Source organism: Paenibacillus mucilaginosus 3016, from assembly GCF_000250655.1.
Taxonomy (GTDB): domain Bacteria; phylum Bacillota; class Bacilli; order Paenibacillales; family NBRC-103111; genus Paenibacillus_G; species Paenibacillus_G mucilaginosus.
Map to the genome: position 1 here is coordinate 8455172 of NC_016935.1, position 57671 is coordinate 8512842.

The window sequence follows — 57671 nt, forward strand, 5'->3', positions numbered from 1 at the left end:
TCCTCCCCGTTGACCGTCCGCCCGTTCCAGAACCCGGGCAGTTCCATGGTCTGCATGGCTTTCAGCGTATCGGCGCTCGGCGACAGCAGCTCGAGGGGCGTCAGCAGCCTCCGCCAGTAGAAGAACCATTCCCCCTCGAGCCTTACGTTGCCGTCCCGGTCGAACCGGTGGCCGTCCAGACGGAGAATCCCGTTCTCCGCGCGGGGTCCCCCCGCGGTTGGCCCCGGATCGGCCGCACCGCAGCCCGTGCCAAGAAGAATTAACAAAACTATGGTAAAAAAGCTAAGAAAACCTTTATAATAGAGGTAGTTTTTGAGGATCGGTACCACTTTCCTTCTGGCTGTCATGAGGGCTTCCGCCGCCTGATCCTATCGTATCGCACTCGTCAGGATTTGGAAATATCCAAGTTAGAATCCGACCGCCATTTCCGTACAGGATTGCAAGCGGCACCTCAGGTCCGGGCGCCTTGTACATAGAACCACTTGGAGGAGAAACGCATGCCTGGAGAAAAAATATTAGTTGTAGACGATGAAGCGGAAATTCTGGAGCTCATTACCCTTTATCTCAAAAAGGAAGGGTACGAGGTGCTGACCTCCTCGAACGGACCCGATGCCCTGGCCATGGCGCTGGAGCACCGCCCCGATCTGGTCATCCTCGATATCCTGCTGCCGGAGATGGACGGAATCGAAGTATGCCGGCAGCTGCGCAAGAGCTCCAACACCCCCATCCTCTTCCTGAGCTGCAAGAGCGAGGACATGGACATTATTCTCGGCTTCAGCATCGGCGGGGACGATTACATTACGAAGCCGTTCTCTCCCGGCCAGCTCGTGGCCCGGGTCAAAGCCCATCTGCGCCGCAGCCACCTGATGGAGCAGCACAAGGAAGACTCCCAGCACCTCACCTTCCCGGGACTGGAGATCGACATGCTCTCCCGCACCGTCAGGGTCGACGGCAGCATCGTTCCCCTCTCGTCGAAGGAATTCGACCTGCTGCTTCACCTGGCCCGGTCCCCCGGCAAGGTTCTGTCGCTCGAGCAGCTCTACAAGCTGACTTGGGGGGTAGACAGCAACGGCGATACCCGCACGCTGCTCGTTCACATCTCCAATCTGCGCAAGAAGATTGAGAACAATCCGGCCGATCCGAGATACATCCACACCGTAAGGGGGATCGGTTACAAGTTCAACGTGTAAGATTAAACATCCGCTTCATGCCCGATGCGGCGCATCAGCACCTGCAGCTCATCCGGCTGCAGGTCGCGCCACTTGCCCACCGGCAGATCCCCCAGATGAATATTCATAATGCGCACCCGCTTCAGCCGGCGCACCTCATAGCCGAAGGCGGCGCACATGCGGCGGATCTGCCGGTTGAGTCCCTGGGTGAGCACGATCCGGAAGACACGGTCCTGCAGACGCGTGACCTTGCACGGCTTCGTGACCGTGCCGAGAATATGCACCCCGCCGGACATGCCCTGCACGAACATCGGGGTGATCGGCTTGTCCACCGTCACGATATACTCCTTCTCATGCTCGAATTCCGACCGCAGCACCTTGTTGACGATATCCCCGTCGTTGGTCATGAGAATCAGGCCTTCCGAATCCTTGTCGAGCCTGCCGATCGGGAAGATCCGCTCCTTATGTCCGACGAAGTCCACGATGTTGCCCCGGATATGGCGCTCGGTCGTCGAAGTGATGCCGACCGGCTTGTTCAGGGCGATATACACATGCGGCTTCTTCGCACTGACGATCCGGCCGTCGACCCGCACCTCATCTCCTTCCGCCACCTGGGATCCGAGCTCGGCCGGCTTGCCGTTGATCGTCACTCTCTTGGCTTCGACCAGCTTGTCCACTTCCCGGCGCGAGCACAGCCCCGTTTCGCTAATGAATTTATTGATCCGCATAATAAGTTCACTCCGCCTGCCTATAGGCCTATTTTCTACCCCACATTATAGCATGGGGGACCCTGAATCCAAAAAATCCCGGACCGCCCAGAAAGGGCAGTTCCGGGATTTTCGTCTTGACGGCCCGCGGGCGGGAGGCTATCGGCCGGAAATCCGGTCGTTCATGGCCTGAAACGCCGCATCAATCTCGTCGCGGGACATCCGCAGCGACTTCTCCGAAGGGCCGTAGCCGATCTCGGTGCGTCCCTCGGCGAGTCCCCGAAAGATCCCGTCCGCGAAGGCATCCACCGGCTCGCCGAACGTATGCAGCCCCGGTCCACCAAGATCGGTGTTCACCGCCGGCGGTGCCACTTCGATAACCTCAATGCCGGCCGGCGCCAGCTGATACCTGAGGCTCATCGTGAAGGAATGGAGCGCCGCCTTGGTCGCACTGTAGATGGGCGCCCCCGCCATCGGCGTAAATGCCAGCCCGGACGTGACATTGATGATAGCCGGACGGTCCTGCTTGGCCAGGTGCGGAGCAAACAGCATCGACAGATGAATCGGCGCATCAAGGTTCGCCGTCAGCTCCTGCCGGTAGTGGCCCCACGCCTCAGGCGCGTTCAGGAGGTTGACGCGCTACTGGATGCCCGCGTTGTTCACAAGCACGTTCAGCTGCGGAAATTCGGCTGCCGCCCAGTCGTAGAGGGCCTTCCGGTCCGCCTCGTCCGTAACGTCACATACCCGCGTATGCAGTTCAGGCAGCCGCTCCTTCGCTTCGCGCAGCTTCTCCTCCCGGCGTCCCACCGCAATGACGCTGCTGCCCGCCCGGATCCACCGCTCGGCGAAGGCCAGCCCGATGCCCGATGCCCGATGCCCCTCCCGTAATCAATACCGTATTGCCCGACAAGTGCATAGCCATCCTCCCTTTCATCTCCCTGGATCAATATGCTTTCTTTTATTACCGTCTGCCGCAAGCGCTCTTCTGATCCCATTCTATAGAAAGCAGGCCTCCCTCCGCAAATGGAGAACCGCCTCCAATCCGGTGGGCAGCTCCTTGTTTCAGGCTTGTCTGCAGCGGGTAATGGAGAGGTACAGACAGAAAAGGCGGGCGCTGTCGGAAAGCGCTTTCTATCGAAGAATCCACTGCAATCTGATGCGTGAACGGTGGTGCCCCTTCTCTAAGGGGAGTTCCCTTTCGGCCCGCTTAGGCGGGAGTCACCCGACGGATGGCCGGTACCCGTGCCCGCGGGGCACACCCTTAACCCAATCGAAGGAGTGTTGACCATGACACGTAAACGGACGCTGCCGACGATCATGAAGCCGTTCTCCCAAGTCCACCGCACGCTGACGACGCTCGGATTCTCGCAAGTCTCTCTCCGTGAAGGCACCGCCTATGAGATCAAGTTCCGGGACTATGCCTCGCTGAAGGAATACCCTTACCGCATGTACACGTACACGCAGGAAAACGGGCAGACCCTCATCGATCTCCGGGAAGCGGGCTTCGCCGTACCCGGCGATGTGCCGATGTCCGTCGAGATGGCCGCCGAGCAGGTGATGTCCGAGGTGGTACAGTACCTCGAAGGCACGGCCGGCCGCTCCCGATTGACGCCGATCGACCGGGCGCTCAACGGCATGATGGCCACCAATGAAGAGGAAGTGAAGAGGCTCGGGAAATCCATGGCCCGCGTACAGACCAACGCCAAGCTGCTCCAGGCCGGACTGATTCCCGATCCTATTCAGTAGAACTTTGCAGGATATAGTAAGTTTTATATTTTGAAGCAGGCCCGGCCGGATAACGGCCCGGGCTTTTTTGCGTTCGCGGGGCTGTCGGCCTTCCAAATGCTGTTTCGCTATTTCCGCCCCCAGCCTCAGCCATTTGTGATGGTTTTCATCAGATAACCATCCGGGATATGCGCAAAGTCTGCGGAGTCTCTACCTATAAAATGGGTTAATGCCTAAAGAGAGCGGGCAGCATAGTCGGCTTGCGCGCAATTGGGCGGATATTGTACCATCGATTGACATGTCCACCAGCGCAAAACAAGCAGCCGCAACGAATCCATTATGATTAGCCAAGGAATTGGTATGCTGCGCGGCCGGTCGGGATGGAAACCGCCACGCAGTTTGTGAAAGGGGTCGATGAGCGTGAGCTCTTCCAAAGATAAAGGTCCGGCGGGCAAAGGCCGGGCGGCGCTTCAAGCGGCACGGGCCGCTTGGGGTAAGGCAGGCGTAAGGCGCGAAGCGGCTGTGCACGCCGAGCATACAGGCGATGCGGCAGGTGCAAGCGAGAGCATGACGCCGGCGGAATCAGCCGGCGCGGACACGCGCGGTGCGCTGGGCGGCGGTGCGGGTACACAGGCGCGCAGCAGGCAGCACGGCGGCGGGGACGCAGAGACGCACGGTCTGCGGAGCGGCGATGCTGACACTGAGCCGCACGGTTCGCGGGATGGCGGCAGAGATGCGGAGACGTACAACGTGCAGGCCCAAAGAACGACCGCGGGGACGCAGAACCTGCGCGGCGTTGAGACGGGCACCGAAGCGGAAGGGGTGCGGGACCGTGCCAGGAGCACTCCGACCAGCGGGAAGGAAGATCCGGCGCTGAACAGCGGGCCCGCCGAAGCGGGTGTGGAGGCTCACCGTATGCGGGGGCACGGCGCGAACGGTCAGGTCAACGGCGCTGGCGTCCAGGCGCAGAGCGCTTGGGACCGCGGCACCGGTTCGAAGATGCCTGGCGGGCGTGTCGGCAGCCCAGGCCTAGTTGCCAAGGAGCGAAGCTCGATGGGCGGCAGCGGGATCGTCAAGCCTCACGGCACGGGTGCGCAGGTACACAGCTCGCCCGGCAGTGACGCAGGCGCACAAGCTGACAGCGCAGGAGCCGCAGCAGCCGCAGGCGGGCAGGCCCGCGCGGAGTCCGCCGCAGCACTCGCGCCGGCGGCCGCGAGGACCAAGAGCCGCAAGCGTCTGCTTGTGGTCGCGTCGGTCAGCGCGGCAGCCGCCGCCGTGATCGGCCTCGCGGCGGCCGCCTCGTGGGTGCGCGGGCTCGACATCTCCAAGCTGTCACACCCGCTGCCCGAGCCGGGCTTTATGCTCGACGTGAACGGCGAGCGCGTGGCCCAGCTCTCCTCTTCGAAGCTGGTCCCCGTGCCGCTCACCCAGGTGCCGGAGAATCTGCGCAATGCGGTGATCGCCGTAGAGGACCGGCGCTTCTACGAGCACAAGGGCTTCGACCTCTGGTCGATCTCCCGGGCGCTGCTGCGGGACCTGCAAGCCGGCTCCATGAAGGAGGGCGGCAGCACGATCACCCAGCAGCTGGCGAAGAACCTGTTCCTTGAGTCGGACAAAACGCTGACCCGCAAGATCAAGGAGCTTGGCTACGCGATCAAGATCAATTTTACGTACAGCAAGGATGAGATCCTGGAGCTGTATCTCAACAGCATCTATATGGGCGAAGGCCGCTACGGCGTGGAAGGTGCGGCGCAGCAGTACTTCGGCAAGAGCGTCAAGGATCTGACGCTGGAGGAGTGCGCTCTGCTCGCAGGGCTGCCGAAGGCGCCGACCACCTACTCTCCCATGAAGAATCCGGACAAATCGCTCGAGCGCCGCAACCTGGTTCTCTCCCTGATGAAGGAGCAGAGCTTCATCAGCGAGGCCGCCTACGCGCAGGCGGTGGCGAAGCCGATCAAGCTCTCGCCGCCGAAGGCCGAGGACTCGCTTCAGGGCCGCCATGCCCATTATGTCGATTACGTCATGGACGAAGCCCAGCGGCTGTACGGCTTCACCGAAGAGCAGGTGCTGACTATGGGCCTGCGCATTTATACGGGCATGGACCTCAAGGTGCAGCAGGCGATGGAGCAGGTCTATGCCGATGACTCCCTCTTCCCGGCCAGCCAGGGCGATCAGCCCGTCCAGAGCGGCGCGGTGGTCGTCGACCACAAGACCGGCCTGATCAAGGGCATCGTCGGCGGCCGGGGCAAGGCCGTGTACCGCGGCTTCAACCGGGCGACGGAGCTGAAGCGGCAGCCCGGCTCCTCGTTCAAGCCGCTGGCCGTGTACGGGCCCGCCCTGGAGCGGGGCTATACGCCGGAGTCCGTGCTGTACGACGGCGAGCTGGACATCGGCGGCTACAAGCCGCGCGACTGGGATGGCCGCACCCGCGGGCAGGTGTCGCTCCAGGAAGCAGTGATGCGCTCCTGGAACATTCCCGCCGTCTGGCTGCTCAATGAGATCGGCATCGACGCCGGGCTCGACTACGTGAAGCGTGCGGGCATCACCCTGCCGGCCGCAGACCGGACCCTGAGTCTCGCCCTGGGCGGGCTGTCCGAGGGCGTATCCCCTCTCCAGATGGCCCAGGCCTACGGCTCCATTGCGAACCAAGGGGTCCTGCACCAGGCCCACGCCATCGTCAAAATCACAACGAAGGACGGGCAGAAGCTGGTCGAGGCCGCTCCGCAGCAGACGACTGTTACGTCGCCGGCCAACGCCTATGTGATGACCACCCTGCTGCAGGGCGTACTCTCCCCATCGGGGACCGGGCAGGCAGCCGCCCTGGAAGGCCGGCCGACGGCAGGCAAGACCGGCACCACCCAGCTGCCGGCGACCCCCGAGTTCCAGGCCATCGGCACGAACGGATCCAAGGACGCCTGGTTTGCCGGGTTCACGCCGGAGCTGACGGCGGCCGTCTGGGTCGGCTATGACAAGACCGACAAGACGCATTACCTGACCACCGGCAGCTCCGTGCCGGCGACCCTGTTCCGCGAGATCATGACCCGCTCGCTTCAGGGCGTTCCCGTCTCCGGCTTCCCGGTGCCCGAAGAGATCCGGCGGGCCCAGGAAGAGGCCAGGAAGAAAGCGGAAGAGAAGGCCGCCAAGGAACGCGAAGAGCGGGAACGCAGGGAGGACGAGGCCAAGAAGCGGGAGGAGGAACGGGAGAAGGCGCGCGGCAAGGCTGCCGAGAAGCAGGAAGAACTCCGCCAAAAAATCGAAGACTGGCTCGGCGGCAATCGCGACGAATAGCCGCGTCCGCTTCATAGCTGCAGGAGTGTCTCATGATAGGCCTCTGATTGCCGCGCCGTGGGATAGGAGGCCGGGAGTACGGGACTCATAGGATTTCAACACTTCCGGCTCCAATCGAGCAGCTAAACCAAGAGGGCTTCCACACGAAGTGGAAGTCCTCTTTCGGTTCCCGTACACCCTATCCCGCCTGCGGCGCCGTCTGCTCTTTTCCCATGAAGAGAAATACCGTGGAACCCAGCGCCGCCAAGGCCACGATGAAGCCGTACAGGAAGAGGCGGTGAATGCCGGTCATGAAGGCCGGCGCCCCGGTCAGCAGACCGCCCATGACCGTTACCCCGACGGCCGTACCGATATTGCGGGCGAACACCTGCAGCGACGTGGAGATGCCCTTCTGGTCGGCGGCCACCAGCTGCTGCACCCCGATGACCGATACCGTGGCGAGCAGGCCGTACGCCAGGCCCTGCAGCACCATGATCACGTTGACGTAGAAGAATCCGCCCTCCTCCGGCAGGAACAGCAGCAGGAGCCCCGAGAGGACGAGAATCAGGTTGCCGATTACGAGCAGCGGGCGGTAGCCGTAGCGCAGAATCCACCGTCCCGCCGGAACCCCCATGAGCACCCAGCCCACCGACATGCCGAGCAGGGCGAGGCCGCTGACGAACAGGGAATACCCGTGCTGCTGCAGGTAATACGGGATGTAGCTCGAGGTGCCGAACAAGGCGGCGCAGGTCAGGAAGCCGTTGAGGTTCATCCAGGCCACCGGGCGGTTCTGGAGGAGCACCACCGGGACGATCGGCGACGGATGCCTCCGCTCGTTCCATACGAACAAGGCCAGGAACAACAGCCCCGCTGCGGTATACAGCAGATATCCCTGCGTGACTACGGTGTTCATGAGCAGCAGCCCCACCGCCAGACCGAAGAGCAGCGCGCCGCCCCAGTTGATCGTGCTTTTCTTCGGTTCGTAGCTTTCCTTATAAGGGATGAGAAGCAGCAGAGAAGCCAGGCAGATCGGGACATTGATATAAAAAATCCAGCGCCACGTCAGCTCCTCGATGAACAGGCTGCCGAGCAGAGGCGCCAGTACGGCGGACAGCCCCCACATGCCGGTGAAGAACGCCTGGATGCGCCCCCTGGCCTCCACCGAGAACAGATCGCCTGCAATAATCGCCGGAAAAGCAATCATCGCTCCCGCTCCGATGCCCTGTACCCCGCGGTACAGCACCAGCTCAAGCATCGTATCCGCCGTCCCGCAGAGCAGGGAGCCCAGCAGGAAGACCAGGATGCCGAACGACAGCACCTTCTTGCGGCCGAAGCTGTCCGAGATGCGTCCGCTGAGCGGGGTGACGATCGTGCACAGGATCATGTAGGACGCGAAGCTCCAGGCGTACAGCTTCTCATCCCCAAGCTCCGCCGCGATCAGAGGCATGGTCGTATTCATAATCGTCGTATCCATCGATGAGATCAGAACCGCCATGACGATGCTCGCCATGACGGATAAACGGTTCCACTGCAATGAGGTCCCCTCCCTCTTCTTGATCTGCGGGATCCCGCATCCGGACCCGCACCAGATAACACGATGAATATACCACACCATGTTACCTTTATCCATGGCCTGTGTATATTTTTTCCAACCCCACAGCCCTTGCACGATTTGCCGGCTGGAATGCTTCACCAGACACCGGGGGACAATAATCCGCAGGAGCAGCCTATATGCTGCTCAGCTTGATTCCATGCCGAATCCGGAGGAACGCACCGATGAAAATCGAAACGAATGCGTATCAAATCGCACCGCTGACCGAACAGACCCAAGTGGTGGACATCATCCAGGAGGCCGAATCGAAGCTCGCCCGGATGACCGGCAGCGAGATCACCCTGATCGCTTATTCCAAGAAAGGGGAGGAGCCGGATGGCGAGGCATAACGGCAGCTCCCGCGAACAGGATGAGCCTACCATCGCTCCGGGGATGAATACCCACGACCCGCTCGAGGAGAAAGCCTCGGAGAGCGAGGTCTCCCAGGGGGAGTCCACCCAGGTGACGCGTCTTTACCTGGACCGGACGCCTCAAGATTGATCTTGGCCCCCTCCTGTGACTCCGGTCCCGGGGATTGGGCTGAACAAAGGAAAGAGCCCGCGTGAGATTCGACGCGGGCTCTTCTTCGTTGTGCCTTACACTGTTCGGCACACCTGCCGCCCAAGGCCGTTTGGGTCTGTCGTAAGCGGCGGCCCTTCCTGCGTTACGCAGCGGTTGGACCGGCCTGCAGCCGCCAACGCCAACCCGCCGCTCTAGTGGGAAGCCGCTGCGGCTCCATGCCCTTCGGCAGCCGGATCGAGCTGCTCCCGGCTCATCAGGAAGGCCGTGACCAAGGCCAGCACAGCCGGGATGAGCGCCAAGGCGAACGTCAGCGCAATGGAGGACGAGAGGGCCTGCGCAATCTGCCCCAGCACGGACGCCGGGAGTCCGGAGCGTGCCGCGGGATCGAGCAGCGCATGCGGATCACTGAAGTTCAGACCCGCAGGCATGCCCGCCCCTCCTCCCCCGCCGGCGGAGAATGCATCGGATAACCGGCCCGTCAGCGAATGGCTCTGGATGATCCCGAAGACCGTAATCCCGAGCGTCATGCCCAGCGACCGGAGAAAATTGAGCGTGGAGCTCGCCGCCCCCCGCTGCTTCGCCGAGAACGGGTGGATCGCCGCATTGCCGAGGACCGAGAAGGAAGCACCGATCCCGAGGCCCACCAGAATCATATACAGCGTCACCATGAGGCGGGAGGTCTCCGGCGTTAAGGTCGTCAGCAGCGCCAGGCCTCCAACCAGGATCACCAGGGTCGGCAGCAGGATGGAGCGGTACGGCAGCTTATTCATCAGGAAACCGCCGCCGGTCGCCGTGACTACGGAAGCGAGCATCATCGGCAGCAGCACGAGCCCCGAGTTCGTCGCGCTGCCCCCGAGCACGCCTTGAATGAAGATCGGAATATACACCGAGGCCGTAATGAACGCCGCTCCGCTCAGCATGCCGATCAGGTTGCTTGTCGCATAGAGACGGCTGCGGAACATGCTGAAGGAGATGATCGGCTCCTCGGCACGCGACTCCGCGAAGAGGAACGCGGCCGTCAGGACGGCGAATCCGGCGAACATGCCGAGAATCTGCGGGGATCCCCAGGCATACTGCTTGCCGCCCAGCTCCAGAGCGAACATCAGACAGACGATCGCTCCGACCAGCGTGACCGCACCCGCCCAATCGATGCGCTGCTTGGAGTGCTCGTGCGACTCCTTATAGAAGAACGCGATCAGGAAAAAGGAGAGCAGCCCGAGCGGCAGGTTGATGTAGAATATCCAGTGCCAGCTGATGTAATCCGTAATGTAGGCTCCGAGCAGCGGCCCGAAGATGCTCGACATGCCGAAGACGGCACCGAACAGCCCGCCCAGCTTGCCGCGGCTCTCCGGCGGCACCGCATCCAGCATGATCGTGAAGGCGATCGGAATGAGCGCGCCGCCCCCTATCCCCTGAATCGCCCGGTAGATGCTCAGCTCCACGATCGTATCCGCGATCCCGCACAGCATGGAACCCGCCATGAACACGATCGCCCCGAACACGAAGAACCGCTTGCGGCCGTACATATCGGACAGCTTGCCGAAGATCGGCATGCCGGCCATCTCCGCCACCATATACGCGGAGGTTACCCACACGAATTTGTCGAGGCCGCCCAGCTCGCCGACGATCGTCCCCATCGCGGTGGCCACGATCGTATTGTCCATCGAGGCCATGAGGATCGCGAGCAGGAGTCCGGCGACGACGACACCCGTTTTGTTTTGCCCAGTACCCATTGCATTCAACTTCCTTTCCACTTCCGATTCTCAATTCACACGTCCGATTATAACCCATATCAGTGACAACAGAATGTCAGTATTCCTGTAAGCTGTTGAAACTCATTGTGGTCACTGCGCAGTCGGAATAAACCCCGCTTCTTCACGGATGCACGCAAGATGAACGGCTTCGCCGTCCTTTACGGACGGTGCGCGTTTATAAGAAATACAAGATGACAGAATCGAGCACGGCGGGATCTATATTCTTATATTTATAAAAAAACAGGCCGCCTCCAAGGCGACCTGTCTCTCAACTCGCTCTATTCCATCTGCAGCTTTACTGGGTATACCCGTTGCGCGTGTACGTGCGGCTGAAGGTGCCGAGATTCCCGAAGTACACCGACACCAGCTTGGCCGGGTCGGTGGCGAGCAGTCCCCGCTGCAGGGCGTCCCCGTCGTTGCTGTCATCCCAGCCCCATGCGGCATTCGCCGCGTTGTCCCTGCCGTCATCCCCGCGGAACGTGCCCCAGGAGGCGAAGGTCTGCGTATCGCTGCGGTGCGCCCACAGCCCGTTCGCCGCAAAAGTATCCACGAGCTGGTACTTCACATCCCGGTCATTGCCTCCGGACGGAACCTCCGCCGTATCCTTGCTCGGGTAATAGACGACCACATCCGTGCCGGCATAGTCGCTGCCGTCCCAAGCCTTGATTCCATGGCCTTTGGCCTCCTGGAACGTCGTTGGCCGGGAAAAGCCGCCGTAGCTCGCGAGGCGCGTCGTTCCGTCAATGGTCTCCTGGGCTCCTGTCAGGGGGCTGCCGGATGGGGTGTACGAATAAAAATCGTTATGGAAAACCGTCACCATGCCTTCGAATTTGCCGTACGCGCTGCCGTCTTTACGGACGATCATCATCGCGCCTTCCATGTCGTTCTCATGGGTATCCAGTCCAAAGTCCGGATAGTCCACCCAGTCCCGCGGATGATAGAAGCTGTACACGATGTACCAATGCGACGAGGTCTCGGTAACGGAGAAATAAGCTTTGGCCTGCAGGCGGCTCAGACTGTCATCCTGGTTGTCCCAATTGTTGAGTGTATTCCAATCGCCGTCATAATTGACAGCCGTGATGTAATCCGCGTCATAGTCCGTGCTGTCCGTGTCCTGGTAATGGACCGGAGCCCAGCGGTAGGCCAGGTCGAGGTCGCTGGCCGCCGCATGAACGGGAGCTGCCGGAGCGGTCAAGGCGCCGAGGCCCAGCGTCAGGGCAAGCGCCGCCGCGGTCAGCACGCGCCAAGGCTTGATTTGGTTTTTCACATCAATTCACTCCTTCGTTATGGTTGGTACGCCGTCTATGTTAGAATATTCCTCTCTTCTAAGACAACGGCTTAGATGATAAGATTTGGTAAAGAATGTGCCTGCGTTCTCCCCTGTAACTCCGCAACCCTTTTGGCAGTCTGTAAGATACATACAAAGGAATGGCTGACCGGCGATCATACATACCCAAACAGAGAGGATCGTGCATCATGAAACACAAACCATGGCTCTCCTTGGCGGCAGGCTGCCTTCTGCTGCTTATGGGAGGCCGCGCCGCCCTGGCCGCCTACGAGGCAGAGCCTCAGATCCTGCCCCCGAACGGGCTGCGTATTCCCGCCGCGGTAGAGCTCCTGAAGCCGACGCCGTTCTATGACGCGGCCGACCTGACATCGAAGCCGCTCGGCACACTGTCACCGCAGCAGGTGGATATCGTCGGGGCCGAGGCCACCTGGTCCAGCGGGCGGAGCTGGTACAAGATCCACACGTGGCTAGGGGACAAGTGGATCTCGCCCGAGCCGTGGACCGTGCAGATCGCACCGCCGAAGACCATCCTGCTCACGGGAGACACGCCGCTCTATCCGAAGCGCACGGCCTCTGCCGTTCCCACTGCCTCGCTCTCTGCCCAGGAAGTCGAAGTGGTCGGGGCCGAGAAGCAGTGGCACTATATGGACTCGCATCCCTATGAGGAGACCTGGCTGCAGATCCGCACTTCCTGGCTCGGCGACCAGTGGATCAAGGTACCCTTGGCAGACATCGGGACCGTCCAGCCTGTGGACCGGAAGTGGTATTACCCCGGTGTGCAGGCGTTCATCAGGCCGAAGCCACACCGATTCCCGGATATTATCGAGAACCGGACGCTGCATGTCACCGGGGAATTCACAACGATCTTCGATATGGCCTTCCGTATAGATAACGGAAAAGGGCAAGAGGAATGGGTGCTGCAGAAAGGCTACGGGTTACAGGAGACTGCGGAGAGAATGGTCCTGAGGCGCTCAGTCCTTCTGCTTGAAAGACTCGGGGGAATGGGCGGGGTCCGGCTGGAGCCGCAGGCTGTCCAGGTATTCGAGAAAATCGATACCAACGGGCCTGAGAGACCCGAGTACACAGGAAGCACGGGAGTCTGGTATCATGTGCGATCCGATCAGGGAGAAGGCTGGATCAACGAGAAATACGGAGACCCGGAGAATATCCAGTCTGCCCGTGGAAAACTCAAGATCGGCGCCGGCGGGACGGCGCTGTACCGTTATCCCAATCCGGATCTGCTGCTGAACGTGGACCGGCTCGGAGCCCAGACCTTCTCCCCCGCCGGTTACTGGGATGACGGGGAAGGCCGGCGCTGGTATCAGGCGGATACCTACGCCGGCACAGCGTGGATCCTGTTCCGGCCGGAGGTCGATGTGTTCCAGCCCGAGTAAGTTAGGAAGCGCATGGCAGTACTCTGCAGGCCGCCGGCAGTTGACATTCGCGCGCAAAAGGGCCCTCCTATCGGGCATGCTATCCGTGAACATATGATTTGCAGCGGTTGTTTGTCCTTTCAGACGGCCGGGTAATAACATCCGGCCGAGTGTACAATCCACCAAACAAAGGAGAGTTGTTCCTTGCATATGGAACCTGCCAGTGCCATTTTTTCCGTGATGTCCATTTTCGCGATCATCATCTACCTGGGCATGCTGGGCCTGTTCGTCTACGCCTTTGTATTGTTCGTCAAGCTGGCGCGGCGTGGCATTACCGCCCTCGACCTGTACATCGAAGAGAAACGCGGCAATCGCCTGGAATAACATTCATCTTGCAGACTGGGTTGCCGGCGGCTGCAGCCTATGCTCCCGGATGTCAGCTCCATCCAAAGATGCCCAAAGAGGCAGCCCCTTAATGGGACTGCCTCTTTGGCTGCCGCGGACGCTTGTGCATCAACGACATGGATAGGAAAGGCCGGAGACAGGGAGATTAATCGTCCTTGCCTTCCTTCTCGTCATCCTTTCCTTTACCCTTGTTCTTTTCCTTATTCTTCTCGCTGTCCTTCTCTTTGTCCTTACCATAAGCATTGCCCTGGCTCTTCTCAGCCTTCACTTCTTGAACGGCCTGCGGCTCCTGAACGCTCATCTGCAGCTTCGCGGCCTGCTTCTCCTGCCCGATGCCGTTATCGTGGCGCCCCTGGGCCTTCGGATTCTGCGGCGGCAGGACCGGCGTGACGCCTTGTCCGTTCTCCTTCCACTCCACTTCCAGCTCCCACTCGGACAGCTGCGAAGCATCGATCTGGAACTGGCCGGACAGACGCTGCTTCAGGGCCTCCTCCCAGGCTGCACGGTCGGTAGGCAGACCCTGCAGCAGCAGGCTCAGCAGCTTCTCCGCTTCCACGCCCGTCAGATGAACCACGGCCTTGTCTTTGGTCTGGATGAGGATGTCCGAGCCGTCATCATCGCTGTCGCCGGGCTCATGCTTCACCTTCAGCTTGAGCCCGCCGCTCTTCAGCTCCAGCTCGAGCTTATCCCACGACCAGCCGCTTACCGCAACGGCTGCAGCCGTCGCTGCCGCTGCCGTGGTGTCAGCGGTAACCGCCTCAGCCGCTGCGGTCTCGGTTGACGCAGCCGCTTGAGTTTCCACGGCCGGAGCTGCAGCCGTCTGCTCAGCTGTGCTCGGCGTCTGTGTCTCCACTGCCGCCGCAGGCACTTGGGCGGTAGCCTTGATGTAGGCCGCCTGGTTCTTGCTGTTGAGGATGACCTCCAGCGCATCACCCGCCTGCAGATCCTCCACTTCCGACTTCTGCGAATTACGGTATACCCATGCGTTGGCCGCCAAAGTGTAGGAGTTCACGCCGCTGCCCGAATCCAGCTTCAGGGTGCTGCCCGACAGACCTGCGAAGGTGCCTCGCACCTCCTTCGACACTTCCGCAGAGACTTCCGTATTCCCGACGGATACCGCTCCATACGCGGTACCTGTCAGCAGCAGCGCCCCCAGTACGATGCCGATTGTCTTTTTATATGCTGCCATGTTCCCGCTTCCCCTTTCGCCCGCTGACCGGATCGGTCCCGGGACTTCCATGTAATCTTGTTGTGTGCTACACGGTTCGGAAGGTCGGCGGGTTTTGGGGGCGCACTCCGGCGAGGGGGATTCTGGATAGGCCTCTGCGGCCGGGAGAGGGTTATACTCTTTCCCAGCGTGTGGCATACTCCTGCAGCTTCGGATGCAGCGGACCTCCGCCGCCGTCAATGAAGAACCGGACCTTTTTGATCCAGGTCTCGAAGCTCTCATAACCGGCCAGCAGGTTGGCTGTCTCCTCCGTGACATACAGGAAGAACGGCCCCTGGTACTTCTCCTCCAGGAACCGGAACGCATAATCCGCCGGCGTGTACTTTTTGCGCTTGTTCTCGAAGCTCTCTATGGTGTAATCCACATCCGTATCGGCGTGCTCCAGCATGTCCTCCAGTGCCTGCACCCGCTTGTAGTAAGGGGAGTGCTCCCCCTTCACCATGCGCCGAAGCGTCTCCTCATGAAGCGGGTAGAAAATGACGCGCGCCAGCTTGCGCTCATCCGAGAACGCCAGCAGCCGGGTCAGCTCCTGCTCCGTATAACCCTCGAACGAATCGTATACCCACAAGGTCCCTTTCAATGTCCCCTTCCCTGTGGGCGGCTCGTAGCCGAACGGCACTTTGATGTTATTTCTGGCCATGATCGCTTCTCCCCTTCGCACCAAGAATCCAAACTTCCTTACTTTGTAGTATGCCATATTCCAGCCAAATCAGCAGAGACTTCCGTACGGGCCCGTCCCCTCGGTACAGGCTATTACCCCCAGCCCCTCTCCGCGAAGCGGTCTTCGATACGTCAGAGGCTCTTCCACGTGAGGGTACGTGCTGCAGCATGAAAGTTCGGCTCAGCCTGCCCATTCCGTGGAATAATCGGCCATCCGGGTGCGCATGGTAAAACAGCAAGCATGCAAAGTGCAGCCGAAGGGAGGAAAGCAGCATGTCCGAGAACAAAAAGCACCAGGGCAACTACGAGGGGACCGCTTCGATGTCGGCCGAGAACCAGGATATGGAGTTCGTGAACGATACCCTGGAGGGTGCCAAAACGACGAAGAACCTCGTTGGCGCTACACAGAAAGAGAAAAAGTAGGCCTCCAGCAATTCACCTGCAGAAAAAGACGCCCGGCTGCCAAGCCTTGGGCGTCTTTTGATGCGGGAGCGTACGGTAAGGGACAAACACGCCGCGGCTGCAAGGGTACACAATAAGCTGCCTCCCCTTACTCCGGAAACGGCTCCACCTTCACCAGGAACGGGCTGCGCAGCCGGTTATGCGCATAGGTCACAAGGTACTTCTCTCCCTCCGTCAGAGAGCGGAGTTCGTGCTCCTGGGCCCGAACCCTATGCAGCGACCCGTCTTCCTTGCGGAGCACCACCTGCTTCTCCCCTTTGGATACCACTGTGACCCCTGCATACGTGCTGTCCAGCTGCGTGTAAGAGAACCCGGTCACCAGGGCGGCAAACACGAGCAGGCCCCAGATGATGGAGGGAGTGGATGTTTTATTTGCGACGTTCATGAAGGTGGACCCAACTCCTCTCCGGAGGCCGGTACAGGCTGAGCGCCTCCGCTGCCGACTATCTTCAATCCATCCAAGTCAGGACGAGAGCCGCCAGTGCCATCCCGACCACCGCGGCCATAAAAAGTACCCGAACCACCTTACAGGGCGCGGCATCGCTGACAAATCCGCGGGCTTCGGAGGTCCTCCTCCCTCGATCTGCTGGATCTCGGCAAGCTCCTCCATGAGGGGAATCTTCTGCACCAAGTCCTGCACCCCAGCCACAGGCTCTGTTTCATGCTGCCTTTCATAACTCTCTTGCTTCCCGGTCATTCGGCTTCACTCCCATCATAACGAACGGCTGGAACCCTAAGCCTGCGCACTATTTCTCCCTCACTTCCACGACAAAACCGAACTCCGCGTTCCCCTGATCCGAGAACCACTCGCAGTAGATGCGGTAATAATACACGCCGGGCTGTTCCGGCACCTCGTAAGGATTTTCTCCGGCACTTCCTTCCAGTCTTGTCATTGTAAATTCCTTGATGCCGGGTGGTGCATGGGTTTCGATCTTTGCCTTCGGCTGTACTTGGACGGGAGGCTCCTTATGGTTCTTCAGAATGGTTATCATGGGTGGACTGTCTGTGATGGAACAACTGCCCGAGCCCGAGCACCAGGAGAAGCCTCCCCGCACCACGGACACCGCTTGGCCTTCTATAGTAATTCCAGGCAGCGGAGGCTGGCTGGACTGAACCCACGGTCGGACACCGGACAGCGGATACCGGTTCCCCGCCCAGTATCCGGTCCCAAGCAGGATAACCGCGGCCAGCAGGCAGAGGGTGGTTTTGGCGTACGTGTTCATGGCTGTCCTCCCCTCCCCCGGCTATAACGCCTTCCCTACCGGAGTCCATTCACCGCTGGTCGACACCGCCGCTGCTTGCGCCCGGATGCCCTGCACAATGCCCACCGCGATCATGTTGGTGAGCAGGGACGTGCCGCCGTACGAGATGAACGGCAGCGTAATCCCCGTCAGCGGCATCAGCCGCAGGTGCATGCCGACATTCTGGAAGATCTGGAAGAGGAACATCGAGGCTATACCGATGGCCAGCAGCCTCGAGAAGGAATCCGGCGCCGTGATCGCCGCAAGGACAATCCGGTAGATGAGCACCATGTAGAGCATGAGGAGCAGCGCGGTGCCCCGGAACCCGAACTCCTCGGCGATCACCACGACGATCGAATCCGCATACACGTACGGCACGAACCCGCGCCGCGCGGTGCCCTGCATATACCCCTCACCCTCCAGGCTCCCCGACCCGATGGCCAGCTCCGCGCTGTCGATGTGGTACTTTTTGTCCTTATCCACGTTGTCCGGATACAGGAAGGTGTCGATGCGCTCGACCCAGCGTTCTTTCTCCTTCGCCTTGAAATACTGTTCGATCGGTTCGTGATAAACCTTGTAGTAGTGAACCGAGGTGACCAGCAGCCCCGCGGCCAGCCCGATCATCAGGAGGAACTGCCAATATTTCATCCCGCCCACCCAGATGAGGCAGACCACAATGAACACGAACGCCATCGCATTCCCGAGGTCCGGCTGCACCAGTACGAGCAGGAACGGGACTCCCGCAATAACGGCACTGGGCAGTACGCCGCCCAGGAACGTCATCCGGCCATCCTCCACCTGCCGGCCCGCTATGAACCTTGCCAGCATAAGCACGAGGAACAGCTTCATGATCTCCGCCGGCTGGAAGCTGAATCCTGCGATGAGAAGCCACCCTTTGGCATGGTTAATCGTTGTGTCCAGAATCAATACCACCACGAGCAGCAGCAGGCCCACGCCGAACAAGATGGGGGTCATCCGCTTCAAGAAAGCGTTATCTACGATCCCTACAACGAACATCACCAAAAAACCAAGCAGGTAATAAATCCCCATACTGACATGGTACCCTTCAAACTTCGAACCGTAGGTTGCGCTGTAGAGGGCCGTGATGCTGATCGCACAGAACAGGAGCATGACCGTGGTCAGCGTCCAGTCGTGCGTCTTGAAATGGGTCTTGAGCATGGAAGGGACCTCCGGATTTGGAAAAATCAATGTATACGATTAGACGACTTCCGGAGGGGTTTTGTTTCAGGGGGAGGGCTTAATCATAGGCAGCATCCAAAGAAACACAGCCATATAACAAATCGCCGCCATGCTTCCAAAACACAGGATGCAGGCGGCGACACATGGGATAAAAATTAATAGAATGCAGCTTGGCCGAAATAAAACTTATTCGTATCCTGGTTTAACTTATAGAAGAAGTAGACACCGAACATGCCTCTCTCCCCTGAACCCTCTACGTCAACAAAGTATTCCAGATCCTTCGCATATGTATCGTCCGAATACTCCGATTCTTCGTTAAAGGCTAAAGAATCCGCCTTGGAGATCAGGCTATCGGCAAGGGCTCTCAGAACCTGATCGTCGTACTCCTCGCGGTACGCTTCGAGGGTGCGGGAAAGCCCGCTGCTGGCCGTCTCATACGAGGTACTGCCCCACTCGCTTTCCTGGAAGTTATTCTTCATCCAAGCTTCCAGCTCTGTGGTGCTGCCGGTTTTCAGAGCATGGGCATAGAGCTTAAGCACCTCAGCTGCCGCCTTTTTGTTCTCTTCAAACATGGTGCTGGCAGGCGTTGCAGGCGTGTAGAAAGCCACAGGTCCTTTACCCGTTCCTGCAGCCGGCTTGGCTGCGGGAGCCGTCGAGCTGTTATCTTTACTTGGAATCCCCGCTCCGCTCGGTACAGCTCCGCCCGTCGTCACTTCCACGGACTTCGTATCGTTATTCCACTTCACCGTGCCGCCCATCGCTTCGGCCAAAGCCTTCGCCGGAACATAGCTGTGGCCTTCATATATTATTGGGTACATCATGCCGTCTTCGCTGGAGAGATCGACGGAACTGCCGTTGACCTTGATTGTGATCCCGGCATTTTGATAAGCGCTGATCTGTTTCAATGCATCGTCTGCATAAGCCCAGGCTCCAACAGCCAAAGATAACGACGATACGGTAATGATGGATAATACCTTCTTGCTGAACAATTCCTTCATAGCTGACCTTGCACCTCACGTATGTATGTTTTATACGACTTACTATCCAGTGCTTCCAGGCATCCCCTATTGGCACCAAATACCAGCATATGAAATTGTCATAGGGATGTCAATAGATGGTAGAGATAGTGAGAATGCTACCATAGAAAGCCATAGAATTAGCCACCGGATTCCCAAATCGACTAACCACCTCAGCCGGGCTCATCCGATATAAAGGCCCTGATTCGTTTCGATGTTCCTTATTCCGTCAACCTCATCATATCCTCGCCTATGAAATTTAAGAACATAGTCAGCCAAATCGTTGAACAGCGTCTATCAGATCAGATGGCTTGTGCACAATATGGCTGGGCTCCCCCTGTCTCAACAGTTCAACCGAATCATAACCCCAGGCGGCTGCAATCGTCCGGACGCCTGCTTTCCTTCCTGCCCTCATGTCTCTCAGTTCATCTCCGACGTAATAAATCTCCTGATAAGCGGCTCGGCTTTGCTTCAGAAAGGATGTCAGCCCCCTTTCTTTGCTAAAGGGGTTGTGGGCATAGTGGATGGCATCAAACAGATCGATACCATTGGCCTCTAAGAAAAGCCCCGTCACGGAGCGGCTGTTGCTCGTCATCAGGCGCAGTACATATCCCTCAGACTTCAAGGCTCGAAGCATCTCCGGTATGCCTTCGACGGCGGGCAGCCGGCTGATCTCCTGCTGGTACCTATGCTTAATCGTGATACCCATCACTGGCAGCAGATAAAGGGGGACACCCAGGTGACGGCACCGGTCCTTGACGGATAAGGAGCTCAACCAACCAACATCCTCCGTATGTATAACGCGGTACCCCTTGTCCGCGGCAATACCGTTGTAGATCCGGATTGCCAAGTCCCGGGTAGAGACAAGCGTGCCGTTGAAATTAAAAACAAGTAAAGTTTGCATGATCAGTGCCTCTCCTTGAGATATGCAGGAACAAAATCAAACACCCTACCAATATACCAAACTTTCCATATCTGGAGCTGTGTTTTGGTGAGAATCAGCAAAATTTTAGGAGTGGCAGCAAAAAGCCTTGAACCCCGCAGGGGTCAAGGCTTTCCGAACCGGCTTATGAATTGGGATCGGATCCTTCCTTCGGCTGCACGCCCCACTTCTCCTGGAACACCAGCCCCTCCAGCGAACGGCGCTTCGCCCAGCCGGAGGTCTCGAGAATCGGTGCCGACGGGTACTGGTCGGTGTAGCCGATGGAGAGCAGCGCCACGGGATCGATATGCGGCGGGATCTCCAGGATATCCCGCACGTCATTGCGCTTGTAGAAGCTGACCCAGCCCATGGCGAGACCCTCGGCGCAGGAGGCCAGCCAGAGGTTCTGGATCGCGCAGGCCACCGACATCATATCCGTCTCGGGGATCGAGTTGCGGCCGAGCACGTGGGATCCTCCGCGGGTCGGGTCGCAGGTGATACAGATCGTCAGCGGAGCCTGCTTGAGGCCCTCGATCTTCAGGCCGAGGAAATGATCCTGGCGGCTCGGATCGTTCTCGTAATGGATGGCCAGCGCCCGGCGCTCCTTGTCTGCGGCCCAGGCCAGCTTTGCCTTGAGCTCGTCGGTCGTGACGAGCACGAAGTTCCAGGGCTGCATGAAGCCGACGGACGGCGCATGGTGGGCCGCTTCGAGCAGCCGGATTACTACATCGTCCGCGATGGGGTCCGGCCGGAAGGTCCGGACGTCCCGGCGGGTATAGATCGCTTTGTAGACCGCGTTCTTCTCTTCTTCGCTAAAAAACATGGTCCTCACCCCTATCATCGTACATGTTTATGCTGTATACCATTCGTGCTGGCCGGCGCATTTCCCTGCATCAGACGAAGTAACCGTTTACATTTTGTGCTGGAGAGGGGCACCGCCATTTCAGCCCCGCTGCGACTCCAGCCAGGCCTCCCTCACCGGCTGCCAGCCCTCCAGCTTCGCCTCCAGGCTGATCGCCCGGGCCGGCGAGGAGGACGGCAGCGTGCTGAAGCTCAGCGGCAGACCTTCGACCTGCGGGGCCGCCTGGCGGCTGAAGTACTGCGCGGCGGCACTGCCGTTGAAGAAAACGTGCGTGATGCCCGGGTAGGCGGCGAAGAACGCACGGAAGTCGTTCGCCTCGGCCTTGCGGATCGCGGCATCCAGGCTGCCTTTGCGCTCGCACTCGCGCAGCACATCCCAGAGCGCCACGCCGCGCGAGAGCGCAAACTGCAGCCGCTCGGCGTAGACGGGAGACGGCTCGCCGCCGTCCAGCAGCCCGTAGAGCAGCGGCCAGAACGCATTGCGCGGGTGGCCGTAGTACATCTGCGCCCGCAGCGACGCCTCCCCCGGCATCGAGCCGAGAAGGAGCAGACGGCTGCGGCTGTCGACGACCGGCGGCAGGCCGGTCCGCTTTTCTCCTGCTTCTTGCTCCACTCCCACTCCTCCTCGCCAAGCATGCTGTCAGTCGAAGACAAGCCAAACCGAGCCATATAGATTCTCAGCTTCAGGCTAACTTTCAACTTTCTGGATATAGTAATACACAAGATAAACGGCTTCGCCGTCCTTAGAATCGAGCCCTGGTGAGATATAAATTCTTAGATTTGGACCCATGTTCCATGGAGCGGAGGGCATGAATAATGAGTATGAACCATCTCAACGCATGGATGAAATCGCTCAGCCATAACTACGTGCTGATTGCGGTGGCAGCCGTGCTTTTCTTCGGGGCCAAGTCGCTGGCCGGTTATATCACCTACCGTCGGATCCGGCGGGATCTGAACGAAATCAAATCCCTTGTCAAGGAACGCAGCGCATCCGGCTCCGACGCCGGATCAAGATCTAACATCACACGTCCATAACCGTGCAGCATGATACCAGGCTGTCATCTCAAGCTCATCCGGTGCTTCCCACAGCTTCTGTCCGGCATGTTCTACTATCGCGCTCTTCTACCTTAAGCTCATCTGTCCGGCTCCGGCACGTGTTCGGTCTGTTCCATGCCTGTTCCATGCCTTTGCTTCTATTGTATGACATTCCTGAAGGGGAAGCCACTGCCTCCCGCCCTCACGAATGCTGACGAACGGATTTCCAAGACGGGAATCACAGATCGCCGCATAAAAAAAAAGAGCGCCCCCACCCTGAACAGCCCCCCGTCAAGTAGACAGTACAAAAAATAAAAATCTTAAGCGGCCTTGGTCCTGTATTCCATTGGACTGAGGCCGTTTAGTTTTGCTTGTAATCGTTCGTTATTGTAAAAATCGATGTAAGCCAGAATGTCTCTCTCAAGCTCCTCAAAGGTTTGGTAAGTGTGTAGATAATACTTCTCGCATTTTAAGGTCCCCCAGAAGGATTCCATCGGCCCGTTATCGATACACCGCCCAACCCGGGACATACTTTGAGTCAGTTCGTTATCGTCCAAAAGCTTTTTGAAGTCAAGTGAAGTGTATTGAAATCCTCTGTCACTATGAAGCATTGGTTTGCTTCCTGGAGCTGCTTGCAAGGCTTGCTTCAACGTCTCGAAAACAAGTGGGTTGTTGTTGGAATGCCCCACTACTCTGGAGACGATGGATTTATCATGAAGATCGAGAATCGCGCTTAAATACGCTTTCTGACCGTTGCCGTATTTAAATTCTGTTACATCCGTTACCCATTTCTCATTGGGTTCAGCTGCTTGGAAATTACGATTCAGCACATTCTCGGCCACGTGCTGGGGAGTAGAATGAGGGTATTTCTTTCTCTTCCTGCGGATGACCGACTGGATTCCCTTGACTTTCATCAGCCGGTACACGCGTTTATGGTTAATCGTCTGTCCGGTTTCCTTGCGCATGTGGAGTGTTAATTGGCGGTACCCAAAGGTTTTCTCTACTTTTTCATATATGGACATCATCATCTTTGTCAGCCGCTCATTCTCCTGCTCACGAGAGCTGGGTTTGCGGTTTAACCATTTGTAATAGCTTGAGCGTGCAACTCCTGCGACTTCACACAGAAGTTGAATGCTGATCGACTCCTCTTCCTGAAGCGCTTGGATGGCAAGGTAGACGTTCTCTTGGCGATATTGGCTTAGCTTCGCCTCCTTTGGATTTCCCGTAACTTTTTTAGAAATGCATTCTCCGCCCGAAGCCTCTCCATTTCGTATTCCATCTTCTTCATCTCGAGCTTCTGGCGATCTGCCTCCGTCATCTCTTCCGGCGCCTTCTTTCGCCCCCGGCCATCCTTTAAAGCATCCGCACCGCCGGCTTCGAATTTCTTCACCCATTGATATACTTGCTGGTAGGAGACCTGAAACTGGCCAGCTGTCTTATGATAGTCATGCTGATGTGCCAGGCAATAGTGGACGATATCGATCCTCTCATCCCACGTAGTAGAGCGACCCTTTGTCATAGCTTGTGCTTCCCCTTTGTAGGCTTTTAAGCTGCTATGACCATTATACTTCTTAATCCAGTTAGAAAGCTGCGTTGTACTTGAGATCCTGTATTTGTCGATGATCCGGTATTTTGACAATCCACCCTCTACATAATCTTTCACCGCTTGAAGCTTCAGCTCAGCGCTGTAACTTCGATTGCGAGTACTTCTTTCCAGTCCTTCATACCCATATAGCTTATAACGACGCTGCCATTTCATTAAAGTTGTTTTATTCATACCGTATCTTTTGGTTGCAGCGATAAAACCAATTTTTCCACTTGAAACTTCTTCAAGGATAGCAAGTTTCTCCGTAGCACAGTATTTTTCTTTAGACATGAAAAAGCTCCCCTTACAGTAACAGGTTTTTTATTATTTCACCTGTCTACCGTATGGGGAGCGTATCACCCTGCCGAAGCAGAATAGAGGTGCTCTTTTGCAGTTCAAAAGCAGTTGCCCAAAACCCAAGCTGCGGCGGCCTACTGCTTCATCACCGAGATGAGGCGTTTGGCGTCGCCCAGCGGCGTAGGCACCAGCTCATAAATCTTCACGGTGATCGGGTACTCGAGCTGGTCGGAGTTCGTGCTCTCGAAATAGATCGACTGAATGCCGTTCGCGAGCCGGTTATCCCCGGTCAGCGGATACGTCTTCGACGTCAGGATCTTGCCCTCGAGGTTCTCGATCTGCATGTACAGCTTCGGCTGCGCCCCGTCGGCGATGACTTCGTCGGAGGTGCGGATATCGAGCTGCATCTTCAGCTTGTACGTATAGCTGAACGCCTTCGTGACGATGTTCTGCATCGCCATGTTGGAGATGCCCCACGAGTCGATCTTCATCTCGAACGGATAGAACTTCAGCAGCTCCGTGCTGAGCTCATCGCCCGTCACTTCCGTCTGCAGCTGGGCGATCGGCGTCCGGTACAGCTGCTGGCCCTGCTGCTCCAGCAGGCGCAGGGTGAAGCGGGTGCCTTCCTCGGACTTCGGCACGGCGAAGGTGTACGTGCCCACGGCCCCGAGGCCCGGCAGCACTTCCTTCACGGCCGAGGTCAGCTGCGTGCCGCTGAACGGCACACCGCTCCCGCTGACAAGCTCGGCGCCAAGCTGCGGCAGAGGCACCGGACTGGTGCTGCCGTTCGCAAACTTGATTTTGGCCACAGCGGTCTTGAACTGCTGGCCCTCATTCTCGAACCACTGCAGGCTCTGCAGGGTCACGCCCAGCTGCGGGTTGACCGCCTGGCTGTGCGGGTCGACAGCGATCGTCTCACCGGCCTTGATGACCGGCAGACGGGCGTAATTCTGGCTCGCCTGCGGCTGGAAAGCCAGGCGGCCGGTCCAGTACGTCAGCGGAGCCGGCTGGCCCTGCTTCAGGAAGCTCTCCGGCGTCATGACGTACAGCGAGTCGAGCTGCGCCTCCGGCTCCAGCGTCACTGCGAAGGAGATGTACTTCGTCCCGCCCGGGTTGACTTCCGCCGGTGCGCCCTCGACCTTCGTGCCGAGCGTGCTGCGCGAGCCCGACCGGCCGCTGATTGTGAAGTCCGGCAGGGTTTCGGCGTACTCGCCCGGGTTGCGGACCGCCAGCTTCACGACGTACGTCGGCGACTGCCCGGTGAACTGCTTGTGCATGGACACCGGCGTGAACTCGAGCGGCGAATTCGTGCCCGGAATCGTGAACGCTTCGCCCCAGCCCTTGAGCAGAGCCGGATCTTCGATCACGGCGTCCTTGCCTCTCCAGAGGAGCGAGCCAACCGGTACGTCGGCCAATACCGTCTCCGCCTTCGGGTAGACGCTCCAGTCCACGTAGACACAGAGCAGGTCCGTGATGGACAGCGGAGCCTGGGACTCGATCTCGAGCAGGTAGCTCAGCTCCACGAAGCCGTAAGCCGGAATGGTTTTGACATTGGCTGCCGAAGGCTGCAGCGTAAAGGTATTGCCGTCAGACCCTTTGGCCCGCATCTCATGATCCGGTACCCGGACGTTGACAGCGGAGTTATTGTAGAGCTTCACGACGGCGCCGATGCGCCAGCCGGCTGCTGTTTTTTCCTGGAGCAGGCTCTTCACCTGCAGGCTCGCTGCGCCGTTCAGATCATACGAAGCCGACAGTCCGGCAGGTGCAGCGGCCGCGTCCGCCCATACGGGCGGAACGCTCAGCGTCAAGGTGGAGACGAGAAGCAGGCCGGCGGCCGCTTGTTTCCATGGCAGTTTCATGATGATGCCTCCCAATATACGTATAGTGCTGGAATCAGATCAGACTGGAATAAGTGCAATAGATGGTGAATCGATAAAAAGGATACCCGGCATCCGCTCCGATGCCATGTCGACCGTGCGGACTGTATTTCCGCGCAAAGTCCTTACGCCTTCACAAGCTCCGGCGTTTCCCCGGTGCTTACGCCCTTCGGCGCCGCCTCTGTGGATGAACCTTCCGGCTTCGCCGCCCCTTCAGCGGGAACATCGGCCGGTTTCTTCTTCCCGGCCAGCAGGAAGACGAACGGAATGCACACGATCGCCGGGATGGCGGAGATGAAGAACGTGTCAGCGATTGAACGGGCCAGCGCCTCAAGCTGCATGACGCCTCCGAGCACGGAAGCGGCAGCCCCCGAAGCGGTCGCCGTATCGACACCCCACTGGTAGACCATACCGGTCAGACCCGAGATCGTCTGGCTGGCCACGAAGGAATCCACGGAGACGCTCTCCGAGATGTGCTGGTAATGAATCGTCTGGCGGTTGCTCATGATCGCCGTCAGCAGCGCGATGCCCATGGACCCGGCCACTTGGCGGCACACGTTCGACAGCGGCGAAGCGTTGCCGATCTGGCTCGTCGGGATCGCGTTCATGCCGGCTGTAGAGAGCGGCATCATGCAGAGGCCGATGCCGATGGCACGGATCGTCAGCAGCACATTGAGCCAGTGATTCGGCGTATCCACCGTGAGATGGTGCAGCTCGAGTGTCGTCGCCCCGAGGATCGTCAGCCCCGTAATCCCGAGCGGCAGAATACCGAAGCGGTCGAACAGCCGGCCGGAGATCGGCATCATCAGCGCCATCGCGATCGACTGCGGCAGCAGCACGAGGCCGGTCTGCATCGGGCTCAGCGACTGGATGCTCTGGAGATACACCGGCGTCAGGAACGTACCGCCCATCATCCCCATCATGACAAGCGATGAGGCGATGACGGAGATCGTGAACTTCATGTTGAGGAACAGCCGCAGATCCATCACCGGCTTCTCCACGTTCAGCTCGACCCAGATCAGCAGCAGCAGGCTGAACACCGCAACGAACAGCAGCGAGATGATGTAGAGCGAAGTCCAGCCCTCGGACTGCCCTTTACTCAGGGCGAGCAGCAGGGAGCCGAAGAAGGTCATCGACAGCAGGGCCCCTGCCGTATCGAATTTCAGGCCCTTCACCGGCGGCGAATCCTTCAGCAGAATGCGTCCGAGAATGACAGCCAGGATGCCGATGGGAATATTGATGAAAAAAAGAACACGCCAGCTGTAATGCTGGATGAGATAGCCGCCGAGCGTCGGGCCGAGTGCGGGGGCCACCATCGCGGCAACCCCCCACAGGCCGAGCGCAGCACCCGTCTTTTCACGCGGGAAGGTCATGTAGATGATCGTCATCCCGACCGGCATGATGAAGCCGCCTGCGAAGCCCTGGATGATCCGGAAGAAGATCAGCGAGTTGTCGCTCCACGCCAGTCCGCAGAGCACCGAACCGATGGTAAAGCCGGCAACGGAGAATACGAAAATATTTTTTGCTCCGAACCGGGCTCCGAGAAAGCCGCTCATCGGAATAACCATCGCCGAAGCCAGCATGTAGCCCGTGATGACCCATTGGACCGTACTTACCGATGAACCGAAAACCGCGACGAACTTGTTCAAAGCCACGTTCATCAGAGAGGAGTTGAGTACGGAGACGAAGGTCCCCATGACAATAGCGATGAGTGCAAACCACATGCCGCTGGAAGCGGCGGGCTGCTCCGTGTTGCTTGCCGGAGTGTCGGACATGCGCGTACCTCCTACTCCGCCTTCAAGGCGGTACCCTCAGCAATCGCTGCGTCCGGGTTCACTACGATGGACTGTCCGGCCTTGAGCTCGCCGCTCTCCTGCACGTACACCCACTCGGCGTTCTTGTCTTCCGTCTTCACTTCCGCCAGCTTCGCCTTCCCGTTATCCGAGAGAACGACATAGCTCTTGCCATCGCGCTGCAGCACGGCCGACTTCGGCACCTCGAGCTTCTGCTCCGTGCTGCCCGCGGTCACGACTTCCGCAACCATACCGGCAAACAGTTTGCCTTCCTGGTTGTCGACCGTCACCTTCACCGGGAACGAGCTCGTATTCGGTGTCGCTACCGGGGAGACGAAGGTCACGGTGCCTTTGAACGGCTGGTCGCCGGCTGTCGGCACCTTCACCTGAACTTCCGTGCCCGTCTTGATCTTCGCAATCTGGTTGTCGGCCGTGCTGACTTCCACCTGCACGCGGTCCATCTTCACGACGGAGAAGAGAGCCGCTCCCGCTTGGGCCATCTCTCCCGGCTGGATGCTGCGCTTCACAACGATTCCGTCCACCGGAGCGGTCACCGTCGCATTATTCAGCGAAGAGTTGGCGAGCTCCAGGGCCGCGGACAGCCGGTTCACTTCGGCCTCCGTCGCCTTGAGCGTATTGTCGGTCGCCCCGCTGCGGGCCAGCTCCAGCTTCGCCTGGGCCGCTTCCACCTGGGCGCCGGCCGCTTTGTGCGCAGCCTGGGTCTGCTCATAGGCGGTGCGGGCTTTTTCGTATTCAAAGGTGCCCTTGTCAAGGTCTTCCTTGCTCACCGACGAGGAGCTGTCATACAGGTTGCGCAGCCGGTTGTACGAGCTGGTCGCCAGGTCCAGCCCGGCCTTGGCCTGCTGTACCGCCGCCCCTGCCTGCTCCTGCGCGGCCTTGGCTGCCGCAAGCGCACTCTCCAGTGCCGCGATCTCCTGCGGCCGGGCTCCCGCCTGCAGGTCCGCGAGCTTCGCCTGCGCGCCGGTCACACCCGACTGCGCCTGCCGCACCTGCTGCAGCAGGTCGTCGGTCTCGAGCTGGACGAGCACGTCGCCCTTATGCACGGCGGCGCCCTCCTCCACATTCACGGCAGCGACTTTGCCCGAACCCTTGGAGACCACCTTCACCTCCTGGTCGGGAATGATCTTCCCGCTGAGGCTCACCTGCGACCCCTGGGCCAGCTGCATCAATTGGTAGGAGGCTTTCGCTCCGGCGGCCGCATGCCCCGGATCCGTACTGCATCCCTGAAGCGCCCCTGCCAAGGCAAGGGACAGCAGCGCGGGAGCCCAAAGTTTATGATTACGATTCATGGCCTATACTCCTCTACTTGTCTCTATCTCACGATGGGATTAGTTGTCTTTGACGTTGATCTTGATCACCGTGCTCATGCCCGGCGCCAGATCCAGTCCCTGCTGGTCATCGACTGCGATTTTGATCGGAATGCGCTGGGTGACCTTCGTGAAGTTGCCGCTCGTGTTCGTCGAAGGCAGCAGTGCGAAGGTCGACGCCGTCGCCTTGCCCACCTCGGTCACGGTCCCCGTCAGCGTCACGCCCGGATACGTGTCGACCTTGATCTCTACCTTTTGGCCGTCATGCACGCGGTTGATGTAGGTCTCTTCAATGTTCGCCGAGATGTACAGCTTCGACTTGTCGACCACCATCGCCACCGTCTGGCCCGGGGAAGCGACTTCGCCCGTGTGGATGAGCGTCTTGATGACCGTGCCGGAGATCGGCGAACGCAGCGCGGCCTGGTCGAGCATCTGTACCGCCAGGTTGCTGCTGTCCTGCTGCGCAATAATCTGATCCGCCAGTACCTGGTCGCCTTCTTCGACGGACAGCGAGGTCACTTTGCCCGTAACGCGCGGCATCACTTTGTAAATATCCGCCGTCAGTCTCGCGTCCTCGGTCGACACATAATGCTGGCCGTTATACCAGAAGTAGCCGCCGATCCCGCCGCCGATGATAACCATCGCGGCCAGAATGGTGTATAAAACGCCTTTTCGTTTCATGCTTTCTTCTCCTCAACCTTCTTCTCCATTTGGTTCAAAATCAGATTGACCGACTCGGACACCATATCCAGCTCTTCCGGGGTCAGGCCGCTGAGCAGCTCCCCATAGGCGTGCTCCTCAAAGAGTTTATAGCGTTCCTTCGCCTCTTCCAGCCTCTTCGTCTTATGAATCCAGATCACCCGCCGGTCCTGCAAATCCCCCACGCGCTCCACCCAGCCGTCCCGCTCCAGCCGGTCGACAATGCCCGATACCGTGCTGTAGGAGAGCTGTACGGCTTCCACAATCCCGCCGATCGTCTTCGGCTCTTGGTATACCTGAATCATGACAAGCATCTGCGGAAGCGTCAGGCCGATTTCCTTCAGCCTCTCGCTGCGGACGGCATGCATTCTTGCCGTGAGCTCCCGGATCATTCGAAAAAAACGCCCTTCGAGCTCCATCGTTCCACTCCTCCTTCTCCCTGCAGGTATGTAAAAACGGAACAGAGCGCCTACTTCGTCAGGTTCTGCAGTGCGGTGCGGAACACCCGGTCCACAGCGGACAGCTCCTCCTCGGTCACCCCTTCAAACAGCCTTGCGCCAAACGTTCGCTTGAGCTCCCGGATCGCCGCCGTCGTCCGCAGTCCTTCCCCGGTCAGCTGCAGCGACACCACCCGGCGGTCTCCCGCCTGCCGTGCGCGCTCGATCAGGCCCTTTTCCACCAGCTTGTCGCACATGAAAGTGGCCGCGCCCGAGGTGACACCGAGGAACTCCGTGAGGGCCGACATGCTCAGCGGCCCGCGGTCTTCCATATGAAGCAGCAGATTGGCCTGAGGGCGGGTGAGCATCATCGGGCTCTCCGCATTCCATCTTGCGATAAGCCTCCGCTGAAGCTGCCGGTGTACCTCTTCCAGCCGCTGCAGGAGGGCATCCTGCGTTTGTGATTCCGTCAAAAACTCCCCCTCCTCCGCCCAAGGCGCAAGAACTCATGCTTTACCGATGATTAATTCATAATTAAATATTTTGTACTTCGAAATAAATAGTACTAAAAGAATATAACAGATGCAGTGCTTCCATGGGAACTTGAAAAAAAGACGATATTCTTTTAAAAACAGGGGTTTGTGCCCGATAAAGCGGTAAAAAGCCCTGCATGCTCAGGCACACGGGGCATTCATCGCTAAGACTGGGGAGCATCGGGAAATTGCACGCCGGTTCGTGGCTGGGGTTAATGTGGGGGTGCTGGAAAAGGGAGTTGAGGGGTTGCAAAGGGAGAAGAGGGTTCAGTCATGGCCATCTGTTCTAACGGTTATGTCAAGAAAACGCACCTTCTATGGTCATAATCGGTTGGAGGGGGAGGCCGGAGCAGCCTGTCTAATGATAAAAAAGCCGCTTGGACGAAAGGCCCAAACGACTTTTGTTGTTATCCGTATCATAGGCCGGCGGGCGGCCCGGGGAGACCGCTGAAGCTCTGCGGCTCTGTGCGGCAGCTACCCCTGCTGTCCCAGCAGCGGGGCCAGCTCCTCCCGCATCGCGCGCTCCAGGTACGGGTCCGCGTGCAGGAAGCTCCGGAACGCCGTATACTCAGCGGCGAGCTTGCCGGTCTCGGCCTGCGTCAAAGGCTTGGCCGACCGCACCGCGCGGATGAGCAGGTTCTTCGGCGTATGCTCGAGATCGATGAACTCGAGCATCTGCGTCTTGTAGCCGAGCAGCTCGAGAAGCTTGGCACGGATTGCATCGGTCGCCAGAGCGGAGAAGCGCTCCTTGAGGATGCCGTGCTGCAGCAGCGGGGAGAGCACATCGCTCTGCACCTGCCGGAACAGCTCGTGCTGGCAGCACGGAACCGAGAGGATGACGGAGGCGCCCCAGCGCACGGCCTTCTCGAGCGCCGCGTCGGTCGCAGTATCACAGGCGTGCAGCGTCACGACCATGTCGACCTGGCGCAGCTCATCATACTTGGCGATGTCGCCGACCAGGAAGCGCAGCTCTTCATAGCCCAGCTTCTGCGCGAGGAGCGAGCAGTCGCGGATCACGTCTTCCTTGAGGTCGAGCCCGATGATCCGCAGATCGAAGCCGTGCATGACCTTCAGGAAGTAATACATCGCGAAGGTCAGGTACGATTTGCCGCAGCCGAAGTCGATGATGTTCAGCGTCCGGCCCTTCGGCAGATGAGGCAGCACGTCGGCGATCATCTCGACGAAGCGGTTGATCTGGCGGAACTTGTCGTACTTCTTCGCGAGCACCTTGCCCTCGGCGTTCATGATGCCAAGCTCGACGAGGAACGGCACCGGCACGCCCTCTTCGAGCGTGTAGTTCTTTCGCCGGTCATGTGTCAGCTGCACGGAGGCCGCCTGCTTCGTCGGCGGCTTGCGCAGAATGCCCAGCTTGCCCTTCTTGCTGACGAGCACCTGGTAGTCGGCCTCGCCCGTCTGCAGCAGCCCTTGGCGGAACTGCTCGGCCAGCATGACGCCAAGCTTCTCCTCGGCTTCCGCCGGCTCTGCGTTCTCGTGGAGTACCTTCGGGCCGCAAAAGGAGCTGAACTGGTAGTGCAGCGCGCCCTTCAGCTCCACTGGTTTGACCGTAACTTTGGTGCAGCCGCGCCCGGTGGGATCCGTGCTCCTCACCTGGCTGAGCGTGGCCTGGATGAGGGTACGCTCGCCGAAGATCCGGCTGAGCAGCTGCGGTAATTGGATGTCCTGCATGGATGTCTGTTCCTCTTTTCGTTGGCATGCTGCGGGCATGCGGTAGTTAGGTGGAAACGGCCGGGGATGCGGCGGATGCCAGATTGCACGGCGGTCCGGCACTCTCGGCGGATGCCGTCCGTGCGGTGGTTATCCGCCACTCTCGGCGGATGCCGGTCCGCTCGGCGGTCATCCACCACACTCAGCAGCCGATCCGTGCGGCGGATAACCGCCACTCTCGGCAAACGCCGACCACACGGCGGTTATCCTCCTCCACGCGCAAGCCTGCTCGCAGCATTCGTTATCAGCCCTCCGCTTGCAGAGGTGCTGTTGTGCATTTTTTCGAAATAGAGGAACTGTGATGCGCTATTTGCCCATTTTCAGGGACCCTATAGGAAATAGAGGAACTGAGATGCCTTATTCGCTCCTTTTCCCCGATTTAGGGGAGATTTAGGGGGCGATAAGATACCTGAGTTCCGCTATTTGGCCATGGGCCCTGTTTTGTGGGCGAATAAGGCACTACAGTTCCGTTATTTTGCAGCGGTGAGTCCGGCAGGGCGGGGCAGCCCAGGCAGATCAGCGGACTGGTGATACGCCGATCCCCCACTGGTTCAGCCTTCGTCGGCCCAAGACCGCGGCAGAGCGATAGTAAGTATACGGGCTCGGGACAGCCAGGTTGATGTGTGTCTGGATTCATCAACGAGGCCTGCAAGCCAGCCGTCCGGGCCTTCCACCACCGCGCGCAGCCGGCCGACCCTCGCCCTTCAGCAGCGGATTGATGCTGTGCGCGCTGCTACAGTCTTCGACCAGCGCCACCCGCTCCGCCAGCCGCCTACTTCACCCCGCCGGCCGGCTTCAGGTGGATGATCTTGTCGTCATCCTTCTGCGGATTGCCGCGGCCGTCGCGGTTGTTGGTCAGCACGTACAGCGAGCCGTCCGGGCCTTCCCCTACCGCGCGCAGCCGGCCGAGCTCGCCCTTCAGCAGCGTGTCGATGCTATGCACGCTGCTGCCGTCTGCGGCCAGCGTGAAGCGCAGCACCTGCGTGCCGCGGAGGTTCGCGGCGAGGAGAGCGTTCGCCCACGGCCCCTTCGTGACGAAGGTGATGCCCGACGGCGCCCAGGTCTCCTCACCGCTGTGCGCAAGCGGCTTCTTCAGCGGGCCGGGGCCCAGCTTGCCCTCGTCGCCCGGCTTCACCGCCGTCTCGTCGCCTTGGAGAAGCGGCCAGCCGTAGTTGGCTCCGGGCTCGATCAGGTTCAGCTCGTCGTGCGCCGTCTGGCCGTGCTCCGTGCTGTACAGCCGGCCCGTCACCGGGTGCCACGCCAGCCCCTGCGGGTTGCGGTGCCCGAGGCTGTACACCGGAGAGCCCGGGAACGGGTTGTCCTTCGGAATGCTGCCGTCCGGAGCTATCCGGAAGATTTTGCCCGCGAGCACCTGCAGATCCTGGGCATTCGACGGCGTGCCCGCGTCCCCGTTGGTGACGTAGAGCATCCCGTCGGGGCCGAACTTGACCCGGCCGCCGTCATGCGTGCGCGCCGCAGGGAGTCCGTCCAGAATGACCTTGTCCATCCCGATCCGGCCCCCGCTCTCCTTGAGGCGGACCACCTGGTTGACCGGCTTACCGTCGCGCGTATACGTATGATACACATAGATATACCCATTAACCGCGAACCGGGGATCGAGCGTGAAGCCCAGCAGCCCGGCCTCCCCTTCTTTATACAGCGTCTTGTCAAAAGTGAACACAGGCTCCGCCGCCAGCTTGCCGTCCCGGATCACACGGAGCGAGCCGCCGCGCTCGGTGAAGAAGATCCGTCCGTCCGGAGCGAAGGCGATCTCCCAAGGCACATTCAGTCCCGTGGCGACAACCTCCTGCGTATAGGGAACAGCGGCAGCCGGTGCATCTGCGGCTCCGGATCCGGGTGCCGGTGCGGTGCCTGCCGCAGGGGCCGGCTTGGTTCCCGGCGCCTCACACCCGCCGAGCGCCAGCACGCCGGCCAGCAGGGCAGCCGTCCATCTCAAGGAAAGCATCACGCGAAGATCCTCCTTGGCTTTTCTTTTTATTATACCAAAAAAACACAGCCGTCTCCCCTCCAGGGAAAACGACTGTGTTCACGAGCGGCGGCCGGTTATCCTTCCACACGGGCCCGCAGAGGCAGCTCTTCGGGCGCCGCGGCCCGCTCTTCACCCACCCCGTTAAAAAACAGGTTAAGCACGATCGCCGCCAGGCTACCCGTGATAACCCCGTCGCTCACAATGATGCGCAGGGCGGGGGGCAGCTGCTCGAACAGGTTCGGCACCACGGTGACGCCCAAGCCGAGGGAGATCGAGCAGGCGATGACCAGCAGGTTGTTCTGCCGGCCGAAGTCGACTTCCCTCAGCATCTTGACGCCGGAGGAAATGACCATTCCAAACAGGACGACGGTCGCTCCGCCGAGCACCGGTGCAGGGATGATTGTCGCCAGGGCGGCAATCTTGGGAACGAGCCCGAGCACGACGAGAATGAGGCCCGCCGCGACGACGACGCTGCGGGTTTTGACCTTCGACAGCTGGACGAGTCCCACGTTCTGGGCGAACGTATTGTACGGGAAGGCATTGAACAGGCCGCCGAGCGCAATCGCCAGCCCCTCCGCCCGGTATCCCCGGGTGAGATCGCTCCGGTCCAGCGGCTGCTCGCAGATCCGGCTCAGCGCGAAGAACACGCCGGTCGACTCGATGATGATCACGATTCCGACGATGATCATCGTCAGAATCGGCGCAATCTCGAACGTGGGCGCCCCGTACACAAGCATCTGCGGAAGGTGGAACCACGAGGCCTCGGCCACGGGAGCGAGCGACACCTTGCCCATGAAGGCCGCAGCCACGGTTCCCGCCAGAATGCCGATCAGCACGGACAGCGAACGGAGGAACCCGCGGGCATACCGCTGCAGGACCAGCACGAACGCCAGCACGCCGAAGGACAGCAGCAGATTGGCCAGGCTGCCGAAGTCGGCCGCTCCGCTCCCGCCGGCCATGTTGCGGATCCCGGTCGGCACAAGCGACAGGCCGATAATGGTGACGACCGAACCCGTGACCACCGGGGGAAACAGCTTCACCAGCCGGCCGAACATCCCCGCGAACAGGACGATGAACAAGCCTGCGGCAATAATGGCCCCGTAGACGGCCGTAATGCCGTACTGCGTGCCAATGCCGATCATCGGCGTTATCGCTACGAACGAGCTGCCGAGCACCACCGGAAGCCCGATGCCGAACACTTTATTTTTCCAAGCCTGCATCAGGGTTGCGATGCCGCAGGTCAGCAGATCGATGGCCACCAGATACGACAGCTGTTCCCCCGTCAGATGCAGGGCCCTCCCTACGATCAGCGGCACGAGAATGGCTCCCGCATACATCGCCAGCACATGCTGAAGCCCGAGCGACACAATCCTCATCTTCGATACGTCCGTTTCCACCAGCATTCCTCCCCATGAACTCGAAGGGCCGCCAACACGTGAGTCCGCTCAGGAACCGCCGACCCGACCCTCTGTTATCTCTCCCCCACTATACCGCCTGTGGCATATAAAATAACACGGATGAGCAGCGTTTTCGTCTGGGCATACAGATTCACGTACGTTGGTTGTGCAGGATGCCGAATATGTACGGGTTGTCCCTGATGGATATGACATGATGCGTTACTTTCCATCGTGCCGGCTCTATCCAAATAACAAAAAAGCATCCCATCCCATTCAGGGACAAGATGCGATTAAAATAAGGGCAATGTGAGCCTCCGGCCCTTCCGGTTCAACCACAGCGGACCAGCCCCGGCCGCCATGGTCGTCCGGCCCTCTCTCTTCCCGGCTCAGTCCTTCACCGAGCCCTGCATCAGCCCCGCGATGAACTGGCGGGAGAAGAGCGTGAAGACGACGATCAGCGGTACGGTGGCCATCAGGGTGGCCGCCATGACCATCGAATAGTCGGTGCTGTACACCCCGTTCATCGAAGCGATGAGCATCTGCAGCGTGAACTTCTCCTGCACGGAGATCACGACGAGCGGCCACAGGTAATCGTTCCACGAACCGAGGAACGTAATGATCCCGAGCGTGGCGAGCGCCGGCTTCAGGATCGGCAGCGCGACCAGCCAGTACAGGTCGAACGAACGGCAGCCGTCGATCCGCCCTGCGTTGATGAGCTCGTCGTGGATGACCGAATCCGTGTACTGCCGCATCCAGAAGATGCCGAAGGCGCTGGCGGCGCCCGGAATGATCAGCGCCTTGAGCTCGTTGATCCACCCGAGCTTCTGCATGATGATGAACTGCGGGATCAGCCCGAGCTGCTGAGGCACCATCATCGTGAGGAGCAGGAAGAGGAACAGGGGCTTTTTGGCCGGAAAATCGAACTTCGCAAACGCAAACCCCGCCATCGAGCAGAAGAACAGCACCATGGCCGTATGCAGCACCGCCACAATCAGCGAGTTGCCGAAGGACTGGAAGAAGCCCACGCCGTCCAGGACCTTGTTAATGTTAACAAGCAGCTGGTCCCCCGGCAGCAGCCGGGGCGGGAAGCGGAACATATCCGCCGTCGTCGCCGTCGACATGACGAACAGCCAGTAGAACGGGAAGAGCGAGGCAAGCGCGCCAAGCCCCATGCCCGTATACACGAGCGCCGAACCGAGCCAGGCCGTACGTCGCGGGGACGCGGACTCCACACCGAGATTTCGTTTGACCTCCACCGTATTGGCCGCCATCTACACCCGCTCCCCTCTCGACACGAATTTCCAGTTGATGAACGAGAAGGCCCCGATGAGGATGAACAGCACCCAGGCGATGGCCGAGGCATACCCGAACATCTGGTTCACGAACGCCTGGTTATACAGGTAGAGCACCAGCGTCAGCCCGCCCTTGGTGGCGCCGCCCGAGTTGCCCGTCAGAATCATCGGCTCGGTGAACAGCTGCATGCCCCCGATCGTCGAGAGAATGACCGTGAAGAGAATGATCGGCTTCAGGAGGGGCAGTGTGATCGAGAGGAACTGCTGCGTCTTGGACGCCCCGTCGATCGTCGCCGCTTCGTACAGGTCGTTCGGAATGCTCTGCAGGCCGGCCAGGTAGATGATCGCGTTATAACCGGTCCAGCGCCAGATGACCATGAGGGATATCGCCGCCTTGACCCACAGCGTGTCGTTGAGCCAGTCGATGCGGGGCAGCCCCGCTGCTCCGAGCAGCCCGTTGATCAGGCCGAACTCCGTGCCGAAGAACGAACCGAAGATGATGGCCACCGCCACGATCGAGGTGATGTTCGGCAGAAAATAAATCGCCCGGAAGCCGTCCTTGAACTTCAGGAACGCGGCGTTGAGCAGGAAGGCCACCACCAGGGCGGCGAACAGCTGCGGCACCGTCGACATGAACCAGATCGCGAACGTGTTGCCGACCGAGATCCAGAAGTCGGGATCGTCGGTAATCAGGTTCGTGAAGTTGCGCAGCCCTATGAATTTCATCTCGCCGAGCCCGTCCCATGCATGGAACGCAAGGTAAAGCGAGAAGAGAATCGGGAAGAGCCCGAACACCATGAACAGCAGGTAAAAAGGCGAAATCATCAGATACGGCGCCAAATACGGACGCAGGCTTTTCATAACGCGATCACTCCTTTCCGGTGGCGGAAGGCCGGGAATCCAGGCGCGGGGGGGCCTCATGCAGCCGCACCTGCGCAGGAGGGCGGAAGACGGCCTCCCCGGCCATCCCCGCATGCTCCGCTTTCCGGATCCCGGAAGGCCTCCCGGCCTTCCTTATTTATTTTTGAGCTTGGCTTTGGCTTTCTCGACGAGCGCCCAGAATTCTTTCTCGGCGTCCTTGTTCTTGTCTACGGCGACGGCCTGGAGACCGTCCCCGATGATTGTATCCACCGTCGCGTAATCCGGTCCCTTGCGCTGGACCTTGACCGCCTTCGCCACTTCGGAGTACAGCACGCCGAGCTTCTGGCCGCCCCAGAACTCATACCCGGTCTCCGTGAACGCCTTGTCGCCGTAGACCGACGGAGTGGACGGGAAGTTGCCCGAGATTTTGAAAATTTCCAGCTGCTGCTGCGGCGATACGAGCCAGGAGATCGCTTCGTACGCTTCCTTGCTGTACTTGCCCTGCTTCGGAATCATGAGGAACGAACCGCCCATGTTGCCCGTGCCTTCTGGAATTTTGGCCGCACGCCACTTGCCCTTCGTGTCCGGGGCCCGCGTCTCGACATGCCCCCGGCCCCAGGCCGCGGAGATGTATGTGGCGATCTTGCCGGAGTTGAGAGCCGCCGAGTATTCCTGCAGCGCGTTCTTCTGGTCGTACGTGCCTGCAATGCCCATCTCACGCGACTTTTTGAAGTAGTCCAGTGCTTTTTTCACCTGCGGATTTTTATCGATAATGAGGTTGTTGTCCTTGTCAAAGTAGAGCTCGTCGCCCTGGTCGCGGATCGCATTGTAGAGCTCGGTCGGGTTGGAGAGAATGTCCGCGCCGGTCTTCTCCTTGAGCACCTTGCCTGCCGCCAGGAAGTCGTCCCACGTCTTGATCTTCGCCGCGACGTCGTCCGGTTCGAACGGCAGTCCCGCCTGCTGGAACAGGTCCTGCCGGTAGTAGAGCACCATGGGCCCGATATCCGTCGGCAGCCCGAGCTGCTTGTCGCCGGCCATGGACTGCTTCCATTTCCAATCGAGATAATCCTTGGCGATGTCCTTCGCCCCGAATTCGTTCAGGTCGTAGAATTTGTCGGGATACTTCGTGAACTGGTCCAGCTGGGAGATATCGACCATCGCGATATCCGGTGCCCCGGAGCCGGCCGACATGGCGGTCAGAAGCTTCTTGTGCGCATCCTCCCACTTGTAGATCTGCGGCACAATCTCGATATTCGGGTGCGTGCGGTTGAATTCCGGAATGATTTTCTCGAATGAGGCGCCCTGCCAGAACCACATCTGCAGCTGCACCTTCTTGCCGCTGTCCCCGCCGCTGCCGCTGTTCCCGGACGCTGCCGGGGTGCTGTCGCCCCCCCCACAGGCACTGAGTACCAGCATGGACGAGAGCAGCACCGCAGCCGATGCCTTGCCGAACCGACGAATCCTCTTCATCAACATACGCTCCTTTCCGTATAGAGCCCCGACCCACCATCTATTTGCTTCGATCCCCCGACGTTTCGTGTGGAAGCCCTTACATTTAGTATAGGGACGGAGCCGTTTTCCGTATATGTGGCAGATCTTCGATTTCTTGGAGATATCACAGGAACCTGGACCGGACTCCAACCGGAACCCCGTCAGGTGCCCGGCGGAGCCTTGCAGATCTCCCTAGGCACCCCCGGCGGAGGCCCGGTAATCGTTCGGCGACTGCCCCTCCACCGTCTTGAACAGGCGGCTGAAGTAAGCCGGATCCTTGTAGCCCACCTTCTCGCATACTTCATAGATCTTGAGCTGCGTCTCCCGGAGCAGCCGCTTCGCTTCCGTGAGCCGGTGCTGGGTCAGGTACTGGGAATAGGTCATGCCGGTCTCCTGGTGGAACAGATTGCTGAGATAGTTCGGGTTGATCTGATGATTCTGGGCAAAATCCGTGAGCTGCGCCGCCCCGGCATATTCACGGTGGACGTAGCCGAGTAGTGCGCGCACGACCGGCGCCAGCTTCCCGCCCGCATCCCCTCTGCGGGAGAGCTCCGTGAAGCCGAGAGCCGCCATCGAGCGGATATACATCAGGCTGAGGTCCTTGATGTCGTCGGTGCATCCGCCGTACCCCGTCTTCACCGGCACGCGCAGCTTCTCCTCCATCCAGACGGCCGTCTCCCGGACTTCCCGCTCCCAGGCAGCCTTATCCTCCCTCGGCGAGAACAGCACGATGGTTACCAGCCGGTTTTCCACGCAGACCACGGCCGGCCCCAGCCGGTTGAACGCCTCCTCAGCGCAGCCCCGGATAAAATAGCGCACCGATGCCTCTCCAAGCGACTGCAGATCCTTGGTGGAGAAAGAGACGAGCACGATTTTCTCGTAAGGGGGGATGAGGCCCCGGTCAAAATCCGGCAGCGGCACATCGTGCAGCAGATCGTGGATCCGCTTCTCGAGCAGGGCCCGGTGACGGATGGCATCGACCTGCCGGACCTCCTTCCGCTGCCGGTACTTGCCGTAGGAGGTGCTGTAGATCTCCTCCAGCTTTTTCTTCGAGAGGGGCTTCAGCAGATAGTCGGCCACCCCATACTGCACCGCCTGCCGGGCATAATCGAACTCGGCATGCCCGGTCAGCACATAAACCTCCGTCTCCGGATACGCGCTGCGGATATGGCCGGCGAGCTGCAGGCCGTCCACCGCCGGCATCCGGATGTCCGTAATCACGAGCTGCACCGGCTGGTTCTCGAGCAGCTGCATCGCCTCCCGGCCGTCGCCTGCCGCCAGCACCCGGTCGACCCCTTCCATGCGCGACAGCAGCCGGCAGACCGGCTCCCTGACGCTCGCTTCATCGTCGGCTACCATGATCGTGAACACAAGGCCTCACTCCCCTTCGGATCTTTGTGCTGCTCTCATCTGCTCTTCGATGCTGTGCCATACCGCATCCGGATCGGCTCCCTCCGCCTCCACCCGGTGCAGGCCGTCCCGTACGATCCGGTCCAGCCTTGCGAACACCGCCTCCTCATACTCCCCCTTATACCGCAGGGCGGCATGGGAGTAGATCTGCCCGACCGGTGCGCCATTGAAGAACGCATCGCGCACCTCCAGGAAGGCGGTCGAAGCGTAGGATTCCGGCGTGGATGGGAAGCTCCCGCCGCTCTTGAAGCCCTCGAGCTGCTGGGGCGGAGCCGTCAGCCACCGCACCAGCGCGTACGCTTCCTGCGGGTACCGCGAGGAAGCCGGCACCGCCAGGAAGGAGCCCATCCAGCTCGACGGTTTGCCCGGGGCACGGGTGAGGTCCCATTGGCCGGCCGTGGCGGGTGCGTTCTTTTTCATCAGCCCGTGCAGCCACGAAGGGGCCAGCACGGCGGCGAAGCGCTTATTCACCGCGCCCTCGGCCCACGCCGGGCTCTGCGAAGGCAGGCCCGCGTTCAGCCCGAGCCGGTGGAAGCGGACCGCGGTGTCCCAGGCTTCCCGGATGCGGTCCGTCTGCCCGGTATCGAGCGGTCGGCTCTCCTCCCCGGGATCAGCCGCGGTGCCGGCAGCCGGCAGACCCGCCTCCTCCCGGGCTCCTCCAGGCTGTGGTGCATCCGGAATGCCGGAGCCTCCCGTGACGCTGTTCACGTCGTACTGGTTGAGGTAGGTAGTGTACACATTCGTCAGGTTATCGAACAGGGCCGCCCCGGTCCGCTCCTTGAGCTGCAGCCCCGCCTGCTCGAGGCTCTCCCAGGAGGACAGCAGCTCCGCCAGCTCCTCCCGGTCCGTAGGCAGCCCGGCTGCGGCGAACAGATCCCGGCGGTAAGCCAGCGCCGCCGGACCGATATCCGCCGGCATGGCGAAGAGCATGCGGCCGTCCCGGCCTCTCCCCCTCGGCGCCACTTCCAGTCCAGATAGTGGACCCGTTCATCCCCGAATTCGTAGAGATTGCGGAAGTAAAGGGGAAAGCGCTTAAGTTCTCCCAGCTGATAGGCCTCGAGCAGGACGGCATCCGGCGCTTCCGATTGGGTGGCGAAGGCCGTCACGAGGCTCGGCAGCAGGTCGTCATACTGAACCGTCACCATCTCTACGTCAATCCCCGGATGCTCCGCCACATACCGCTTCACGAGCCCCTCGTAGCCGCTGCCGGCCCGCACCCATAAGCGCAGGGTGACCTGCGGCGATGGAGACGCCACCGCCGGCAGCTGCACCTCCTGCGGCGTGCAGGCGCTGAGGAGCAGGCTGATAAGCAGCAGCCACGCAGCCGGAGCCCAAAGCCGCCAAGGTCTCCGGGGCTCCCGGGAGATCCTCCCCAGCCTCCGGTACCTTGCGGCTCCTATTCGCAGCACATCAAGCCGCACCGCCATCCCTCCTTTCCTCTATCGGCTGGCGCCCTACAGGTGTGCCGTTCAGCGGCAGCGTAAGCTCCACCCGCAGTCCGCCGAGCGGGCTGTGGCTGAGCCGCAGGCCGTGCGGCTCCCCGAAGAACGCGCCGATCTGCCGGTGCAGATTCGGCAGCCCGATGCCCCGGCCGCTCTCTTCGGCCACGGCCTCCGTGCGGATGCGCTGCTCCAGCTCCTTCAGCTGCGCCTCGCCAAGCCCGGCGCCATTGTCCTCCACGGAGCAGTGGAGCGTGGAGCCCTCCGCACGGATCGCTACCCGCAGCAGCCACTCCCCGCCTTCCTTGTTCTCCAGCCCGTGATGGAATGCATTCTCAACCAGCGGCTGGAGAAGCAGACGCGGGACGGGCTGGTCCTCCAGCCCTTCATCCACGTCCATAAGCACCGTGAACTGGTCCCGGTACCGGGCGCGCTGCAGGAGCAGGTACCGCTCCAGCTGCTCGAGGTCCTCGCGCAGCGGCACCAGCTCGCTCGAAGGGTGGACGCTGTAACGCAGCAGATCGCTCAGCGCCAGCGTCATCTCCTGCGCATCCTCCCGCCGTCCGTCCTCGATCGTCCAGTAGATCAGGTTCAGCGAGTTGTAGAGAAAATGCGGCCGGAACTGCGCCTTCAGCGCCACCAGCCTCGCCCGCTGCTCACTGATCTGCTGCTCGGAGAGACGCTGGATCACTTCGTCGAGCTGGGCGACCATGCCGTTGTAGTTCGCATAGAGCTGGGTCAGCTCGCGGCTGGCGAACCGCCTCTTGACCGGCAGCAGCCGCCCCCGGCCGACCCGGTTCAGCCCTTCCGCCAGGCGGCGGATCGGCCGGGTCAGCGTCCAGCTGTAGAAGGCCGTCAGGACCAGGGCAATGCCGGCCCCCGCCGCCATCGTCACGAGCACATTCATCCACATCTGCCTCGCGTCTCCGTAGAACGCCTCCTTGGGGAAGTAAGCAATGACCGTCCATCCACTGTAAGCGGACTTCGCATAGGTCACGTACACCTGCTGCTGCTCCTCCCTCGTCCTCCATTCGAAGAAGGGAGGCGTGCTTCCGCCGAACCGGGAGTACAGGGCCACATCCGCCGCCGTGCCGATCTCCCGCGGCTCCGTCGAGTAGACGATATTGCCCGAACGGTCCATCACCTGCACCTTGCGCTGGACGCGCTGCCCCGTCTCTCCGATAATCCGGTTGATCTTCTCCACCGGGAACACAATGAACTGGTCCCCGACCGTCTCGAGGGTCGCGCGGTCCTTCACCTTACGGGCCCCGATAATCGCCGGGATCTCGCCGTCGCGCCACGCCGGGCCGTACACCCACAGCATGCGCCCGTCCTGCGTCGACATCCGCCCGTACCACGGGGTCAGGGAGACTTCGTCATGCTGCCTCCAGAACAGCTGGAGGGCATCGCTGGACGCATAGATCCTTCCGTCCCGGTCGAACAGGTGCACGAGCATGTCATTGGCCAGATAGCGGGCCTTCTCCGCCATATACCGGCCAAGCTCCAGGGGGTCCGGGAACGGACCGCCTTTTGCCGGAGCCGTCAGAGCATCCTGCACCCGGGGATCGAACGCCAGCATCTGCGAGAACTGGTCGTACTGACGCAGGAGCACGTCGATCTTGGCGGAGAGCTGCTCGACCGACTCCTGCGTATACCCTGCCGTCCGGTTCATGACCAGCTGGGAGGTCAGGCGGTAGTTGAACATGTTGGTTAAGGCGATCACAAGCACCGCTATGACGAACATCCCGGCCAGCAGCTGCACGAAGATCGGCAGGGGCCGCCCCAGAAGCCGCATCTGTCTCACCTCTCCTCCGGTGCCGGATGACCTGCATTCGCAGGGTCCTTACCGGTATATGTTGAATATCCGGCCGCTGTCCCTCCGGAGAAGAACGCAGTTTCGGCCGACAGCATGCTTGGGTCAATTTATAGGTATGCGCTTTCATTTGTGTGGTTAAGAAAACCGGAGGCAGACTTCTCCCCCGGCCTGATCCAGCCTATGCTTCCTTTCGCTCCAGGAATCTTACTTCCCAAGGAACGACTCCAGCATCCAGACATGCTTCTCAAGCGAGCTGTGGATCGCGAGCAGCATATCGCCTGTCGTCTCGTCGCCCACCTTCTCCGCGAGCGCCATGCCTTCCTTCAGCTCCCCGATCACGATGCCGAAGTCCGATACGATCGACGCCACCATCGCTTCGGCACTCTCGCCGCCGTTCGCCTCGCGTACGCTTGCCTTCTCCAGAATTTCGCGCATGGTGGCTACCGGCTCGCCCTTCAGAGCCAGCAGTCTCTCCGCGAGATTGTCCACGTGCAGAGCCGCTTCCGTGTAGAGCTCTTCGAATTTCGTATGTAGGGTGAAGAATTGAGGACCTTTTACGTACCAATGGAAGTTGTGCAGCTTGATGTACAGCAGGCTCCAGTTGGCGATCTGTGTGTTAAGCACCTCGGTCAGGTTCTGGGACATAGCAAAGAATCCTCCTCGTCATTTTCTTCCAATCGTCGTACCTCAAACTAAGCATATCACACTACGGAAGGTGCGTATATTGTTCTTCCGTCCCTTGTCCGGCGCGCCCTTTCCGCTCTCGGGGGAACATTCTGTCCCTTCGGCCCGGAAGCTGTCGAACAGTGGGAATATTTGTTTCCACGTGGAACAATGCTTCGGCATCTTTCTTCCTGAACCCTCTTACTATGGCAGAATTCGCCTCGGTTTATCCGCCGGACGCCGGGATCTGACGCACCTCTTCCCGCCGTTTGAAACCAAGCGTGGTCATGGAAAATAAACGCCTGTGCCGTCTAGGGCGAGGTGCGTATAACTTTCCGACATGCCAAAAAAGGCCCCCGTTTCCCAAGAAACGAAGGCCTCTCTATTATCGCTGCAATCAGCTGTATCGGGAGATAAGCTCGCGAAGCTCGCCCGCAACCGACTGGGCGCCGCGGCGCAGCTCGCTGCCCGGAATCGTGAAGCGCACGAAGCTCTCGTCGGTCTCCATCGCTTCCGCGAAGAGGCCCATGAGGCCGCGCGCCTTGCGGTCGATCTGCAGGAAGAGCTCCAGGTCGTCGCCCTTCTTGAAGAAGAGCACTTCGAGCTCGTCAAGCTGGCCGCGGAAGTGGTTCGTCGGCACGAACTCGAACTCCTGCACGAACGGCAGGTGTCCCCCGAGCCGCGGCGCATAATCATTCGTCACCTCGCGGAGCCGGAAGCCGAGAATGTCGAGGGCATCCAGAACCGTCTGCATGTGCCCGTAAGGAACGATTTCGATGTGGTCCCGATCCGTCGGGTCGACCGCGTTTGCGATATCGAGCCCGGTTTCGATCCAGACGTTCGCCCCTCTCAAGGAGATCGGCGCGTAGTCCGGGATGATGAAGGAGAACGGAATTTCGCGGCGCTCTCCCGCTTGGACGAGGAAGCCCTCGGTGACGCGGATCTTGGCCACTTCGGCCGTCTTGCGCACCTTCTGATCGTTCTCTTCCTTGATGTACTGCGTTTTGATATAAATATAGATCGAGTCGACCTGCTGCTCGGTTTGTCCGCCCTGAATCACCACGACGCCGCTCAGTTCGCCTCCGACCGTCACCTGCGCGTTATGCAGCTGGGTATCCACCTTCGCCGATCCGATCCCCACGCTGGCCAGCACTTTCTTGAAAAACGACATTCCATCCGCCTCCTTAGCATCTTGGCTCCTTCGAGCCGCATATCCCTTCTTACGCAGGGGTCCTCCGGCGGTTTCAGCCCCTCAGCAGGATTCTCCCCGTTTCTTGACGGCCCGGTAGCCCCGGCGTACGGCATCCATCACGAAGTCCGGCACCGGAATGCGGTGGAGCAGGGGCACCCGGAGATAGAAGCGTTCGTAGGCCTTTTTGAGATCGCTCCACATCCGGCATTCGTCGGTTTTGAGAAAATCCGAGACATCGACCACCATCCCGCGGCCTTCCTTCATCATCACGTTCTTCCCGTGCACATCGTGAGGCCTCAGCCCCCGGGCCGCCGCATAAGCCAGGGCTTCATCGATATCATCGATCACCCGGCGCGGAATCGGAATGCCCTTGCGCACGCAGTCATAGAGGGTGACGCCCTCGAGGCGCCGCAGCACCAGGTAGCTCCCCCCGTAATGGTAGCATTCGGAGTACGCCGGATGCCGGCCGAGCCGCCGGTACACCTCCGCCTCCTCCTGAAGGCCGGGGCGCCCGGGAGCATAGATCTTGATGACAAGGCGCGGATAGTCCGGATGCGATACCACCACAGCATAATTGCCTGCGCCGACCAGCTTCCACGGCTTCGGCAGCCGGTGGACGACGACCGGCTCATGCAGGCGCTCGCTGGCGACGGACAGCCCGGGCAGCAGCTCGCTCTCGATCCGGTCGATCAAAGCGGAGAAGTGGCCGTCCGCCCCATAGGTCATGGACTTATCCCCCATAGAAGCCGGCCGCACTTCCCTTCACCCCGGGACGCGCCCGGAACAATCCGCCGGCCTGCGGCTGCTCCGCCAGCTGCTCGTCCGGAATCCAGCTTCGGGCGGTCGTGATGTAGAGCTCGCTGTAGTCCTCGCCGCCGAAAGCGCAGGAAGTCACCTGGGCCGCCGGGACCGGGATGCGTCCGATCCGCTCGCCCGTCTGCGGATTCCAGCGGGACACCTGCCAGCCGCCCCACTCGGCGATCCACAGCATGCCCTCGTTATCGACCGTCATCCCGTCGGGGAATCCCTTCTCCCCCTCATAGGAGATGACCGTACGGCGGTTCGAGATCCCCCCGGTCTCCCCATCATAATCGAACGCGTCCACCCGGCGGGTCGGCGTATCGATGTAATACATCGTGCGGTTGTCCGGGCTCCAGCCCAGCCCGTTCGAGGTTGTAATCCCCTCCAGCGCGCGGCGCAGGCTTCCGTCCGCTTCCAGACAATACAGGGAGCCCGTCGGCTCACTCTCCTTCATATTCATCGTGCCGGCCCAGAAGCGCCCCGCCTCGTCGCATTTGCCGTCGTTGAACCGGTTGCCTTCGATCCCCTCTTCCGGGTCGCCCAGCTTCGTGAGCTGCTCTGTCTCCAGGTCCAGCCGGTACAGACCATACTGCATCGCCAGCACCAGCCCGCCCGCCGTACGCGGCACGGCCGCCCCAACCCGCTGCTCCAGCTGGATGGTCCGGTGGTCCCCGGCCTCCGACGGATCATAGTAGTGCACCCGCCGTCCTTCAATGTCGACCCATAGGAGCCGCCCGGTGCGGTGATCCCACACCGGCCCTTCCCCGAGGGCCGCCCGTATATCCCATACCAGTTCCGCCTTCGCCTGCATGTCCCCCATTGCTCTAGCGTCCTCCTCTTCCGATGCCGTCCGGCAATCCCCATTTGCTTCCATTGTAGCATAGGATAAGCCTGCAAGCGACGGGCCAGCCCGGGCAGCGCGGATAAAATCCGCCTGCCGAAGCACCTCTTCCGCTACAGAATCGGAGACAGCAGCCTGGCCATCGACTCCATGATCCGGTTCAGCAGCCCCCTGCCCTTATAGAGCTCTGCCGTGAATTCCCGGCAGTAAGCAAGGTCCTTCTCGAAGGCGGCCTCCAGCTGTACGGCGGTCTTCTCGTCATACAGAAACGCGTTGATCTCGAAATTAAGCACAAAGCTGCGGTGGTCCATGTTTGCCGTGCCGACCGAGGCGGCCTTCCCATCCACCACCACCGTTTTCGCGTGCAGGAAGCCCCGCTGGTATTGGAAGCACCGCGCTCCCACCTGCAGCAGCTCCCCGACGTGGGCCTGCGTCGCCCACTGCACCAGCCGGTGATCGCCCTTGAACGGGACCATGAGCCGGACATCGACACCGGAGAGGGCCGCGATCTTCAGCGCGGTCATCACACTCTCATCCGGCACGAAGTATGGCGTCTGCAGCCAGATCCGATCCCGGGCCTCGTGGATGAGCTTGATCAGCGCCGTCTTGATCTGCTGCCGGTCCGTATTCGGGCCGCTCGTGACGATCTGCACGGCCGCACTCCCCGGCTGGCGCTCCAGCGGCGGGAAGAACGCCGTCTGCTCCTTATCCGGCATCACCTGGCCCGAAGCCAGCGACCAGTCCATGAGGAAGTACCGCTGCAGCTCATACACCGAGCCGCCGCGCAGCATGAGATGCGTATCGCGCCAATGCCCGATCCGCGGGTCAAGCCCCAGGTATTCATTGCCGATATTGAAGCCTCCGATGAAGCCGACCTTCCCGTCGATGACGGCGACCTTGCGGTGGTTGCGGTAGTTGATCTTGAGGTTGAGGTAGGGCACCAGCGAGGGGAAGAACGGGTACACCTCGGCACCCGAGCGCATCAGCTTCCGGGCCCACTTGCGGGGCAGACCGGGCGAGCCGATCGCATCGTACAGCAGCCTCACCTTGACCCCGCTCTGCGCTTTATCCACGAGGATCGTGAGGAGATCGGATCCGATTTTATCGTAAGAAATTTTGTAGTAGAGCAGATGAATATGCTGCCTCGCCTCCCGCAGGTGCGCGAGCAGCGCTTCGAATTTCTCCCGTCCCTCCGTCAGCACCGTCACTTCATTGTTCTGGGTGAGGATGGAGTGCCCGCTCTTGAGATTCAGGTGGATGAGCGGCTGGTAAGCCTCGGCGGACGCGTTACGGTATTCCATCGATCCCTTGTCGATGCGGTACACCTGCTCATGGGCGACCGCCCGCACGACACGCTCCGAACGGCGCTTCATCTTATAAAGCTGCCGTCTCGCCAGATTCTGGCCGAAGACCAGGTAGAGGAGGAAGCCCAGCACCGGCAGGAACAGCAGCACCATCAGCCAGGCCCAAGTCACGCCGATATTACGCCGCTCCAGGAAGATGATCGGGATCGCGAGTATGAAGTTGATGACAGGAAGCCATGTCGAGAACAAATTCCACAGACCGCCGTTCCAGAATTCCGGCAGTGCCGGCATGGCAGGCAGCGAAAGCATGGTACATTCCCCCGATCCCTTGTGTATTTTATGGACGCCGCTTCCCCCGCAGGAAAGATAAGTTAGTGTCTGTCCCGGTCCGGCCCCTTATTCCTTCGGACCGCACTGCGCCGCCCTTCCCGGGAAGCCCTCTTCGTTTACTTACCCGGAGGACGGGGGGAGGCGAAACCGTCCCTGCGGAAGAGAAGAGGCGAGCGAGCATGGAGAGCGCCCCGTGAGTCCGGCTGGGAAGACCGGTGGGTGGGAACGATGCCACCTCCAGCCGTACGGCATAAGGATAACACAGCACGGTAAAAGAATATCACGGCACGGCAAAAAGACCCGCTTCAGCCCAAACGGCTGTCGGCAGGTCTTCGGGAAACCTTACTGATGCTTACGGTCAAGGAACCGCCTACTCTTCTTCCATCGGAGTCAGGCTGTTCAGCGCCTCTTCGTCTTCGGCCAGCAGGGAGCTCGTGAGCTCCAGCGCCTGCGGGTTCACACCGTCCGGCACCTGGTCGAGCGAGCGGTGGGCCTTGTCCACCGCCGCATGCGCCTGCTCAATGAGCTGGGCGGACGGATGGGACTGGGCCTGGGTCACGGCATTATGCGCCTTCGCCTCCGAGTTCTGCGCCTGCGACACCGGGTTCTGCGACTGCAGACTGGAATCATAATCGTAACGGGACATGGGCTTCTCCTCCTTTCCCTCGCGGCATCCCCCTTACTATGGCAAGATTGGGGAAGCTTTATGCCGGCGAGGGGCCGGAGGAGCTCCGGACTTCATCCGGTTCTGCGGATGACGGGTGCGGACCTTCCGCTGAGCTTACAAGCGTATCAGCGTACGGTTATTCCACGAACAGCGGCACCCGCGAAATGCCTTCGGCCGTGATCTGCACAAGCCCCTTGTCGGAGAGGCGCAGCTCGGGGATGACGACGAGCGCCAGCAGCGACAGGGTCATGAAGGCGTAATTGAGCCGGCAGCCGGCGTCCTGCAGCGCCTCTGAGAGGCGGCGGGACTGCTCCGCGACCTGCTCGAACGGGGCGTCCGACAGCAGGCCCGCGATCGGCAGCGGCAGCTCGGCTCCGCCGTCATCCAAGGCGATGACCGCCCCGCCCTGCAGCTCCGCCGCCCGCGCCGCGGCACGGGCCATCAGCGCATCGTCATTGCCGATGACGAGCAGGTTGTGACTGTCGTGCGCGACGGTCATCGCGAGCGCCGCCGGCCTGCCGAAGCCGATGCCTTCGACCAGCGCGACGGACCGTCCGCCGGTGCCGTGGTGGCGCTCCAGCACGGCGATCTTGCACAGCCCGCCGGCCGTGGCGGCGAGGTCCACCTGCCCGCCGCGGACCTCAACCGGCCGCTGCTCCGCCTTCGTCTCCACGTGGTTCTCCTGCACGCGGATGACGCGGGCCGTCAAGGTGCCCGCCGCCACCGGCGCCGCGATGACGAAATCCTCCGGCTTCGGCGTACCCGCCAGACGGACCGAGCGGACGACCTCCTCCGGATAAGCGGCCGGCTCCAGGTCCACGACCATCCGGCCCTTCTCGGCGACCACTTCGCCCGCGCAGATGGTCATGGCCACATTCACATCCGCGAGGTGACCGTCCAGCAGCACCATGTCGGCGCAGGAGCCCGGCGTGATCGTGCCGACGTCCCGCACGACGCCGAACCGCTCGGCCGTGTTGATCGTCGCCATCTGGATGGCCGTGACCGGCTTCACCCCTTGGCGGATCGCATTGCGGATAACGAAGTTCATATGCCCTTCGTCCACGAGCGACTCCACGCTGCGGTCGTCGGTCACAAGCATCATGCGCCGCGGGTCAAGCCCGAGCTCCGTGTGCGCCTTGATCGTCTCCTCGACGTCATGCCACGCCGAGCCCCGGCGCATCTTGGCGTACATGCCGAGGCGGATGCGTTCGGCCACGTCTTCCTTCGTCACGCATTCGTGGTCGCCCGTGATGCCGCTGGCCGCATACGCGATCAGGCGCTCGTCGTGGGACGGCCAGGTGAAGTGGCCGTCCGCCACACGCCCCGCCCGCAGCGCCGCTTCGATCTCACCGAGCATCACGGCATCGCCGTAGACGACGCCAGGGAAGTTCATCACCTCGCCGAGGCCGATCATGTCCGGTCCCCAGCCGAACGCTTCGGCCACTTCCTCCGGGCCGAAGGAAGCGCCGCTCGTCTCGAGCTCCGGCGAGGTCGAAGGCACGCAGGAGGCCACCTGCATGTAGGCGGCCAGCGGCGTGCGCCGCGCTTCCTCCAGCATCAGCCTCAGGCCCTTCAGCCCGAGCACGTTCGAGATCTCGTGGGCGTCGAAGAACCCGCCCGTCGTTCCGAGCGGGAGCACCGCCCGGGCGAACTGGGTTACCGTGAGCTGCGTGCTCTCGATATGGCAGTGGCCGTCCAGGAAGCCCGGCGCCAGATAGCGGCCCGCCGCATCGACCACGCGGGTCTGCGGCCCGATCAGCTTCTCCGGCTTCCTTCCTACATAAGCGATCCGTCCCTCCTGTACGCCGACGGCCATGCCCTCAAGGATTTCGGCCGTACACACGTTCACCAGCTTGGCATTGACGACGACGAGACTCGCCTTCCGGTCTCCCCGGGCCGTCGCCACCAGCTCCGCCAGCACATCCGCCAGCGGTCTTCTGCGGTTGTTTCTGTCCATTGCCGCTCACTCCCTTGTCTTTTGGGTTTCCTCTGGCCCCTGGTTAAATTGGTAGATAAGATACCACACTTCCCCTCCCGCCGCAAAGGGTTCTGCAGCCCGTTTTCCATACAAATGCACTTTTTGTGGGGGAGACCAAAAGGATGCGCCTCCTTTGGGCAGAGGACACAAAGAGAGCGGCGATGTACGGCGTATCTGTGCGGTTAGCGGCAACCGGCAGGATGCACGCGCGCACGAAGCTGCTTCCGCAGCGGCCCGTACGCGGGAATCCCCCGGCAGGTCCGGGACGGCATCCCGCCTTCTCCGTATCTACCCTACGGTGATCTGCAGCCCCGGGCAGGCGCCGGCGAGCGACCGGGCCCGCTCCTCCAGCCGGTCACGCTGAAGCCGTATGCCGAACAGCTCCGGGTCCGGCAGCAGCGTGATCGAGGTGCCGGTCTCCCCTGTGGCCCCCACCGTCAGCAGCCCCGTCTGCGGAACGCCGTACCGGTACTCCTGCCGGTAGATATTCCCGTCGCGGCGGATCTCGACGGTCAGCCGCTGGGACAGGGCGTTGACTACAGCCGGCGAGATCTCCTTGTCCGCCCCCGGCGCTTCATAGACCGCGGAGCGGGAGGGCTGCCCCAGCTCCGTCAGCAAGGTCTGCACTTCCGCCGGTCCGGCGGCACCGAGCGGACGGACCGGAATGCCGCGGCCGTTATCCGCCACGGTAACCGAGCCGTCGTCGTGCAGGAACAGCCGGACTTCGGTACTGTAGCCCGCGCGGTGCTCCGCCGCTGCATTCTCAAGCAGCGCCCAGATCAGCGGATGCGGGTCGTACCCCTGACCCGCCTGGATTCCGCCGAGATAAAAGCCGGCATGGCCCCTAGCCTCGGTCATCTCGACATAGCGGCTCGCATCGAGCAGGTCGGCGGAAGCCGCCAGCAGCAGAAGCAGCGGCAGTCTCCGGTGGGCGGGTACGGCATACCGTCCGCCCCGCTCTTCCTGGACGAGCAGGTCCGCCCCCAGCAGGGCCTTGATATGGTGGTAGAGCTGGCCGGTCGTGCCCATATTCAGGCGTTCCACGAGCTCTCCTCCGGTTCGCGGCTCCTGCAGCACCGTCCGCAGAATATCGAGCCGCTGCTTGTGCCCGATCGCCCCCAGGATCCGGGCCGCCTTCTCGGCATCCAGGCCGAACAGCTCCTCCACCCGGCGTTCCCGGGGCTCCCACCGGAAGGCTTCCTCCCCGATCCGGTAAGCTCCCGAGTAATGGAGCGAACCGGCATCGGTTCCTCCGGGCAGGGACCGCTCCGGCCCTTCCCCTGCTTCCGCCCGGTCGGACTCAATCACCGTCCGCCGCTCTGTCCGGTCCGCTCCCATCTGTCCAACCACCCGCTGCAGATCCTCCAGCTGAAGCTTCAACGCGTCCAGTTCCGCCTCCACGTCACGTACCATCGCTCGGCTCACCTCATTTTATTATTTAAATACGTAATTACGTATTTAAATAAATAATAAGACATTGCCGGGTGATTGTCACTAATATTTTCTAACAGACAGCGGTATTCTCTATCAAAAAAAGCACAGCCAGGCTGCCAAAGCCCATTCTGTGCTCTTCGTCTTTACCGCACTGCCTGAGCCCCTCGACCATTGGCCGCTTCCCGGACAAAGGCCACGGGGGAACGTACAGGATGAAGGGCTCCCTACAACCACAGCTGCAGAAGCGCCATCGTAACCACACCCGTAACTACCGTACCCAGCAGACTCTTCGTCAGCATGGCGACCAGGAACGTCGGCAGGGCCGCGAGCAGCTTGATATTCTCCATGAGGGGCACCACCCGGCCGCTCTCCAGGAAGATCTCCTGGGCGAGCAGCGCCGACATCACGGCGATGGGCACCTGATTCAGGAAGCGCAGCATTCCGGGGGGCAGCTCGAAGCGGCTCAGCACCACCAGCGGAATCACCCGGGGCAGCAGGGTCACCAGGGCCGTGCCCAGGATGATCCACAGGATGTCTAATCGGATGTCCATGACTGCACCCCCATGCCAATCACAGCTGCCACTACGATCGCAGCCAGCACGGCCGCATGCCCGGGCAGGAACGTACCCGCCGCCACACAGACGGCGCCTGCGCTGACGGCCACGATCCCATCGACGATTTTCTTCTGCCGGGTGCCGAAGCCGAGCACGAGCAGACCGACGAACATCGCCGGCAGGGCGTACGGCAGCCCGTATTTGCCGGGGTCGGGGATCCAGGCACCGGCATAGGCGCCCACCATATTGGCCGCTATCCAGTTGACGTGGGCGGTGATATTCAGGCCGAGCATCCAGCGGGCACGCCCCTTCATCCCGGCGAGCCGCGAGACGGCGACACCGAACGTCTCATCCGTCAGCTGCGAGCCGAGGATAGCGTTCTTCCAAGGGGCATACCGGCGAAAGTATGGAGCCAGCGCCGCGCTGAGCAGCAGATGCCTCAGGTTCACGAAGAGCACGGTGACGATCACCGCAGCGGCCGATCCGCCGGCCGCCACCATCCCGGCAACGACGAACTGGGCGGAGCCCGCATACAGCAGGGTGGACAGGAGCAGGATCTCGGACGGATAGAGCCCCGAGGTCGTTCCGATCACCCCGCAGGCCAGACCGATGCTCAAGTAACCGAGCAGCGTCGGGACGCAGTCCCTGACCCCCTGCAGGAACATCGAGCGCTCCGGCCTATCGGCTGAGCGCCCTTCTTCCAAGATACTTCCGCATTCCATTCGGCTTCCTCCCCATGCTACAATGGACCCGTTGCGATGTAATCCATGTGCGTAATCCTGCACTTTTGTATGTTATATTATATATTCGTGCGCTATATTGCACAAGCATAATAAGGAGGAATATCCTCTTGGAACCGATTCATCTTCGCGTAGGACGCAATCTGCAGACCATCCGCAAACAAAGAGAGCTCAGCCTGGATAAGGCCGCCGCCCTTACGGGGGTCAGCAAAGCGATGCTCGGACAGATCGAACGCGGGGAGACCAATCCGACCGTAGGGATTCTGTGGAAGATCGCCCAGGGGCTTCAGGTCTCTTTTACCGCCTTCATGGAGGAAGATCTTCAGGACGTCGTCGTGGTCCGCCTGAGCGATGCGCAGCCCGTTACCGAAGAGGACGGACGCTATCGCGTCTATCCGCTCTTCCCCTACCGCCCCGGTACGCCGCTCGAGGTATTCCGCGTGGAGCTCGAGCCCGGCAGCTCCCATCATGCCGAAGCACATCCCAAGGGACTTAAGGAATATATCGTCGTGACCTCCGGGACTCTCCGCTTTACAGCCGGCGGCCAGTCCTACGACCTCTCGGCCGGCGAAGCCCTCTGCTTCAAGGCGGACCGGCCCCACGTATACCATAATCCCGGGGAAGCAACCGCCTATTTTCAGAACGTGCTGTATTATGAAGCGCCGTGACCAGCCGGGATCGTATGTGTCAAAGAGCCGCATCAGCCGGGCGGGGGGATACGGCATAGTCTTGGATCAAGGGTGACACACGGCCTGAACGCAAACAAACAGGGATACACGCACAAAAGCCGCCGGGAAAAACTTAGCCCGACGGTTTTTTGGTGCATATTCACGATCTAGTAAAACAGAATCCATTAACGCTAAACCGACCCGGCCCGAATCGGCCTTCGGAGCAGCAGGGAATGGAAGTGAAGCTCCCCGGACTGCGGTACGGTGGAGAACCCTTCGAGGCCGAAGATACCCTCGACCCGCCGCACCAGCTCCCGGTCCGTATGGAAGCTGAAGAAACGTGGAGGATCGCACCAATCGCCTTCCCACGGCCCCTCGGATTCCGTCCCTCCGTATAAGCCCATGTAGAACAAGCCGCCCGGCTTCAGAACGCGGGCCAGCTCGCTCAGCACACCTCCGAAGTCCGCCTTGGGCACATGCAGCAGGCAGTTCATCGCATAGAGCGCATCGAATGTGCCGTCCGGCAGTTCCAAGGCGTAGAAGTCCATGACCTGCGCCTGCAGCCCCCGCTCCCTGCAGCTTTGGACCATCGCCGGGGACAGGTCGGTACAGGTAACGTTGAGGCCCTGCGCCGCGAAGTAAGCGCCGTCCACTCCCGCTCCGGCACCAATTTCGAACAGAGTGCGGCACTGATCCTTCTGGAGCCGGGCAAGGAACCGCTCCCGCTCCGCCAGCTTCCACTCCGGCAGCGCCCTGCCGCTCCGGCGGGCCGCATCCCCGTCGTAGGAACGCGCCAGCTCCCTTTTGAACCCTTCCATCTTCGTCATGATTCACCCGCTTTCCATGATCACCCAGGCCCATTATAGCGTACATACGTTCCTGCGGGAAGCGGCTGAGGATGGACCATCCTGTCGATAGAAGCGGCCGCCCCGCTCCCATTCCTGCCCCGACATCCGGCTGACCTCAGCACTACCTTCTCCCCGGACATCCTTCCTTTTTGTTTTTATTGAAGATTCTGGTTAAAATAGGAGAAATAAAGCGAAACGGAAAAAGGGGGATCGAATCATGTGGCAAGCGGCGATGTGGGGAGCGGTATCCGGCTCCGCCGTTCTGCTCGGCGCCCTGGCGGCGATTCTCTTCACGATTCCGAAGAAGATCATCGGGTATATCATGGCGTTCGGCACGGGCGTGCTCATTGGTGCGGCCGCCTATGAGCTGCTCGGCGAATCGGTGAGGGACGGGGGGCTGATGCCGACGACAGGCGGCTTCCTGATCGGCGCGGCGGTATTCACCGCCTTCGACGTCTACATCTCCCGCAAGGGGGGCTCGAAGCGCAAACGATCCGACCACAGCAAGCAGCGGTGTGAAGAAGAGGACACCGGGACGGGCAGCAGCGGGCTCGCCATCTTCGCAGGCACCGTCATGGACGCCATTCCCGAGTCGATCATGATCGGAGCGTCCCTGCTTGAGGGAGGCTCCGTGAGCTGGCTGCTCGTGATCGCCATCTTCCTCAGCAACATTCCCGAGGGACTGTCTTCCACCGCAGGCCTGCGGAAGGGGGGCTATTCCAAGGGTAAAATCCTCATCCTCTGGGCCTCCGTCATGGTCATCTCGGCCCTGAGCTCGCTGGGGGGCTTTGCGTTCATGGAGAACGCCTCGGAGGCGGTCATGGCGTTCATTGCCGCTTTCGCCGGCGGCGGCATTATTGCGATGATCGCCTCGACCATGATGCCCGAGGCGTACGAAGAGGGCGGACCGGTCATCGGCTTCATCGCGTCGCTGGGACTGCTCGTCTCCCTCGTGCTCGACCACCTGGCGTGAGATGGCCGCAGGCAAAGGGGCTCGTTGTGGCTGCCCTTGGTCCGGGTGCCCGGCGGCAGGAACTAACGGACCAACGAAAAAAGCGTCCCCCTGCCAAACGGGGGGACGCTTTTTTCGTATGCCGGGGCAAAAGGCACTCCAGCCGATGATAGCCTGCTAAATGGGCCGATGATCCTGCAAATAGGCGGCAATGTGCTCCGCCGCATATGCCGCATCCCGTCCTGCACCGCAGATCAGGGCGGAGCTGCGCGTATGCTGCCACGGCAGGCCCGCAAAGTAGAG

The 57671-nt window shown here is 60.7% G+C and carries 53 protein-coding genes and 1 pseudogene (2 of these 54 running past the window's edge); 11 read left to right on the forward strand and 43 right to left on the reverse strand.

All coding sequences use genetic code 11. From position 1 onward, the window contains the following. Positions 1-347, reverse strand: partial view of a sensor histidine kinase gene (locus PM3016_RS35405; RefSeq protein ID WP_014372625.1) — the start only. 1795 nt of this gene lie to the left of the window's left edge; 347 of the gene's 2142 nt are visible here — the first part of the coding sequence; it begins with the start codon at positions 345-347; its stop codon lies beyond the left edge, outside the window. Between the two features lie 150 nt (positions 348-497). Here PM3016_RS35405 and PM3016_RS35410 point away from each other — a divergent pair, with 150 nt between their 5' ends. Beyond that, entirely contained in the window at positions 498-1190 is a 693-nt protein-coding gene (locus PM3016_RS35410; RefSeq protein ID WP_014372626.1) for a response regulator transcription factor, read from the forward strand. A gap of 2 nt (positions 1191-1192) precedes the next feature. Here PM3016_RS35410 and rluF read toward each other — a convergent pair whose 3' ends face one another. Both rluF and PM3016_RS35420 read right to left on the reverse strand, forming a co-directional pair. Beyond that, positions 1193-1897: a 23S rRNA pseudouridine(2604) synthase RluF gene (rluF, locus tag PM3016_RS35415; protein WP_013921327.1), complete on the reverse strand. Its 705-nt coding sequence runs from the start codon at positions 1895-1897 to the stop codon at positions 1193-1195. 138 nt (positions 1898-2035) lie between these two features. After that, a pseudogene (locus tag PM3016_RS35420) lies at positions 2036-2792 on the reverse strand (SDR family oxidoreductase). 371 nt (positions 2793-3163) lie between these two features. Between PM3016_RS35420 and PM3016_RS35425 the strand changes: the two are divergent. Both PM3016_RS35425 and PM3016_RS35430 read left to right on the forward strand, forming a co-directional pair. After that, positions 3164-3622, forward strand: a complete 459-nt coding sequence (locus PM3016_RS35425) for a hypothetical protein (RefSeq protein ID WP_013921329.1) — start codon at positions 3164-3166, stop codon at positions 3620-3622. 393 nt (positions 3623-4015) lie between these two features. Then, on the forward strand, positions 4016-6889 hold the full coding sequence (locus PM3016_RS35430) for a transglycosylase domain-containing protein (protein ID WP_014372628.1): 2874 nt from the start codon (positions 4016-4018) through the stop codon (positions 6887-6889). Between the two features lie 178 nt (positions 6890-7067). Here PM3016_RS35430 and PM3016_RS35435 read toward each other — a convergent pair whose 3' ends face one another. After that, positions 7068-8402: an MFS transporter gene (locus tag PM3016_RS35435; protein WP_014372629.1), complete on the reverse strand. Its 1335-nt coding sequence runs from the start codon at positions 8400-8402 to the stop codon at positions 7068-7070. A 242-nt stretch (positions 8403-8644) separates the two neighbouring features. Between PM3016_RS35435 and PM3016_RS35440 the strand changes: the two genes are divergently transcribed. Beyond that, entirely contained in the window at positions 8645-8809 is a 165-nt protein-coding gene (locus PM3016_RS35440; RefSeq protein ID WP_014653061.1) for a hypothetical protein, read from the forward strand. Beyond that, positions 8796-8960, forward strand: coding sequence for a hypothetical protein (locus PM3016_RS39035; RefSeq protein WP_014372630.1), 165 nt, complete (start codon positions 8796-8798; stop codon positions 8958-8960). The genes PM3016_RS35440 and PM3016_RS39035 overlap by 14 nt, the downstream gene beginning before the upstream one ends. Before the next feature lie 212 nt (positions 8961-9172). On the opposite strand, the gene PM3016_RS35445 is transcribed toward PM3016_RS39035, so the two are convergent. Both PM3016_RS35445 and PM3016_RS35450 read right to left on the reverse strand, forming a co-directional pair. Then, positions 9173-10714 (reverse strand): MDR family MFS transporter, encoded by a 1542-nt coding sequence (locus PM3016_RS35445; RefSeq protein WP_014372631.1) that lies wholly within the window; start codon positions 10712-10714, stop codon positions 9173-9175. Between the two features lie 316 nt (positions 10715-11030). After that, a complete protein-coding gene (locus PM3016_RS35450; RefSeq protein WP_013921335.1) occupies positions 11031-12002 on the reverse strand; it encodes a hypothetical protein in 972 nt (323 codons plus the stop codon). Between the two features lie 209 nt (positions 12003-12211). On the opposite strand from PM3016_RS35450, the gene PM3016_RS35455 reads away from it, so the two are divergent. After that, a complete protein-coding gene (locus tag PM3016_RS35455) occupies positions 12212-13417 on the forward strand; it encodes a porin family protein (protein ID WP_013921336.1) in 1206 nt (401 codons plus the stop codon). A gap of 183 nt (positions 13418-13600) precedes the next feature. Then, positions 13601-13780 (forward strand): hypothetical protein, encoded by a 180-nt coding sequence (locus PM3016_RS35460; RefSeq protein ID WP_016363063.1) that lies wholly within the window; start codon positions 13601-13603, stop codon positions 13778-13780. Between the two features lie 166 nt (positions 13781-13946). Here PM3016_RS35460 and PM3016_RS35465 read toward each other — a convergent pair whose 3' ends face one another. Continuing rightward, entirely contained in the window at positions 13947-14990 is a 1044-nt protein-coding gene (locus PM3016_RS35465) for a hypothetical protein (RefSeq protein WP_014372633.1), read from the reverse strand. 151 nt (positions 14991-15141) lie between these two features. Beyond that, positions 15142-15669, reverse strand: a complete 528-nt coding sequence (locus PM3016_RS35470; protein ID WP_014372634.1) for a hypothetical protein — start codon at positions 15667-15669, stop codon at positions 15142-15144. A 293-nt stretch (positions 15670-15962) separates the two neighbouring features. Here PM3016_RS35470 and PM3016_RS39040 point away from each other — a divergent pair, with 293 nt between their 5' ends. Further along, positions 15963-16112: a hypothetical protein gene (locus tag PM3016_RS39040; RefSeq protein WP_013921340.1), complete on the forward strand. Its 150-nt coding sequence runs from the start codon at positions 15963-15965 to the stop codon at positions 16110-16112. A 127-nt stretch (positions 16113-16239) separates the two neighbouring features. Here the strand turns inward: PM3016_RS39040 and PM3016_RS35475 are convergent, their stop codons facing one another. The 7 genes from PM3016_RS35475 to PM3016_RS35510 form a co-directional block, all read right to left on the reverse strand. After that, positions 16240-16536 (reverse strand): hypothetical protein, encoded by a 297-nt coding sequence (locus PM3016_RS35475; protein WP_014372635.1) that lies wholly within the window; start codon positions 16534-16536, stop codon positions 16240-16242. A 361-nt stretch (positions 16537-16897) separates the two neighbouring features. After that, positions 16898-17374 (reverse strand): hypothetical protein, encoded by a 477-nt coding sequence (locus PM3016_RS35485; protein WP_014372637.1) that lies wholly within the window; start codon positions 17372-17374, stop codon positions 16898-16900. A gap of 21 nt (positions 17375-17395) precedes the next feature. After that, positions 17396-18571: an FtsW/RodA/SpoVE family cell cycle protein gene (locus PM3016_RS35490; protein ID WP_014372638.1), complete on the reverse strand. Its 1176-nt coding sequence runs from the start codon at positions 18569-18571 to the stop codon at positions 17396-17398. 176 nt (positions 18572-18747) lie between these two features. Next, positions 18748-19590 (reverse strand): stalk domain-containing protein, encoded by an 843-nt coding sequence (locus tag PM3016_RS35495; protein ID WP_014372639.1) that lies wholly within the window; start codon positions 19588-19590, stop codon positions 18748-18750. 289 nt (positions 19591-19879) lie between these two features. Continuing rightward, complete coding sequence (locus tag PM3016_RS35500; protein WP_014372640.1) at positions 19880-20512, reverse strand: HAD hydrolase-like protein; 633 nt, start codon at positions 20510-20512, stop codon at positions 19880-19882. A 163-nt stretch (positions 20513-20675) separates the two neighbouring features. Beyond that, positions 20676-21353: a 5,6-dimethylbenzimidazole synthase gene (bluB, locus tag PM3016_RS35505; protein WP_013921347.1), complete on the reverse strand. Its 678-nt coding sequence runs from the start codon at positions 21351-21353 to the stop codon at positions 20676-20678. A gap of 120 nt (positions 21354-21473) precedes the next feature. Continuing rightward, entirely contained in the window at positions 21474-22004 is a 531-nt protein-coding gene (locus PM3016_RS35510; RefSeq protein WP_014372641.1) for a DNA-deoxyinosine glycosylase, read from the reverse strand. Positions 22005-22207: 203 nt separating this feature from the next. Here PM3016_RS35510 and PM3016_RS35515 point away from each other — a divergent pair, with 203 nt between their 5' ends. Continuing rightward, complete coding sequence (locus PM3016_RS35515; protein WP_014372642.1) at positions 22208-22426, forward strand: hypothetical protein; 219 nt, start codon at positions 22208-22210, stop codon at positions 22424-22426. 320 nt (positions 22427-22746) lie between these two features. Here the strand turns inward: PM3016_RS35515 and PM3016_RS41545 are convergent. From PM3016_RS41545 to PM3016_RS35650, 26 genes are all read right to left on the reverse strand, one after another. Further along, a protein-coding gene (locus tag PM3016_RS41545; protein WP_420798945.1) for an IS3 family transposase occupies positions 22747-24302 on the reverse strand; the annotation gives its coding sequence in 2 pieces (ribosomal slippage) (positions 22747-23651 and positions 23651-24302; 1557 coding nt in all). A gap of 140 nt (positions 24303-24442) precedes the next feature. Further along, positions 24443-26167 (reverse strand): hypothetical protein, encoded by a 1725-nt coding sequence (locus PM3016_RS35530; RefSeq protein ID WP_014372643.1) that lies wholly within the window; start codon positions 26165-26167, stop codon positions 24443-24445. Between the two features lie 143 nt (positions 26168-26310). Next, the gene (locus PM3016_RS35535) at positions 26311-27960 is read right to left on the reverse strand and encodes a DHA2 family efflux MFS transporter permease subunit (protein WP_014372644.1); all 1650 of its coding nucleotides are present in this window, start codon (positions 27958-27960) and stop codon (positions 26311-26313) included. Positions 27961-27971: 11 nt separating this feature from the next. Further along, positions 27972-29288 carry an efflux RND transporter periplasmic adaptor subunit gene (locus tag PM3016_RS35540; protein ID WP_014372645.1) on the reverse strand — a complete coding sequence of 439 codons (1317 nt, stop codon included), beginning with the start codon at positions 29286-29288 and terminating at the stop codon, positions 27972-27974. 39 nt (positions 29289-29327) lie between these two features. After that, a complete protein-coding gene (locus tag PM3016_RS35545; RefSeq protein ID WP_014372646.1) occupies positions 29328-29987 on the reverse strand; it encodes an HlyD family secretion protein in 660 nt (219 codons plus the stop codon). After that, a complete protein-coding gene (locus PM3016_RS35550) occupies positions 29984-30424 on the reverse strand; it encodes a MarR family winged helix-turn-helix transcriptional regulator (protein ID WP_014372647.1) in 441 nt (146 codons plus the stop codon). The genes PM3016_RS35545 and PM3016_RS35550 overlap by 4 nt, the downstream gene beginning before the upstream one ends. 50 nt (positions 30425-30474) lie before the next feature. Continuing rightward, on the reverse strand, positions 30475-30915 hold the full coding sequence (locus PM3016_RS35555) for a MarR family winged helix-turn-helix transcriptional regulator (RefSeq protein ID WP_014372648.1): 441 nt from the start codon (positions 30913-30915) through the stop codon (positions 30475-30477). A 534-nt stretch (positions 30916-31449) separates the two neighbouring features. Then, a complete protein-coding gene (locus tag PM3016_RS35560; RefSeq protein ID WP_014372649.1) occupies positions 31450-32661 on the reverse strand; it encodes a class I SAM-dependent methyltransferase in 1212 nt (403 codons plus the stop codon). Positions 32662-33472: 811 nt separating this feature from the next. After that, positions 33473-34666, reverse strand: coding sequence for a PQQ-dependent sugar dehydrogenase (locus PM3016_RS35565; RefSeq protein ID WP_014372650.1), 1194 nt, complete (start codon positions 34664-34666; stop codon positions 33473-33475). Between the two features lie 98 nt (positions 34667-34764). Continuing rightward, entirely contained in the window at positions 34765-36093 is a 1329-nt protein-coding gene (locus PM3016_RS35570) for a nucleobase:cation symporter-2 family protein (RefSeq protein WP_187297990.1), read from the reverse strand. 380 nt (positions 36094-36473) lie between these two features. Further along, complete coding sequence (locus PM3016_RS35575; RefSeq protein WP_013921363.1) at positions 36474-37358, reverse strand: carbohydrate ABC transporter permease; 885 nt, start codon at positions 37356-37358, stop codon at positions 36474-36476. After that, positions 37359-38240: a carbohydrate ABC transporter permease gene (locus PM3016_RS35580; protein WP_013921364.1), complete on the reverse strand. Its 882-nt coding sequence runs from the start codon at positions 38238-38240 to the stop codon at positions 37359-37361. Between the two features lie 153 nt (positions 38241-38393). Next, complete coding sequence (locus PM3016_RS35585; RefSeq protein ID WP_013921365.1) at positions 38394-39710, reverse strand: ABC transporter substrate-binding protein; 1317 nt, start codon at positions 39708-39710, stop codon at positions 38394-38396. A 213-nt stretch (positions 39711-39923) separates the two neighbouring features. Further along, positions 39924-41102 carry a response regulator transcription factor gene (locus tag PM3016_RS35590; RefSeq protein WP_013921366.1) on the reverse strand — a complete coding sequence of 393 codons (1179 nt, stop codon included), beginning with the start codon at positions 41100-41102 and terminating at the stop codon, positions 39924-39926. 6 nt (positions 41103-41108) lie between these two features. Beyond that, positions 41109-42071, reverse strand: a complete 963-nt coding sequence (locus PM3016_RS35595; protein WP_014372651.1) for an extracellular solute-binding protein — start codon at positions 42069-42071, stop codon at positions 41109-41111. Positions 42072-42551: 480 nt separating this feature from the next. Beyond that, the gene (locus tag PM3016_RS35600; protein WP_014372652.1) at positions 42552-44375 is read right to left on the reverse strand and encodes a cache domain-containing sensor histidine kinase; all 1824 of its coding nucleotides are present in this window, start codon (positions 44373-44375) and stop codon (positions 42552-42554) included. A 225-nt stretch (positions 44376-44600) separates the two neighbouring features. Then, the gene (locus tag PM3016_RS35605) at positions 44601-45041 is read right to left on the reverse strand and encodes a Dps family protein (protein WP_013921370.1); all 441 of its coding nucleotides are present in this window, start codon (positions 45039-45041) and stop codon (positions 44601-44603) included. A gap of 415 nt (positions 45042-45456) precedes the next feature. Continuing rightward, the gene (locus tag PM3016_RS35610; RefSeq protein WP_013921371.1) at positions 45457-46230 is read right to left on the reverse strand and encodes a sporulation protein; all 774 of its coding nucleotides are present in this window, start codon (positions 46228-46230) and stop codon (positions 45457-45459) included. 81 nt (positions 46231-46311) lie between these two features. Next, positions 46312-46977 carry a serine/threonine protein kinase gene (locus PM3016_RS35615; protein ID WP_013921372.1) on the reverse strand — a complete coding sequence of 222 codons (666 nt, stop codon included), beginning with the start codon at positions 46975-46977 and terminating at the stop codon, positions 46312-46314. Between the two features lie 4 nt (positions 46978-46981). Further along, positions 46982-47872: an SMP-30/gluconolactonase/LRE family protein gene (locus PM3016_RS35620; RefSeq protein WP_013921373.1), complete on the reverse strand. Its 891-nt coding sequence runs from the start codon at positions 47870-47872 to the stop codon at positions 46982-46984. A 134-nt stretch (positions 47873-48006) separates the two neighbouring features. Then, positions 48007-49506, reverse strand: a complete 1500-nt coding sequence (gene cls, locus PM3016_RS35625) for a cardiolipin synthase (protein ID WP_014372653.1) — start codon at positions 49504-49506, stop codon at positions 48007-48009. A gap of 391 nt (positions 49507-49897) precedes the next feature. Continuing rightward, the gene (locus tag PM3016_RS35630; RefSeq protein WP_013921375.1) at positions 49898-50173 is read right to left on the reverse strand and encodes a hypothetical protein; all 276 of its coding nucleotides are present in this window, start codon (positions 50171-50173) and stop codon (positions 49898-49900) included. Positions 50174-50330: 157 nt separating this feature from the next. Next, on the reverse strand, positions 50331-52151 hold the full coding sequence (locus tag PM3016_RS35635; protein WP_014372654.1) for an adenine deaminase: 1821 nt from the start codon (positions 52149-52151) through the stop codon (positions 50331-50333). 309 nt (positions 52152-52460) lie between these two features. Further along, positions 52461-53585 (reverse strand): helix-turn-helix domain-containing protein, encoded by a 1125-nt coding sequence (locus PM3016_RS35640; protein WP_014372655.1) that lies wholly within the window; start codon positions 53583-53585, stop codon positions 52461-52463. 245 nt (positions 53586-53830) lie between these two features. Next, positions 53831-54157, reverse strand: a complete 327-nt coding sequence (locus tag PM3016_RS35645) for an AzlD domain-containing protein (RefSeq protein ID WP_013921380.1) — start codon at positions 54155-54157, stop codon at positions 53831-53833. Then, a complete protein-coding gene (locus PM3016_RS35650; RefSeq protein WP_014372656.1) occupies positions 54142-54882 on the reverse strand; it encodes an AzlC family ABC transporter permease in 741 nt (246 codons plus the stop codon). The genes PM3016_RS35645 and PM3016_RS35650 overlap by 16 nt, the downstream gene beginning before the upstream one ends. A 128-nt stretch (positions 54883-55010) precedes the next feature. On the opposite strand from PM3016_RS35650, the gene PM3016_RS35655 reads away from it, so the two are divergent. Continuing rightward, complete coding sequence (locus PM3016_RS35655; protein ID WP_014372657.1) at positions 55011-55568, forward strand: helix-turn-helix domain-containing protein; 558 nt, start codon at positions 55011-55013, stop codon at positions 55566-55568. Between the two features lie 191 nt (positions 55569-55759). Here PM3016_RS35655 and PM3016_RS35660 read toward each other — a convergent pair whose 3' ends face one another. Further along, complete coding sequence (locus tag PM3016_RS35660) at positions 55760-56395, reverse strand: class I SAM-dependent methyltransferase (RefSeq protein ID WP_014372658.1); 636 nt, start codon at positions 56393-56395, stop codon at positions 55760-55762. 238 nt (positions 56396-56633) lie between these two features. Here PM3016_RS35660 and PM3016_RS35665 point away from each other — a divergent pair, with 238 nt between their 5' ends. Beyond that, positions 56634-57389, forward strand: a complete 756-nt coding sequence (locus tag PM3016_RS35665; RefSeq protein ID WP_013921384.1) for a ZIP family metal transporter — start codon at positions 56634-56636, stop codon at positions 57387-57389. Positions 57390-57545: 156 nt separating this feature from the next. On the opposite strand, the gene PM3016_RS35670 is transcribed toward PM3016_RS35665, so the two are convergent. Then, positions 57546-57671, reverse strand: partial view of a flavin-containing monooxygenase gene (locus PM3016_RS35670; protein ID WP_014372659.1) — the 3' portion only. Its footprint extends 945 nt past the window's final position; only the last 126 of its 1071 coding nucleotides appear in the window; the start codon falls outside the window, past its right edge; the stop codon is at positions 57546-57548.

What these genes read in the sequence shown, in the direction of transcription:
- PM3016_RS35410 (WP_014372626.1), top strand. Translation starts at nt 498, where the DNA reads ATGCCTGGAGAAAAAATATTAGTTGTAGACGATGAAGCGGAAATTCTG.
- rluF (WP_013921327.1), bottom strand. Translation starts at nt 1,897, where the DNA reads ATGCGGATCAATAAATTCATTAGCGAAACGGGGCTGTGCTCGCGCCGG.
- PM3016_RS35425 (WP_013921329.1), top strand. Translation starts at nt 3,164, where the DNA reads ATGACACGTAAACGGACGCTGCCGACGATCATGAAGCCGTTCTCCCAA.
- PM3016_RS35430 (WP_014372628.1), top strand. Translation starts at nt 4,016, where the DNA reads ATGAGCGTGAGCTCTTCCAAAGATAAAGGTCCGGCGGGCAAAGGCCGG.
- PM3016_RS35440 (WP_014653061.1), top strand. Translation starts at nt 8,645, where the DNA reads ATGAAAATCGAAACGAATGCGTATCAAATCGCACCGCTGACCGAACAG.
- PM3016_RS39035 (WP_014372630.1), top strand. Translation starts at nt 8,796, where the DNA reads ATGGCGAGGCATAACGGCAGCTCCCGCGAACAGGATGAGCCTACCATC.
- PM3016_RS35445 (WP_014372631.1), bottom strand. Translation starts at nt 10,714, where the DNA reads ATGGGTACTGGGCAAAACAAAACGGGTGTCGTCGTCGCCGGACTCCTG.
- PM3016_RS35455 (WP_013921336.1), top strand. Translation starts at nt 12,212, where the DNA reads ATGAAACACAAACCATGGCTCTCCTTGGCGGCAGGCTGCCTTCTGCTG.
- PM3016_RS35465 (WP_014372633.1), bottom strand. Translation starts at nt 14,990, where the DNA reads ATGGCAGCATATAAAAAGACAATCGGCATCGTACTGGGGGCGCTGCTG.
- PM3016_RS35470 (WP_014372634.1), bottom strand. Translation starts at nt 15,669, where the DNA reads ATGGCCAGAAATAACATCAAAGTGCCGTTCGGCTACGAGCCGCCCACA.
- PM3016_RS39040 (WP_013921340.1), top strand. Translation starts at nt 15,963, where the DNA reads ATGTCCGAGAACAAAAAGCACCAGGGCAACTACGAGGGGACCGCTTCG.
- PM3016_RS35475 (WP_014372635.1), bottom strand. Translation starts at nt 16,536, where the DNA reads ATGAACGTCGCAAATAAAACATCCACTCCCTCCATCATCTGGGGCCTG.
- PM3016_RS35485 (WP_014372637.1), bottom strand. Translation starts at nt 17,374, where the DNA reads ATGAACACGTACGCCAAAACCACCCTCTGCCTGCTGGCCGCGGTTATC.
- PM3016_RS35490 (WP_014372638.1), bottom strand. Translation starts at nt 18,571, where the DNA reads ATGCTCAAGACCCATTTCAAGACGCACGACTGGACGCTGACCACGGTC.
- PM3016_RS35495 (WP_014372639.1), bottom strand. Translation starts at nt 19,590, where the DNA reads ATGAAGGAATTGTTCAGCAAGAAGGTATTATCCATCATTACCGTATCG.
- PM3016_RS35500 (WP_014372640.1), bottom strand. Translation starts at nt 20,512, where the DNA reads ATGCAAACTTTACTTGTTTTTAATTTCAACGGCACGCTTGTCTCTACC.
- bluB (WP_013921347.1), bottom strand. Translation starts at nt 21,353, where the DNA reads ATGTTTTTTAGCGAAGAAGAGAAGAACGCGGTCTACAAAGCGATCTAT.
- PM3016_RS35515 (WP_014372642.1), top strand. Translation starts at nt 22,208, where the DNA reads ATGAGTATGAACCATCTCAACGCATGGATGAAATCGCTCAGCCATAAC.
- PM3016_RS35530 (WP_014372643.1), bottom strand. Translation starts at nt 26,167, where the DNA reads ATGAAACTGCCATGGAAACAAGCGGCCGCCGGCCTGCTTCTCGTCTCC.
- PM3016_RS35535 (WP_014372644.1), bottom strand. Translation starts at nt 27,960, where the DNA reads ATGTCCGACACTCCGGCAAGCAACACGGAGCAGCCCGCCGCTTCCAGC.
- PM3016_RS35540 (WP_014372645.1), bottom strand. Translation starts at nt 29,288, where the DNA reads ATGAATCGTAATCATAAACTTTGGGCTCCCGCGCTGCTGTCCCTTGCC.
- PM3016_RS35545 (WP_014372646.1), bottom strand. Translation starts at nt 29,987, where the DNA reads ATGAAACGAAAAGGCGTTTTATACACCATTCTGGCCGCGATGGTTATC.
- PM3016_RS35550 (WP_014372647.1), bottom strand. Translation starts at nt 30,424, where the DNA reads ATGGAGCTCGAAGGGCGTTTTTTTCGAATGATCCGGGAGCTCACGGCA.
- PM3016_RS35560 (WP_014372649.1), bottom strand. Translation starts at nt 32,661, where the DNA reads ATGCAGGACATCCAATTACCGCAGCTGCTCAGCCGGATCTTCGGCGAG.
- PM3016_RS35565 (WP_014372650.1), bottom strand. Translation starts at nt 34,666, where the DNA reads ATGCTTTCCTTGAGATGGACGGCTGCCCTGCTGGCCGGCGTGCTGGCG.
- PM3016_RS35570 (WP_187297990.1), bottom strand. Translation starts at nt 36,093, where the DNA reads ATGCTGGTGGAAACGGACGTATCGAAGATGAGGATTGTGTCGCTCGGG.
- PM3016_RS35575 (WP_013921363.1), bottom strand. Translation starts at nt 37,358, where the DNA reads ATGGCGGCCAATACGGTGGAGGTCAAACGAAATCTCGGTGTGGAGTCC.
- PM3016_RS35580 (WP_013921364.1), bottom strand. Translation starts at nt 38,240, where the DNA reads ATGAAAAGCCTGCGTCCGTATTTGGCGCCGTATCTGATGATTTCGCCT.
- PM3016_RS35585 (WP_013921365.1), bottom strand. Translation starts at nt 39,710, where the DNA reads ATGAAGAGGATTCGTCGGTTCGGCAAGGCATCGGCTGCGGTGCTGCTC.
- PM3016_RS35595 (WP_014372651.1), bottom strand. Translation starts at nt 42,071, where the DNA reads ATGCTCTTCGCCATGCCGGCGGATATCGGTCCGGCGGCGCTGGCTTAC.
- PM3016_RS35600 (WP_014372652.1), bottom strand. Translation starts at nt 44,375, where the DNA reads ATGCGGCTTCTGGGGCGGCCCCTGCCGATCTTCGTGCAGCTGCTGGCC.
- PM3016_RS35605 (WP_013921370.1), bottom strand. Translation starts at nt 45,041, where the DNA reads ATGTCCCAGAACCTGACCGAGGTGCTTAACACACAGATCGCCAACTGG.
- PM3016_RS35610 (WP_013921371.1), bottom strand. Translation starts at nt 46,230, where the DNA reads ATGTCGTTTTTCAAGAAAGTGCTGGCCAGCGTGGGGATCGGATCGGCG.
- PM3016_RS35615 (WP_013921372.1), bottom strand. Translation starts at nt 46,977, where the DNA reads ATGACCTATGGGGCGGACGGCCACTTCTCCGCTTTGATCGACCGGATC.
- PM3016_RS35620 (WP_013921373.1), bottom strand. Translation starts at nt 47,872, where the DNA reads ATGGGGGACATGCAGGCGAAGGCGGAACTGGTATGGGATATACGGGCG.
- cls (WP_014372653.1), bottom strand. Translation starts at nt 49,506, where the DNA reads ATGCTTTCGCTGCCTGCCATGCCGGCACTGCCGGAATTCTGGAACGGC.
- PM3016_RS35630 (WP_013921375.1), bottom strand. Translation starts at nt 50,173, where the DNA reads ATGTCCCGTTACGATTATGATTCCAGTCTGCAGTCGCAGAACCCGGTG.
- PM3016_RS35635 (WP_014372654.1), bottom strand. Translation starts at nt 52,151, where the DNA reads ATGGACAGAAACAACCGCAGAAGACCGCTGGCGGATGTGCTGGCGGAG.
- PM3016_RS35640 (WP_014372655.1), bottom strand. Translation starts at nt 53,585, where the DNA reads ATGGTACGTGACGTGGAGGCGGAACTGGACGCGTTGAAGCTTCAGCTG.
- PM3016_RS35645 (WP_013921380.1), bottom strand. Translation starts at nt 54,157, where the DNA reads ATGGACATCCGATTAGACATCCTGTGGATCATCCTGGGCACGGCCCTG.
- PM3016_RS35650 (WP_014372656.1), bottom strand. Translation starts at nt 54,882, where the DNA reads ATGGAATGCGGAAGTATCTTGGAAGAAGGGCGCTCAGCCGATAGGCCG.
- PM3016_RS35660 (WP_014372658.1), bottom strand. Translation starts at nt 56,395, where the DNA reads ATGACGAAGATGGAAGGGTTCAAAAGGGAGCTGGCGCGTTCCTACGAC.
- PM3016_RS35665 (WP_013921384.1), top strand. Translation starts at nt 56,634, where the DNA reads ATGTGGCAAGCGGCGATGTGGGGAGCGGTATCCGGCTCCGCCGTTCTG.